Origin of the sequence: Corynebacterium glyciniphilum AJ 3170, assembly GCF_000626675.1 — a bacterium.
In the GTDB taxonomy this organism is placed as follows: domain Bacteria; phylum Actinomycetota; class Actinomycetes; order Mycobacteriales; family Mycobacteriaceae; genus Corynebacterium; species Corynebacterium glyciniphilum.
Map to the genome: position 1 here is coordinate 2,628,601 of NZ_CP006842.1, position 56,274 is coordinate 2,684,874.

A 56,274-nucleotide genomic window follows, 5' to 3' on the forward strand; every position below is an offset into this window, starting at 1 on the left:
GCCGGAAAGACGACCCTCGCGGCACTCATCGCCGGCATCCACCGGCCGTCCACCGGCACTGTGGACGCTCCCGTCGACACGATGCTGGTCAGCCAGGAGACCCACATCTTCTCCGGGACTCTGCGGGACAATCTCACACTGGCAGCACCCGACGTCGACGATAAGGACCTGGTCACGGCGCTGACTCGTGTCGGCGCCGCGGACCTCCTCGAGGAGCTCACTCTCGGGCTGGATTCCCCGATCGGAGTACAGGGACACCCGCTCACCGCAGCACAGGAACAGCACCTCGCCCTCACCCGACTGCTCATCGCTGACCCTGATCTCGCGATCCTGGACGAAGCCACTGCCGAGGCTGGCTCAGCGCACGCCGCGGTCCTCGATCGCGCCGCCGAGGTCGTACTGCAGGGTCGCACCGGTGTAGTCATCGCCCACCGCCTGTCCCAGGCCGCCGCGTGCGACCGGATCGTACTCATGGAGCAGGGACGCGTCCTCGAGGACGGCAGTCACGACGCACTCGTCGCCGCCGGAGGCCCTTACTCCCGCTTATGGGCAGCCTGGAATGCCAACAGGACGCCGCACACCTGAGCCGGAACGGGCATACCATGGGGTTTTACACCTCATCGTGCACACATACTCCTGAAAGGGGAAGTGCCATGCCCTCACCCACTTCACCGTCGGCGTCACAGTCGCCCTCATCATCCTCTTTCCTCTCGACGCTGCGTCAGCGGGGCGCACAGTTCCTGCTCTGGCGGGGCATCGTCGGCGTCATCATGGGCCTCCTCCTGATCTTCTTCCCTTTCAGCTCAGCTATCGTGATGAGCCTGTTTGTGGGTGCCTGGATGATCGTCGACGGCCTCGTCGCCTCCGGCCAGGCCTTCGACCTCAAGAAGGCTGGAGCACCGTGGGGTTGGACCATGACCGAGGGCATCGTCGCCGTCGTCGCCGGCATCGCGATCCTGCTGATCCCCGGCGTCTTCGCGATCATCAGCTCGTTCTTCATCATCGGCTTCCTGGCCATCGGCCTGGTGATCAGCGGCATCACCCAGCTGAGCGTCCCACAGTCGCTGCGGAACGGCTGGACGGTGGCAGCCGGTGCCATCAACGTGATCTTCGGCATCCTCCTCGGTGTCCTGGCAATCCTCAACCCCGTCGACAACGTATGGACCCTGGCATGGGTCGCCGGGGTGTACGCCCTCATCCTGGGCATCTCCGCGATCGTCATTTCATTCCGTATGCGCAGGTCAGGGAATACGGCGACGTAACGCTCCGCCAGCGCCGTCACAGTAATCCCCATAGGAGTTGTGCGGTCTCCTTACGCAGGTCTACGATCGATCGCCATGATCACCCGTCCTGGGGACACCACTGAGTGTTCTTATGCAGTACCCGGCCCTCACCTCGGTCGGCATCTCCGTGACACCGGCGGAAAGATGCTCCTGTGGCGAGGCGGGTTGAGTGTCGTCGTCGGCCTGGCGCTGCTCCTCTTCCCCATCGAGACCGCGACGGTCGTGGGGTTGGTCATCGGCCTGTGGCTACTCGTCGACGGTTTCAGCACAGTCGGCCTCGCTGTCCAGCAGCGTTCCCATGCCGCCTCCTGCGGATTCACGATGTTCTCCGGTATCGTCACCGCGCTGGCAGGCGTCGCCGTGCTTCTTTTCCCCGTCGCATTCGCCATCGTCGGTGCCATGGCCGTCCTGTGGATCATGGCCCTGGGCCTGGTCCTCACCGGCATCGCGCGCACCGCGTCACGCGCTGGTGGCTGGAGCCTGGCAACCGGCCTGCTCAACATCGTCTTCGGTGTGCTTCTCGGAGGGCTCGCCCTCGCCGAACCAGCCGGCGGTCTCGTCGCCCTGGCATGGATCCTCGGTGTGTATGCGCTGCTGTTCGGTGCACTCTCCATCATCATCGGAATCCGGTTGCGCCGCGCCCACTAGTCCCGGCGTACCGTCGGGGGCATGAGCACCAACGAACGGCACGTACCCCTCTCCCTCATCGACTTCGCCACCGTCTACGACGGTGAAACCTCCCGGGATGCTTTCCTGCGTTCCGTTGGACAGGCCCAGCACGCCGAACGGCTCGGTTACTCCCGAATCTGGTATGCCGAGCACCACAACATGCCGCGGATCGCCTCCAGCGCGCCGGCCGTACTGATCTCCCATATCGCCGCGAAAACCGAGACGATCCGACTGGGTTCCGGTGGCGTGATGCTGCCGAACCACTCTCCGCTGGTCATCGCTGAACAGTACGGCACTCTTGCCGAGCTGTACCCGGACCGCATCGACCTCGGCGTCGGTCGCGCGCCGGGCACGGACCAGCGCACCGTCCTCGCATTGCGCCGCGACCCTCGGTCTGCAGAGTCCTTCCCCCAGGACGTCCAGGAACTCCAGGGCTACCTTGCCGGACGCTCGCGCGTTCCCGGCGTCACTGCCACTCCGGGCACCGACACACACGTCCCGGTCTACATCCTGGGATCATCGCTGTTCGGCGCTCAGCTCGCAGCCAAGCTGGGGCTGCCCTACTCTTTCGCCTCCCACTTCGCGCCGGACGCACTGAAGGAGGCGGTGTCGGTGTACCGGGAGACATACCAGCCGTCGAAGGAACATCCTGACCCGTATGTGATCGCAGCGGTGAATGTGACCGCCGCCGACACCGAGGCTGACGCTGCCACCCAGAATGAGAAGGTGCGCCGCGGACGTGTGGAGTCGATGGCCCTGCGTGGACGGAAGGTCTCCCAGGAAGACCTCGACCTACTGATGTCGTCTCCAGCGGCCGAGCAGATTCTTTCGATGCTGCGGTATTCCGCGGTAGGCACCGGCGAACAGGTCCGCGAATACCTCGAAGGGTTCACAGCCACAGCACAGGCTGACGAGCTCATGGTCGCGATCCAGTCGCCGTCGACGGAGCAGTCGCTGCGAGGGATGGAGATCCTCGCCGACGCCTGGGGGCTGTAGCCGGACGACAGAGCTGTAGTGAATGTAGTGCAGAGAAGTCAAATGAATACCTGCACTACAGAGGCTACTTTCTCTCGGCAACCACCCCCTGGTTTTACCCCCGATACCGATGGGCACCCGACACCAGTCTCCGCGGGGCGAGACTATACCGTGACCTCGGCATAACCACTTCCTGAGAGCCATGGAAGGCGCAGACACCCGCCCGGGTAACCCACCCGAACCTATCTTCTGCTTAGGGTGCACTTTGCTGCATGCGGTTCACCTCGGTTACGCTGCCGCTGAACGAGTTTTGCTCAGCCAGTCCGAGACCGTGCCGTCGGAGCCTTTCTGACGTTGATTCCGGCAGCGCGGCCGCCAAGAAAAAGGAATCCGCCGAAATGCGCATCACCCTCCGTCGCACGTCCAGCCGCGCGCTGGCCGTGTCCATGACCGCCGTACTCTCCATGGGAGCACTCGCCGCCTGCTCGTCCGATGACGACTCGGACAGCGGCAACGGTGACACCCGTACCGTGACCGATGCCCGTGGTGAGGTCGAGATCCCTGCCGAGCCCGAGCGCGTCGCCGCCTTCGATAACCGTATCTTCCAAGTCCTTGAGGACTGGGATATCGATCTGGTGTCCGCGCCAGTCGATCTGATCCCGGATACGATCACGAAGTACCACGACGACACCGAGATCAGGAACACCGGTAACCACAACGAGCCGAACCTCGAGGAACTCGTCGCCTCTGAGCCGGATCTGATCATCACCGGCTACCGCTACGCCAGCTACTACGACGAAATGAAAGACCTCCTCCCGGATGTCCCGGTCATCGATCTGAGTTTCGGTGAAAACTTCGAGAACGAGGACGCTGAGAACGAACTGCCGCTGGAGGAGCGCCTTAAAGACATCACCAGCCTGATCGGTGAGGTCTTCGGGAAGGAGGACGATGCGAATGCCCTCGAATCCGACTTCGACGAGGCCAAGGAGCGCGCTGCCGCCGCCTACAATGCCGATGAGACTGTGATGGGAGTCGTCGTTTCCGGCGGCAACATCAACTACGCTGCCCCGGTGACCGGCCGCTCCGTCGGCCCGGTCTTCGAGATGCTGGGCCTTACCCCAGCACTGGACCAGGACGGTTCCGGCAACCACCAGGGGGACGACATCAGCATCGAGCAGATCGCCGCGTCCAACCCTGACTGGATCCTGGTCCTGGACCGCGACGCCGGCGTGAACTCTGAAGAGGATGCGCAGCCCGCTGCCGAGATCATCGCAGATTCACCTGCGCTGACCAGCGTTCCTGCCGTCGAGAACGACAACATCGTCTACTTCCCCTCGGACTTCTACACCACCGAGGACATCGAAGCCTACACCGAGGTCCTCAACAACATCGCTGACGCCTTCGAGGACCACGACGCAGAGTAGCCCCCACCGCCGGTGCCATGCCGGCACACTCACGCTCGGGCCGTCCGAGCTGAGCAAGCGCCCGGGAACGGAACGGCATGACGAGACGCCGTCTCCTCCCGGGCGTCCCCGTGTCACCGCCCCACAAAAGCGACACTCCGCAGCGAAGGACCCATATGACCGTCGCACCACACTCCGCCGACCATGCGCCGCCATCCCATAACTCGCCACGGGCTACTTCCCGGTGGCACACGACCTGGCCGATCCTCATCGGGCTTGTCTTCACGATTGCCCTGGTGATTGCCTCGCTTTTCATCGGTGTCTACGACATCACCGGTGCCGAGGACGGATGGAACATGTTCGGCATCACCCGTATCCCGCGCACCATCGCTCTCGCGCTCGCTGGTGCGGCAATGGCGATGTGTGGTCTGGTGATGCAGCTGCTGACCCAGAACAAGTTCGTGGAACCCACGACCACCGGTACTACCGAGTGGGCCGGCCTCGGCCTTATCCTGACCATGGTGATGATCCCCGGCGCCAGCATGATGACCCGTATGGTCGGAGCGATCATCTTCGCTTTGGTCGGAACGATCGTGTTCTTCATGTTCCTGCAGCGGGTGACCCTGAAGTCGTCGCTGATCGTCCCCCTGGTGGGGATCATGCTCGGAGCGGTCGTCGGGTCCCTGTCTACATTCGTGGCACTCCGTACGGACATGTTGCAGCAGCTCGGCATCTGGTTCGCCGGCAGCTTCACCGGAGTCGTCCGCGGCCGGTACGAACTCCTGTTTATCGTCTTGGCGGTCACCATCCTGGTATTCATCGTCGCCGACCGCTTCACCGTCGCCGGTCTGGGTAAGGACATCGCCACCAATGTCGGGCTGAACTACCGCACTGTCCTGATGGTCGGCATCATGATGGTAGCTGTGGTCTCTGGTGTAGTCACCGTGGTCATCGGCTCCCTTCCCTCTCTCGGGCTGATCGTGCCGAACATCGTATCGCTGTTCCGAGGTGACAACCTGCGGTCGAATCTGCCGTGGGTATGCATGCTCGGCATATGCATCCTGATCATCTGTGACATCATCGCCCGCACCATCATCATGCCGTTCGAAGTACCTGTCTCCGTGGTTCTCGGTGTGATCGGCGCTGTCGTATTCGTCTTCCTGCTGGTGAGGAGCCGCCGCTATGCCCGATAGTTCCACCGACCGATACGCCGAGCTCAAGAACACCGACCACGACCTCTCTCACGACGATGTCGCCGTGGATGCCGGCACCTCCGATGTCCGTCATGCAAAAAGGCACTCCGGCCCGTTCGCCACCAGGAAAGAACGGACCCGCTACATCATTTTGGTGACCATACTCGGCATCGCTGCGGCAGGATTCACCATGGGCCACCTGAGCTACGGCAATCCGATGGATTTCGGAACCAGCGGTTACTGGAAGATCGCGGGAATGCGCGTCGAATCCCTGGTCGCCATGCTCATCGTCGCGTTCTGCCAGGCATTCGCCACCGTCTCGTTCCACACAGCGACGAATAATCGCATCATCACTCCCTCCATCATGGGTTTCGAGTCACTGTATGTGGTGACGCAGACTGCAGTGATCTTCTTCCTGGGTGTCGGTGGTCTGAACGCCTTCACCGGGACGACCCAGTTCATCTTCCAATCCGCATTGATGATCATCTTCGCCGTCCTCTTGTACAGCTGGCTGCTGTCTGGACGGTTCGGCAATATCCAGATCATGCTGCTAGTCGGTGTGGTGATCGGCGGTGGCCTGGGCTCCCTGTCGACCTTCATGCAACGTCTACTCGATCCCAACGAATTCGATGTCCTGACGGCCCGAAACTTCGGGAACCTCGGCAACGCTGACACCGACAACTTTCCCTTGGTCATCCCCATCGTGGTCGTGGCCTGTACGTTCCTCTACCTCCGCTCACGACGGATGAACGTGGTCGCACTGGGAAAGGACGCCGCCGATAACCTCGGTATCAACCACAAGCGCGAGTTGATGATCCTGTTGTTCCTGGTAGCCGTCCTGATGGCCATGACAACGTCCCTGGTCGGCCCCATGACTTTTCTCGGCTTCCTCGTCGCCACACTCGCCTACCAGTTCACCGACACCTACGATCACCGGCTGATCCTGCCGGTAGCTGTGCTGGTGGGTTATATCGTCATGTCCGGGTCTTACTTCATTATGCGCAACATTTTCTACGCCGAAGGAATGGTCACCATCGTGATCGAGCTTGTCGGCGGCGCGCTGTTCCTCTTCTTCATCATGCGAAAGGGCCGCTTGTGATCTCCATCGACAACGTCTCCAAAACCTACAGCGCCGAAACCACGATCGGACCCGTCTCCCTCGACATCCCGGCCGGTGGCGTCACCGCACTGGTCGGTCCCAACGGCGCCGGCAAGTCGACCTTACTGACCATGATCGGACGGCTACAGAAGCCCGACACCGGAACCATCACCGTCGGCAACATGGACGTCGCCTCTACGCCGTCCGGCGAGGTCGCCAAGCATCTGTCAATTCTGCGACAGGAGAACCACTTCGTCACCCGACTGACCGTCCGCCAGCTCGTCGGGTTCGGGCGCTACCCGTACTCTCACGGACGACTCAACGTCGAGGACGAGAAGTACATTTCCGAGGCCATCGACTTCCTCAACCTCACCGAGTTCGAGAACCGCTACCTCGACCAGCTCTCCGGCGGCCAACGCCAGCGCGCCTATGTCGCCATGGTCCTGGCCCAGAACACCGAGTACGTCCTACTGGACGAACCGCTGAACAACCTGGACATGAAGCACTCCGTCCAGATGATGAAGCAGCTACGCCGTGCCTGCGACGAGCTCGGGCGCACCGTGATCATCGTGCTGCATGACATCAATTTCGCTGCACGCTACGCCGACCATATCTGCGCCATGACCAACGGTGGGGTAAACGTCTTCGGCACCCCGCAGGAGGTTATTCAGGATGATGTACTGACCAGCATCTTCGGCACCGACGTGCAGGTCCTGGAGACCGAGTACGGCCCCTTGGCCAACTACTTCTGAGCCCGACGACCACCATGACCCTCACCACTGAGATCTGGCACAGTCTGATCGGCGTCGCCGTTCTCATGATCATCGCCGTGACAGTGCTCTCTGTCGCGGGTGTCGGCAACCGGTGGAGCATTACGGCAGCGATCGCCCGCGGCACTGTCCAGCTCGCCCTGATCAGTGTGGTGCTATCCGGTGTCATCACCGATTCCCGCTGGGTTGCGCTTGCCCTCGCGGCGATGTTCACTGTTGCTGCGGTCACCAGTACCTACCGCGTCGACTGGTCACTACACCGCTTTCTCGTCGTTACCGGGGCCATGGCTGCCGGGATCACAACAGTGCTCGGTGTGGTCTTCCTGACCGGCGCGATCGAACTCTCGTCCCGATACGCGCTGGCGATTGGCGGCATCATCATCGGTGGAGCCATGTCTACCGCCACGCTGGCCGGGCGCAGACTCGCCCAGGCGACAGAAGAGCGGTGGAACGAAATTGAAGGCTGGCTGGCGCTAGGAGCAACTCCGCGACAGGCCACGCTCGAGATCGCACGATTCTCCATCCGGGAAGCGCTGATCCCCTCCACCGACCAGACGAAGACCACCGGACTGGTCACCTTGCCCGGAGCTTTCGTCGGCGCAATCTTCGGCGGTGTCAGCCCCTTGGATGCCGGACGCTTCCAGATTGTTGTATTGGCGGCGATCATGGCGGCCGGAGCGCTGACCGCCACCATCATCGCTATGAGCCTCGCCCCCGCCCTCCACCGGGCCGTCGGATGAGCGGTAGGTTGGTTGCCATGTCCTCACCTGAGCCTGACACCGTTGCCGCACGATTTCGGACGGCATTCCGCCGCCATCCCACCGGGGTTGCGTTGATCACCGCCCACGTCTCCGACCAGGATGTCGGACTCACGGTGTCCAGCCTCGCGTCGCTGTCGGTCGACCCACTGGCAGTCTCGTTCTCACTGTCGAAGCCCGACGGTAGTGCCGGCGCAATCCTGACGGCGGGGTCGTACCTGATCCACTTCCTCAGTGAAGAACAGGCGGGGATCGCCTATGAGTTCTCACGGTACGAAGGTCGCCGGTTCACTCCCGACCAACAGTGGGCCAGGGCTTCTGGTGGTGAACCGTTGCTGTCGGACGCCCTGGCGGTGATGCGGGCCCGCACCATCGACACACTGCGGGTGGGAGACTCCACCCTCATTGCCGCACAGGTCACGGACGTCACCCGCGGCGCGGACGGCCAGGGTGAGGCCCCGGCCTGCGCCGACGTCGCAGCACCGTCCCCCCTGATGTTCCGGAGCCACCAGTTCTACCGGTTCCCCACCGGCCAACCCCCTTTGTGAGGCCTGCAGGATCGACTACTCGTCGGCGTTACCCGCTGACCACGTCGACCAGGGAATATTCCAGTCGCCGAGTCCGTCGTAGCCCTCGAGCTGACCTCCCCCGGTTCCCTGGACCTCAGCGATATCACCGCGCTTGAGGTTCTCGTAGACCCACTGGGCGTCCTCCACCGAAAGGTTCAGACAACCGTGCGACGTGTTGGTGTTGCCCTGCGCCCACAGCGACCACGGAGCCGCGTGAAAGTAGATCCCCGAGTAGGACATCTGCGTCGCGTACTGCACATCCGTCACATAACCGCCGGCATCCAGTGCAAGACCGTACGTCTGCGAGTCCATGGTCAACGCCTCGAGCTGGTCGCCGATCTGGTAGACGCCCTCGGGTGTCTCATGACCTGGCATACCCATCGATGTGGGCATGGTCTTGACGACCTCACCGTTGCGGGTCACCGTCACCGTCTTCGTCGCATCGTCCGCGACAGCGCGGACATCGTCACCGATGGTGAACGAGGCGGAACGGTCAACCTCGCCGTACATGCCGCCGAGGTCCTTGCCCACCAGGTCAGCGTCGACAGTGACCTCCGTACCGGGCTTCCAGTACTCTTCCGGACGCCACCGCACCTCATTCGAGGTGATCCAGTAGAACGCACCCTCGACCTTGGGCTCCGTGGTCACCTTGATGGCGTCTTCGACGGCCTTGCGGTCAGCGGGTGCCTCATCGAAGCGCAATGCGACGGACTGGCCGACGCCGACCGTGGACCCGTCGAGCGGGGCAAGCGAGGCATTGGTCAGCAGGCCAGGGCTGAACGTGGTGAATGAGGTCGACAACGTCTCGTCGCCGGCCTTCGCTTCCAGGGTGTACGTGCTGGAGTACTCCAGCTTGCCGTCAGTGGCCCATTCAGTCTTACTGTCGTTGAATGACCCCTCAACTTCGGTGCCGTAACCGTCGGTCAGTGTGACGGAGTCAATCCCCTCGTCATCCTGGACCGTAATCGGTTCATCCACCTTGACGTCAGTATCGTCGTCATCGACATTGGCGGTCAGCTCAACGGAATCCTCCCCGTCGTCCGAGGACTCGACGCCCTGTGCCGCCTGTTCGGTGTCCGTGTCACCGTCGTCGTCGATAGTGCAGGCAGCAGTCGTCAGCAGTGCGGTGGCAGCAGTCGCGGCCACGATGGAACGCAGAACCCGGCCGTTGCGGCCGAATCGGAAGTGCATGGTGTCTACAGTCTCTTTCCGCCTCGGATGAGGAGCACCCGCGGCGATGAAATGTTGTGGTGAAATCATGTCGACGGTAGTGACGCAGCAGTCCCGCTGCGCCCGGCAAGGTGAGGGTCGGGCCCCGTCTCGGCGACCATCATACGTCTGCGCTGCCCGCCAAAAGTAACGGAAACGGCCACGGCGGGCATATTGTGTCCGAATCGTTACCCACCAGCCTCTCGCACAGAGCCAGGAACCGCGACCTGCGGATTTGCCACGGATACGGCGCGGGGCTATAGTTTCTCTCGTTGCCGAGGACGGGACAGTCTCTGCGGTACACAACACGCGCCATTAGCTCAATTGGCAGAGCAGCTGACTCTTAATCAGCGGGTTCGGGGTTCGAGTCCCTGATGGCGCACAATCACCCCAGGTAGACAGTGGTTACGATCACCGGCTACCTGGGGTTCACTCGTTGCAGTGCACAAAAAATGCACACAATTCGAGAGCACCGGCATGTCACCACGGACGCCCGACAACGAGAAAAGGGCCCCACCATCGGAAAGATGGCGGGGCCGATTCAGGTCACTAGGTCTACAAGTCGTTGCGGACTTCATCAGCGACAGCATCTGATGACTCTGGGTGTCGCTGCAGCAGACGCCGGATGGACGCCAACGCTGCGCGGTACTTCGCTTCCAGAGTGGACACCCTCTTCTCGAGCCGTCCGATCCTCTGGTCCCGCTCATTGAGGAGCCGTTTCGTCCACTTCTCGTTCTCAGCCAGGCGCTTGTCGGTCCAGGACTCCATCTGGTCCACGACCTGCTGCGAGGCGTCCGCGGTCCCCTCTTCTCCTCCCTTCGCCTTCGTGCGGGCGACCAGCCACAGGAAGAAGCCAGTGACAGCGGCAGTGACCGCGTCGCTGGCGGTGAGGTCGCCCAGGTCAAATCCGGTCACGTCGCACCTCCCGAATCCTCAGCTCGGCCCTGGATCCGCGCCAGACCGTGTAGGCGATCACCCCCGCAAACAGCAGGTACCAACTACCACTGAGCCAAATACCCGCTTTCATCAGAGACAATCCCCACAGCATGTGCAGCCCCAGGTCACCGTAGAGGGCCATGTCCGCCAGTCGACAGTCATGCCGCAGCGATATCGCGACGCAGACGATGCCAACGACGAGCCACACCCATCCCCACGTTTCGAGTGGCATCCATGCCTCCGCCGGGTGATCTCGACCTGACAGCGGATCGTATTGGAGGTACGACAGGCCCCGCACACCACACCCCACCCCTAGCAGGACGAGCAACACCGCATCAGTCAGCGCCCACGCTCGCATCCGCTCCGCCGGAGCACGCAGGCGTGGCGGCAGGTGATCGATAGGCATACCGATCACGCCCCCGGGTAGATACCTGGACCAGCCGGATCATTCTCAGGCTCAGGCTCAGGTGTCGCCGCCTCAATGTCATGCTTTCCGTAGGGCTGATCGTAGACCGACAGGACGGCTTCCGAGACCGGGCCACGAATGACCTCTGGCAGGCTGTCGAGCTTGGCGACCAGGGCGTCACCGACCTGTTGGGCATATGCCTGCCCTTCGGCCCACGCGTCCTCGCGGACCTTCTCGACCTCGGCCAGAGCTTCCTCACGAGCCTTGGACCGCTCCGCTTCGACCTCCTGGGCCGGTGCGTCGACGTTGCGGAAGGCGGTGATGCCGAACAGGCTCAACAGCGGGCCGCCGACGTCGATGATGCGCTGCACCGTTGCGTCGATCTGATCGGGCTCAATGAGCCCCACACCCGCCAGGATCACGCCGACGACGACCACCCCAGCGTAGAGGGCTTTCCTGCGGACCTTCGGGGTGTCCCACTGGGACTTCTTCTCAGTCATGACTGCTTCCCTTCTGCGATGATGGCGCGGAACGTCTGCTCGTGGGCGATGGCGAGCATCTGCGGCACAGTCGCGGATCCGTACCGCCTCAGATTCTCGCGGCCCTTGGTGATGAGGTCGTCGATGCGCCAGCCGGTGAAGGTTGGCTCTCCGTCTTTGTGGCCTGAACCGGCGAGCTGCTCGAGCCCGAGATGGGCGTAGTTCACACTCACGGTGCTCTCCTTCGGTTTCGTAGATGGCGGGGCAGACGGTTTGGCCGCCTTGGTGTCGTAGAACAGGTCGCGGACCTGGTCCTTGGTGCCCTTGAAGGCGTTGATGTCGACCTCGAATCCGGCGACCGTCGCGTTACTGCCGAACTGCCACATGCTCGGTTTCTTGTTGCCAAGCGGGTAGGACCACTGCCGGTGGTTGTCACCGGGGTAGATCGACTTCGGAGCGCCAGTGGGGTTGGTGCCGTAGGCAGCGCCCCAGACGTGGCCGAGACCGTGCTGGTCTATATCCGGCTCCCCGCCGATGACCTTGCCCTCCCACCACGGCACGTAGGTGTAGATGCCGGGGACGTGAACGCCGGCATCGTTGAATCGCCTCTTGAACTCCTTGATGTGCTCGACGCTCAACCCCCGAGCGTTTTCGCAGTCCAGCCAGATCGGGCGCTTGGCGTCACCCATCACGGACAGGGATGCGGCGACCTGCTGCGCGATGCTGGTCCCCTCGCTGGGATTGCGGAGGTAGTGGTAGGCAGCGGTGACCAGCCCCGCACCCTCCGCGTCGTCGAGGTGCGACCGGTAGCACCGATCCTTGAACGTCCCATCCGTGGTTCGGATGATGGCGAACTGGATGCCCTCGGACGCCGCCCGCTTGAGGCTCATGCCATCCTGGAAGTAACTGACGTCCACGCCGAAAATTGTTCCCATGCTGCTTCCTCCTGTCGATGGTGGCGGCTTGGCCCCTCCCGGCGCGGTTGCACCGGCGAAGTATAGGGCGGGGTCTTGGTGTTTTCCGCCGAGTTTTCCCGGCGAGCCGTAGACCTCGGCGTGGACGTGCGGGCCGGTGGTCCTGCCTTCGTTGCCGGAGACGCCGATCTGTTGGCCGGCGCGGACGCGGTCGCCGGCTTTGACGAGGATGCCGGGGTGGTGGACGTGGCCGAAGATAAAGTCCTTGCCGACGGACTCCTGGCAGTCGAGCCAGATCCAGGAGCCGAAGCCGTTGACGCTGCCTTGGGCGCGGTCTTTGCCCTGGATCACGACGCCGTCTGCGGGTGCGTAGATGGGGGTGCCGACCGGGCAGGCGAAGTCGAGTCCGGCGTGCATGTCTCCCCATCGCATGCCGTATCCGCTTGCGACCGGCCTCGATGTTGTGGAGGTAGGGGGTGCTGATGCCGACCTCGTTGGCAAACTCTGCGGGTTTGAACCCCCGCGTCTCTCGGAGGAGTCGGAGGGTTGTGCCGACCCTCACCCAGTCGCATTCCTCGAACGGAACCCCCTCTGTAGTGCGATCACCGCCAGTCCTTCGTGACATCGTGCTCTCCCTTCGCTTCCTTGTTGCCAGCAGTATGCCGGAAACAAGAGGATGCCGCCAAGGACGATGCCGGAAATTTGCCGGAACTATGCAGTTTTCCCTGCTAGTAAGGGAACTACAGAGTGGTGATTACAGGCATGATTTTCCGCTCTGACTGCCGGAAACATGCCAGTGCCCCCACTAAACTTTCCTCTTGTTTTCTGGCAGAGTGTCCAACATGGATGTTGGAACGCAGATCGCTAAGCGCCGTTCGGACCTCGGGTTGACCCAGGCCGACCTGGCGCAGGCTGCTGAGATCACCGTTCGCACGATTGGTTCCGTGGAGCGGAACGAGACATGGCCGAGGAAGAAGACACTCGGTGCAATTGAGCATGCGCTCGGATGGGCCCCCGGCTCGCTTGAGCGAATCCGTGAAGGTGGAGCCCCCGACCTGCTGCCCGCAACTATCCCCGAAGGACTGTTTCCACACTCGCTCCAAGACCAGCTGGGGTACATGCAGGAGAAGCAACGTGGATCTTCACCCAAAGACCGCGATGGCGAGTACATCGACACGAACAACGGCGAGGACCTGACCGCCCTCCGGGCGAGCATGCGTGTCCTTGATCAGCTCCCCCAGCCAGTCCAGGACCTCATACTTCAGCAGGCCCGTCGTGACTTCTTCGCTGTCGGCAGTCGACTAACGCAGGAGAACGACCGACGACTTATTCAGTACGCCTTCGAACTCCTAGACAAGCAGGAAACTGATGAAGCTGCAGCGCGGGGAAAGACCCGCCCACGCGTGGTCGATGAAGAGCACGGCAATACCCCCGGTAGTTTGCCTCACGAACAGGAAGAACCTGAAACAACTACCCCCAATGTCCAATCCCTGCCTTATGTTGCTCATGACACCGACACTGAGCCAGAGGAGGGCGATGACGACTACCACGACGGACCCTGACACCAAGGCCTACGCACTCGGCATAGAGATCACCACCCACCACGGGGGCGAGCGCGGCCGACGCTACATCGACGGCACCATCAGCTTGCGCGACGACCTCGGTCCGATCAATCGCCGGTGCACCTTGGCCAACGAACTGGGTCACCACGTCCACAACCACCAACCCATCCCCGCCATGCACGACCGCCAGGAGCGCGAAGCGAACGACTACGCCGCGGAGCTCCTGATCGGCCCGGACGAGTACCAGGAGGCCGAAGCACTCTGCGACGGACACTCCGGTGGCATCGCCCGAGAACTCGGTGTCACCGTCGAACTGGTGCACGTATGGCAGGTACTCCAGGTGCGGAAGCAGCAAGAGAACTAGAGGAATACATGAGCTTGTTCAAGAAGTCCCCAGACGCAAAAACAGCGAAGCAGCAGCGTAAGAAGGCCCTCGAGAGGCGTCAGGAAGAGATCAATGCGCACCTCGGCCGCCTAGAAAAGGCAATTGGAGGAATCACCATCGCGGTCAACAGTGTCGCAGAGGTACTCTACGACGATGAGAAGTTGATCACCGCTGCTACGGGGAAGTGCGAAGGCAAGTACGCCTGCCTGGCGTGTACCGATCAGCGTATCGTCGTCGCGTATGGCGTGCTGACTGGGCGCATCGAGCTTCCCTATGACGATATTGACCGAGTCGACACCGGTCGGAAGTTCAGTGGAAGCTGGATCACCCTGCATAATTCTCTCCAACAGACCACGATCGAGAAATCTCAGGCATCCGACGAACGAATACACGAGATCAAAGACACTATCCGCGCACGGCAGGCCGCTTCACCGGTCTCTCCGGACACAACCAGTGACACCGCTCAGATCGCTAGGCTCTCCGAGCTCCACGAATCCGGGGCGCTCACTGATGAAGAGTTCTCCGCAGCAAAAGCAAAGATCCTCGGCCTCTAGAACACAGGGCCCCACAGTCGGCCAGGGCGATGAGGGCGAAGTGCCCAACGCATAAACCAGTACCGGCCTGCAAGGAGCAGACGAGATGAACAAAGATCGAGATCCCCGAAAACTGCTCAGCGATGCGGAAGAGCAGCCCCACCGATCCACAGAGATCATCCTCTACGAAACCGAGGATGGTCAGGCACGTGTCCGGCTCTACGCCGAAAAGGGGACCGTCTGGCTTACCCAGAAGCAGATGGCGGAGCTCTTCAACGTGACGCCCCAGTCGATCTCGTCCCACCTCCTGGCGATCGTCAAGGATGGAGATCTTGATGATGCTCTTACATTCAAGAAACTCTTGAAACAGCCAGGTCAGAGAGCTACGAATCACTACAGCTTGGATGCCATCATGGCCGTCGGGTTCAGAATCCGAGGGCCACGCGGGGCACAGTTCCGACGGTGGGCTACTGATGTCCTGACGGAGTACCTGATGAAGGGCTTCGCCCTGGATGACAAGCGACTGAAGGACCCCGTCGGTTCTGACCACTTCGACGAGCTGCTTGATCGCATCCGGGATATCCGAGCCTCCGAACGCCGCTTCTACGCAAAGATCACCGACGTGATCTCTGCGACAGCCGGGGACTACCGACCGAGCGAGACTGCCACCAAAGACTTCTTCGCCGCCTTACAGAACAAGCTTCACTGGGCAACCTTCGGCAAAACAGCAGCGGAGATCGTCTGTGAGCGCGTCGACCACATGAAGCCGAACTGCGGCCTGACGACATGGTCGGGCGAACAACCCAGGCTTCAAGACACTCGAGTGGCGAAGAACTACCTGCAAGATGAGGAGCTCCGGACCGTCAACCGGCTTACTACCATGTTCCTCGACTACGCAGAGGACCAGACAGGCAAGAGAAAACAGCTGTTCCTGTCTGATTGGGCCCTCCAGACCGACAAGTTCCTCGAGTTCAATGATCGAGAGATCCTCACACACAGGGGGAAGCGCAGTAACGCCCAGGTGAAGACCATCACGAAACGTGAGTGGGACGCCTACCGGCACAGGCACACCGCAGAAATGGAGGAGAAAGAGATGGCTGCCATCGAGGCGATCGTCCACGACAGCAATGAGACCGAGATATAGCGAAGCGGCCCTCATCGTGCTGGAACACGATGAGGGCCAGTATCCACGTACTCAGCAGCAGACACCAGGAGTCTACCAATGGCGCGAGGTCGACCGGTCACACCGCCAGGAACCTACGGTGAAGTCAACGCCGCCAAGATCAGTACCGGTCGATGGCAGGCCAACCTCCGCGTCCGCCTACTCAACGGCTCTACCAAGCAGATCCGAAAGAACGGCGGGACGAAAGCGGAGGCCGTCCGGCGCGCGAAGCAGGCGGCAATGGAGGCCACCGGCGTCAGTGACACCGACGACCTCACGACGACCAGCACCATCACGGCCCTGATCGAGCACTACCTCGATCACCTCGACCGGGCGGCGGGAACGCTCGACGTCTACCGCTCAACGTTGCGGAACCACATCACCCCAGGAATCGGGCAGCTGCGGATCAACGAGGCTACCGCCGGGCGGCTCGACACATTCCTGAGGTCGCTTGCCCCGGCGACGGCGAAACGGTGCCGGTCGATGCTGTCCGGCGCGTTCGGCGTCGCCGTGCGCTACGGTCTGGTGCTCCACAACCCCGTGCGCGACACCCTACCGCCGAAGATCACCACGCCGGAGGCGCGGGCACTGACGATGGAGGAGCTGCAGACCGTGCGACGTGCGGCCCCGGTGGTTCACCACAGCCCCGGGCAATGGCCCACGGCCACGGGCGGCTGCCTTCCCCAACATCATCGATGTGCTCGCCGGGACGGGTGCGCGGATCTCCGACGTGCTCCGACTGCAGTGGACGGATCTCGACCTCGACGACACTCCGCCAACTGCAGTGATCCACGATGTGAAAGGTGGCGGACGACGCCGCATCATCGAGCTACCGGGCTCGGCAGCCACCGCGCTGCGGTCACAGCAGAAGGCGACGATGCAGGCGTGCCCGTGGGTGTTCCCACCGGGACGAGGAACCCGTTGACGAAATCGAACATCGAGCGGTGGATGCGGCAGGCGAAGGACGGGTGGGACGCACTTCCAGCCGACAAGAAGACAGGTGAGCCCGATGTGTCGTGGGTGACTCCCCACACCTTCCGGCTGTCGGTGGCGACGTGGCTGAATGATCGGGTAAGTCTGCAGGCCGCGTCACAGCAGCTGGGGCACTCGGATTCGACGATGACGGAGCACCACTACCTTGATCGGACAGCGACCGGCCCCGCGGTGGCCCTGGCCCTCAACGCAGTGTTGGAGTGCACAGAAAATGCACAAAAGAAACCACGAATTTTCGATAACGGATGGAACGTGTGCGAATGCCAGCCCGTCTACATGCAGAGTCGCTGGACTGGTCGAAAATAGATGGAACTGCAAACGTCGAGAATCCCTCCCAGTTCGGGGTTCGAGTCCCTGATGACGCACAACACACCCCGGACGGGCACTGGCTTCGGCCACCGGTCGTCCGGGTTTTTGGTCGTTGTAGCCCACACATCGGGAACGGCTGTGGTGCGAGAGGCCCCGCTCCGGTTCTCCGGGCCGGTGGAGATATGATGTCCTGATGCCCCGCAGACGCCACACGCCGCTTCCGATCGAGGTGTGGGCACTGGTCGCAGGTGCTTTCGCCGTCGCCCTCGGTTACGGAGTCGTCGCGCCGGCCATCCCCCAGTACGCACACGCCTTCGGCGTCTCGAACGCCGCAGCCTCGGGAATCGTCAGCGCTTTCGCGTTGATGAGACTGGTCGGGGCTCCCCTGGCCGGCCGGATCCTCGTCAAACTCGGCGAACGGCGTACCTACACCCTGGGGATCCTCATCGTCGCGGCGTCCACCGGCGCGTGCGCTGTGGCAGAGAACTACACCCAACTACTGATCCTCCGTGGTCTGGGCGGAGTCGGTTCGATCATGTTCACCGTGGCTGCCACCGCCTTGTTGATCAAGGTGAGCCCGGTGGACGCCCGGGGCCGCGTTTCAAGTGTCAATGCCGCCGGCTTCCTCCTCGGAAACCTGATGGGCCCGGTATTCGGCGCCCTCGTCGCCGGGTTCGGGCTCCGCGCACCGTTCATCTTCTACTTCATCATGCTCGTCGTCGCCGCTACCGTCGTCTGGTTCGCACTCCGCCGGTCCCCGCTGGCCGGAGCGCAGGCCGACGAGAGCCCGCGAGAGCCACTCACCCTGGCGATGTCGCTGAGGATCCCCCACTACCGTGTCCTGCTGGGGTCGGTCTTCGTGTTCGGGTGGACGTCTTTCGGGGTCCGGGTGTCGATCGTACCGCTGTTCGTCGCCGCAGCATTCAACGGTGACGCGGCCGTGGCCGCCTGGGCGCTCGCCTCCTACGCCGCCGGCAACGCGATCTTCATCCTGCCGTCAGGCCGGTGGAATGACAACGTCGGGCGCAAGCCGATGCTGGTGTTGGGCATGGTGATTACCGCTGTCGGCTACGTGGCGTTCCCACTGTCGCCGAGCATCGTCCTGGCGTGTGTGTCGATGGTTGTCGCCGGTGCCGGCTCTGCCCTGGTGAACCCGGGACAGCAGGCTGTGCTCGCTGACATCGTCGGCACGCGGCGCGGCGGTTCCACTGTCGCGGGCTACTCGATGCTTCAGGATTTCGGTGGGGTTCTGGGTCCGCTGGTGGCCGGAGTCCTTGTCGATGTCGCCGGTTTCGGCTGGGCCTTCGGGGTCAGCGGGATTCTGCTCGTCCTGGCCGCTGTCGGTTGGGCATCGGTCTCCGATTCCCGGACACTCCAGGAATCAACCGGTACAGGGCTCAGCGACACCGACCGCACCTGACCCTGCAAGTGTCAGCGTCGGGCAGAGAGCAGCCCGGTAATCGGCCCGAGAATCCAGCTGACCAACGCCATGATGATCGCACCCCAGAATGCCGCACCGAATGTCGCGATGTCGAGGCCGAGTCCCACCGCCTGCGCCACGATCTCCGCCAGCAGGAAGACCCCGGCGTTGATCACCAGGGCGAACAGGCCCAGCGTGAGAATGGTCAGTGGGAGTCCCAGAAGCCGTAGGACCGGACGGACAGTCATGTTGAGCAACAGGATCACCGCAGCACAGCCCAGGAACACCCACAACCGGTCGTTCTCACCGTTACCGACGAGGGGTTCAGCCGGCGCTGTGACCGTGACACCACTGATGAAGTAGGTCACGACCCACAACCCCACGGCGGTGCCGACGGCGCGGACGAGGAAGTTCCAGATAAGTCCCATGTCCCGAAACTACCATCGCCGCAACCGGGGTCAGTTCCTCCGACGCTTCCCCCACCAGCCGATGATCGTGGGCAGGTAAGCACCGATGACCAACATCGCCAGGGTGCGCATCACCTGGACCACGGTGACGATCGGCTCCGACCCCGCTTCATGGGCGAAAGCCAGCACAGCATAGATCCCTCCGGGCACGGTGGCCAGATAGGCGTCCAGCAGCGGGACATCACTGAAGTGGGCGATCAGTAGTGCGGCGACGATCGCGCCGACAATCATCGACGCCACCGCTGTGAGGATCAGGGGCAGGCTGTGGCTGAACTGTCTCAACGCCGACTTCGTGAGCGTCCCACCTGCTTGGACGCCGATCACCGCATAGGCGAACACCAGTAAGAGCCCCTCCGGGCGCAGCCACTGGTCCGGCACTCCGACCGTTCCGGCGACCCAGGTCAGGAGCATCGACAACAGAAGATACGGTACCGGTAGTTTCGCCACCCGGCGCGTCAGCCGCACGAGCAACCACACCACTCCCCAGACCACGAGGGCACCAAGGACGGAACGGGGTTCAGGAAACCACCACGCCACGGAGTCAGCGTCGCCGGCGGTGTCCTCCCCGGAACCGGTATCCCCACCTCCGGCGAAGAGGTGCACGAAGGCGGGCAGTGTCAGTACCACCAACGACAGTCGCAGATACTGAGTGAGGACGACGAAGCGCACGTCCTCCTTCAGTTCGGCGGCGAGCACCGTCATGCCGCTCGCTCCCCCGGCCAACGTCGCCAACAGGGAGCTGACCGCACTGGCCGCGCCCGAACGGTGAAGGAAGAACGCGGCCGCCGCGCACACCGCCAACGTAACCACGAGTGCCAGCACCGTCGGCGTCACGTACCCCGCGACCGTGGCCCCGTCGAGTTCGACCAGCGGCGCGACGCACACCATCGCAATGACCACCTGGGCCGGTTGCATCAGTCGCGTCGGTGGGGTGGTCTGCCGGTCAGAGAGGATCGCGTAGGCACCGAATGAGACCAGGAAAGCGAATATCCAGGACGCAGGGACACCGAGCTCAGTACACACCGCCCCGAGCGCCACCGCGCATGCGCAAACCCCGACGATCTCGACGGCACGTCGTGTGCCGGAGATCCGCCGGGGCTCTCTCGGTTCGCGCGGGGCGGGGATGTTGATCAGGACCTGGCGTCTGCCAGCAGGCGCTGGATTTCCTTGATCTGCTTCTTCTCGTTGCGCTTGCCCGCCACCGTCAGTGCGACGACGAGGCCCACACCTGCGACGACGCCGCCGATAATCAACTGGACCTTCGGCTGGGCGAGGACGTTGGAGACCTGGGTCTTCGCCTCGTCCGCCAGATTCTTCGGTGCCGCGCGGACGCTGAGCTCGTCCAGAGTCTTCGCGAGCTGTTCACGGGTGCGTTCGATGTCGCTCTGGATAGAGTCGATGGTGCGGGCCACTGAAGTCTCCTGCATTGCTGGTCGTGACTGACGGTTTCGGGATTGTTCCTGAATTGTACGTTCTCCGGTACCTGCAGTGCAGAAGAACCCTCCGAACGGTGCTCGACAGAACCGGGGATCACCGTACACTCGGTGCACATGAGCACTTCCGACAACAACGACACGCCAGCGACCACCCGCACCATCCTCGAGATCGGGGAGGTGGCGCCGAACTTCACCCTCACCGACGACCGGGGCCGGCAGGTCAGCCTGTCTGATTACAACGGCCGCCGCGTCATCGTGTACTTCTACCCCAAGGCTGATACGCCGGGCTGCACCACCGAGGCCTGTGACTTCCGCGATTCACTCACCGAACTCAATGACGCCGGCGTGGACGTTCTCGGCATCTCACCGGATTCCGTGGAGAAGCTGGAGAAGTTCCGTGAGAACCATGACCTGACGTTCCCCCTGCTGTCCGACCCGGAGAAGAAGGCGCTTACCGCCTACGGCGCCTTCGGTGAGAAGAAGAACTACGGCAAGGTGGTGCAGGGAGTCATCCGTTCGACGTTCCTGATCAACGAGAACGGGACCATCGGTCTGGCGAAGTACAACGTGAAAGCCACCGGGCACGTGGCGAGGATCGCCAAGGACGTCCTGTAGCCCTGCACCTCCCGGCGGTCAGACAACCCGGACCGACGCCGTCCCCGTGAAGGGACGTACAGTGCCGTGGATGTCCTTCCCCGCCCCACGCAGGACGATCCGGTAGTCACCGGGCTCTGCCCCGGTGGTGTCCCATTCCACGGTGACAGTCGTCTCGGTGAAGGCGCGGTCAAAGGTCAACAGTGTCGACCAGGACGAGTCATGGGCGACAACGGCACCGTCGGCCGACTCCACCAGCAGATAGCTGTCCTCCAGTCGCAGGTCATTGTTCGGGTTCGCTCCGACGAACCGCACGGCGACTGCTTGCCCGGCGGTCACCTCGCCGTCACCGGAGAGCACGTCGCCGAACCGTCGCCCCACGGGAGGGGTGTCCAGGACCGAGATCGCAGCCGGGCTCGCGGGAATCCTCCCGGTGAGATCACCGGCCGGTGCCCCGTGGTCGATCGCCACCCCGCCAGCCAATGCAGTGGCCAGCGCATGCACGGTCTGCTGGACAGCCGGTAGTTCAAGACGTCCGAACGCCGTCGCACCGCCTTCGTAGTCCTGCTGCCCGTACTCCTCTGGCGTGGTGATGTAGTGACCGTACCCGCAGGAGTACCCCTGCACCACGACATTGTCGGACGGGACGTCCATGGCCTCTGCCACCGTCCGACGGATTCGGAGCCCCGAGGTCACCGTGGGCTCGAACCCGAGGTACACAAGGACCAGCCCGCCGATACGCCACACTCCGAAGAGATGTCGTTGCTGGATCATGCCGTCGATGTACCCCATCGGCAGGAGCATGTCCTTCGGCGCGTGAATGCGGCGGACGTCCTCAGGAATCGGCGCTAGTGCGTTGAGCTGTCCTACCCACGGCGAGCCGCCGCGTTCGCCTTCATTGATCCCCAGGTCGACGTCGAGTCCGCCACCGTCCTCTTGGCTGGACGCAGCAAAGGCAGCGCCGAGAACGGCCGGCCCGGTCCGCCCGCGCATCCCGTCCGGCGTCCAGCGTCCATCCACCTCGACCGCGTCCATGTCCGTCCAGCAGGTGCGTCCGTCCAGGCCGGGCCGTGCTGCCAGCGTGTTGATTTCCGTGCCGGATCCCCGGGCTCCGTCCACTTGACGTTGGCCGAGGATCTCCACGGATCTCTTCTGTCCTTCTGCGCCGGGTCCGCCGGGGCCCGACTCCGGCACCAGGCCGTGGTTGGGCGTCACGTCACCCGGCGTCCCCTGAGCGAAAGCGGCGACGAAGGATGCCGCGGCGAGATTACGGTGATCAACGCCCGCAGCGGATTCGTAGGAATAGGCGGCGAAGCCCTTGTTGTCGCCTGAGATGTGACGAATCTTGTGGCTGAAGCTGATGGCATGCACCGAGTACCAGTTGATCAAACCGACGGGACTGCCGTCCCGGGCGACGTGCAAGGTGACCGACGTGCGGTCCACCCCCTCCGGGTTCTCGGCCTTGTCGGCCGCCGGATTCCGGTCGAATGCCTGCCGCGAACGGTTCTGTCCGACTCCGTCGATCTCGCCGCTGACGAGGGTGAGTTCGGCCGGGGCGACGTCGTCATGGGCGCGTTGGATCGATCGGACGACCCCTGACACCTGGGCCTCGAAGGTCACCGGACGGAAGCCCAGGGACACCAGGTCGACCATCGCGTGACCGGACCGGCCACCCGGGCCGACATGGGTGTGGGTGGCGCTGACCACCACATTGTCGCTGCGGTACGTATCCCCGTAGGTCTCCCGCAGACGACGCAGAACCTCCAGGAACACGGACTGGAACATCAGCGGCGTATCGACGGTGACGTGGCAGAAACGCTGGGCACCATCGTCGAAGATGAAAGCGCGGGAGTACAGCCGTTGCCGGATACCGACCGTGGTCTGTTCCTGCACCGCATAGCCGTCCATCCCCGCCCCGAGCGGCTCACCGGTGGCGTCGGCGATACCTCGGCCCACCGACATTCCAGGCCCCTCGGAGCTGTCCGGGGAATCACGGTGCGCCGTCCCGGCCACCGCGCGAGGCACGCTCGTCGGCTGGACGGACGACCACAACACCGTGCCGCCGAGTGCCGCGATCCCGGCGAAGAACGTCCTGCGTGAGAAATCGGTCATCATGCTCCCCTTCGAGTCTGCACTGACACTACGTCGGGCGAAACAGTCTTGTCTCGAAAACAGAAAGGAACCGACACCAGAACCATCGAGGTGAACGCCATTATCCACAAAGATGCAGGTCCAGGTGTTTCGTATGCAGCAGGCGTACTGACTCCTATAGATTCGTCACCAGGACAGTCCCGCTCGACGACCAGGAGAGAGAACCATGAACGTACGACGCAGCATCGTCGCGCTTGCACTCACCGCCCCTCTCGCCCTTGCCGGCTGCAGCAGCAACGACAGTGACAACGACGACAGCAACACCACCGACGCCGCCGGCGATACCTCCTCGGGCGCCAGCGAAGAGAGTTCCACTGCGGGCGGTTCAGTTGCCGACTCCGACCTTCCGGCGGTCGGCGAAACGATCAGCATCGACAAGGCGGACATCACTGTCGACAACCTCCGCGCCTTCGAGCGGGAGTCCACCACGCAGGTCTGTGCGGACGTGAACTTCACCGTGACCAGTGAGACGGAGCCATTGCAGGTCCGCGGCCTGGCGGCATGGAAACTCTACGATCCGGAACAGCTGCCCCGAACCCAGACCGTCTCGGAGGAAACCGACCACGTGCTTGACGAAGTCGGCCCCGGACAGAGCGAAGACGGGACCATCTGCTTCGACGGGCCCGCTGACCCTGGTGAGTACCGGTTGAGCTTCCAGGAGAACTTCGACGCACAGACCGACCGGGCAGAATGGATCGGTACGCTCTGATGCTGCATCGGTAACTACTCAGGGAGCAGTATGATCCACGCCCTGCGGCAGCTGGAACAGTGCATCATATTCGACAACAACGGTCGGGTGATTCGGTTCAACCGGTTCATGTGCCGGTCCGGTGAGAGTGTGGATCAGCTGGCGGAAATTGCGGGGCATGGTCACTCCTTTCGAAAGGGTGTCGGTGACAAGGTCTTTGGGGTAAGTCGGGGACGTCCACAAGCACGAGGGCACACGTGTCCGGGCAGAGGCTATGGAAGTCACTGACCTGCCCTGCCCCCGAGGCGTCGTGCACGACATTCCCCTGTGGATATCCCGGCCTGTCGTCCCCCTGTGTCTGCGCTGCAACGTTCCGCAGCTCGACACCGACGATCAAGCCGGACGCTGTAGTCTAGCATCTTCTGCGCCCTAGCGCTCCCCCATCCGCCGGCACGTAAGCACGGACCCCACGATCCCCATTCTGTGGTGCGTCCGAGGGGACTCGAACCCCTACATCCGTCAAGGACACCAGGACCTAAACCTGGCGCGTCTGCCAATTCCGCCACGGACGCCGAGACGGCCACACCGTGGCCGTCGAGACAGCCGGATCACCGGCTGCTCCGGGTTATGGTAGCAGCACCACCAGGGGTACCCTGGAACCTGTGCCTGATCCCGTGCCCGATGACTCCCCCGGAACCGCGAACACGCCGACATCCACCGGATCCCGGCAGCCGCAGTCGCTGCGAGTCCGGGTAGTTCAGCTGCTCTTTCTCGCACTCGCCGTCGTGGCCACCCTCTGTCTCGCATGGTGGCAGTGGGGGCGGTGGTCCAGCGGGGACGGCTCCTACCAGAACCTGGGGTACGCGTTGCAGTGGCCGATCTTCGGCCTGTTCTTCATCTTTGCCTACCGCAAGTACATGGAGTACGAGCGCGACAGGGCAGCTGGGGACACCGCCCCTGCCGCCCCCGACGTCTCCTCCGACTCCGCGCCCCGCGCGATCCCCGACGACATTCTCCCGACGCGTGACACCAGTGCCGCGGCACGAGAGTACTTTGAGGACGACCGACGGCACCAGGCACGGCAGGCACGCGGGGGACGCGCCTCCGCAGACAACAACACAGCAAGGACGGACTGAGAACACCGATGACCACCCCGACCACTATCCCGGTGACCCCTGAGCGTCAGCGCCGGGTCAGGGGAGCCCTGACCCGCTACTCGGTGCTGGCCTACATCACCGGTCTTTTCCTGCTCTTCCTGTGTGTGGAGATGATTCTCAAATACCTGGTCTTCCCTCCGATGGATATCGAGGCGCCGGGCTGGTTTTCCGTGGTGGCCATCGTCCACGGATGGATCTTCCTGGTCTACTGCGGCACCTGTCTGGACCTGGGGGTCAAGGCACGCTGGGCGCCGGTGAAGTGGGTGACCACCATCCTCGCCGGTGTCATTCCGGTGCTGTCCTTCGTGTTGGAGCGCCGCCGCCGCAACGAGGTCGTCGAGGCGTTCGGCCTCGAACAATAACCGACACCAACCTCCTCGGATCAGTCTGCCTGCGAGGTCTCGACTTTCGCCCGTCGCACCGCGGCGGCATCGATGTCAGTGGCCTCCGCCCCGGTATCCGGTGACCACCCGGCCGGCGCCTCCGGCCACTGATGTGTCAGGCATCCCAGTATTGCCAGCGCGGCAGCCTGTGTGGTCACCGGCAGCGTCGACAGATCCGGGAGGAACCCGGGGTTGTGGTTCGTCGGGATGTCGATGTCGAGACGGTCAGCGGCCTCAGCACGCCGCCACTGCTTCAACGGCGTAATCCCCACCGTCCAGAACAGGTACGGTGCGTTGAACGCCCGAGGGATCACGGAGAAGTCCTCCGACGCAGTCCAGGGTTCCATCTCCTGGGATTGCTCGCCGAAAAACCGGTCGAAATGGGGGCGAACCACCGCATAGGCGGTGCTGTCGTTGTCGGTGGCCGCCAGCAGGCCGAGAAACCGGAACTCCGGCTCGCGCTCACAACCGGCTGCGGCAGCCTCAGACCGCACGATACGTTTAATGGCATCCACCGCCCTGGTCCGCACCGACTCCTCGTAGAAGCGGCAGCTCAAGGCCAGACGCGCCGAGTCCGGGATGACGTTGTTCGCCTTCCCCGCCTCCACGGAGGCGACCGTGATCACGGCGAACTTCCCTGGCGGCAGCTCACGCGACACCACGGTCTGCAACTTCATCACCACCGACGCGGCAAGCACCACCGGGTCCACCGCCCGGTGCGGCATGGAGGCATGCGCACCCCGGCCGAACAGGGTGATCTCGATGGTCGTAGAGCTAGTCAGAACCGGCCCCGGGGCGGTGTACACCTGACCCGACGGACCGGGAACCACATGCTGACCAAGACAGACGTCGGGACGCGGGACGATGGAGCGCAGCCCGTCAGTAACCATGCCATGGGCGCCGATAGAGGCCTCTTCGGCAGGCTGGAACAGGAAGATCACGGTTCCCTGCCACTTCTCACGGGAAGCGTCGATGATCGACAGGGCACCGAGGGCGCTGGAGGTGTGCGCATCGTGCCCACAGGCGTGCATGGTGGGCACGCGCTGGCCTTGGGCATCCAGTTGGGCATGGGTCGAGGCGTAGTCGACGCCGGTGTTCTCCGCGACCGGTAGTCCGTCGAAATCGGAGCGGAAGAGCACGGTGGGCCCCTCGCCGTTACGCAGGACGGCGGTGATGCCGTGACCACCGATGCCGGTGGTCACCTCCCAGTCGCTGAACCTGTCCAGTTCGTCGGCGATCCGCCCGGCGGTCCACTCTTCGGCCCCGGAAAGCTCAGGGCGTCGGTGGAACTCCTTGTACAGGCTGGTGAGCCACTCCCGGTCAAGCGCTGTCTCTGCGACGATCTCAGCGGGTTCGACGGTCACGGGCACGGTCTCACGGTTCCTTCCGGGAAGTGGCGGGTCTCGGGATGCTCTCGGCATGCTGTTGTGCCCACCACCCTACCGCGAAGTCTGCGGTACCAGTCTGTATCAGCCGGTGTCAGGCTGTATCAGCCACGCAGCGCCGTCAGGTACGGCACGAGTTCAGCCAGGGCGCGGCCACGGTGGGACAGCTCGTCCTTGCGTTCCGGGCTCAACTCGGCGGAGGACTTCTGCGGCTCCTCGTCCGGGGAGAACAACGGGTCGTATCCGAATCCGTTCTCGCCCCGCGGCTCGCGCAACAACATCCCCCGCCACACACCGCGTACCGTGACTTCCTCCTCACCGTCGAGTCGTCCCGCCATCTCAGCAGGGACCACCAGGGCGCAGGCGGAGACGAATCCGGCACCCCGGCGTTCGTCGGGAACGTCGGCGGTCTGGCCGAGCAGCAGACGGTTGTTGGCCTCGTCCGCTGCACCGTCGCCGGTGTCGTGGCCACCGGACCACCGCGCTGAGAGTACGCCCGGCATGCCGTTGAGGGCGTCAACGCACAGTCCGGAATCGTCGGCGACGGTGGGCAGACCTGCGAACCGGACACCGTCTCTAGCCTTGATCAGTGCGTTCTCCTCAAACGTGGCACCGGTCTCCGGGGTCTCGGGATAATCTTCGACGTCGCGCAGGCTCAACAGCTCGATACCGTCGACACCCGCGGCGTCGAGCACGCGATGCAGTTCAGCGAGTTTCTTGGCGTTGCGTGACGCTACCAGCACTTTGATGCTCACAGTGTCACCGCCTGCCCCAGATCAGCCTCGAGCGCCTTGCGCTGCAGGGCGGTCAGATCCCGCAGTCCGCCTTCTGCCAGGTCCAGCATCACGGACAATTCGTCCCGACTGAACTCGGCGTTCTCACCGGTGCCCTGGATCTCCACGAAGTGGCCTTCTTCGGTCATCACGACATTCATGTCCACATCGGCACGACTGTCCTCCTCGTAGGGCAGGTCCAGACACCCCACACCGTCGATGATGCCGACGGATACGGCGGCGACGGGGTCAAGCAGTGGCTCACCGGGAACGACGCCGCGCTGCTGCAGCACGGCCAGGGCATCGGCCAGTGCCACATAGGCGCCGGTGATCGAGGCGGTACGGGTACCACCGTCGGCCTGCAGCACATCACAGTCGATGTTCACGGTGTTCTCACCGAGAGCGCGCAGATCCACCGCCGCGCGCAGCGAGCGACCTACCAGTCGGGAAATCTCCTGGGTGCGGCCCTTGACCTTGCCTTTGACCGATTCGCGCTGCATACGGTCGGCGGTGGCCGACGGCAGCATGGCGTATTCAGCGGTCAACCAGCCTTCACCGGAGTCCCGCTTGAACCGCGGCACTCCCTCGGAGACACTGGCGGTACACATCACGCGGGTGTCGCCGAACTCGACAAGCACGCTGCCTGCAGGATTGGTGGTGAAGCCCCGGGTGATACGGACGTTCCTCAGCTGGTCGACGGCGCGGCCATCGGCACGGGTGAAATTCACGGATGGTACGGATGGTTCAGAAGCACTCATGCTTCGCCAGTCTAGCTGCCGATGCTGACCGTCATCCCGCGGCGTGCCAGCTCGACCGGCCCGTCGTAGTACCGACGCGCTCCACGCAGTGCCCCCTCCGGGTCACCCCACGGTGGGATGTGGGTGATGATCAGTCGACCCACGCCCGCCTCTGCCGCAGCCTGGCCTGCCTCTTCGCCGGACAGGTGCATCTGCGGCGGATTATTGCCGTCGTCACGTTCGCCCCAGGTCGCCTCACACAGCAGGACGTCGGCCCCGGCGGCCAGTGCTGCAAGGTGGCCGGTGGCGGCGGTGTCGCCGCTGTAGACCAGGGAGGAGCCGTCCTGCTCCTCCACCCGGATCATGTAGGACTCGGTCGGGTGCACCGCCGGCGCCGCGTACAGGACCGTCGCACCAATGTGGTGGGCCGGGTACACCGTTCCCTGTGAGATGTCGTCGAACGCCACCGGCGCATCCTGCAGAACAGGAGCATGCCAGGAGTGCACGTCCAGGATGTCGGAGAAGTCGTCGACCTGGGACGGGTGGTCGGCGGAGGCCCGCCCGAGATGCAGGGCGGAGATCGACGGACCGAGCAGGGTGTGGCGGGTCGCTGCTGCCTGTGTGGGGTGGAAACGCTGCCAGACCACGAGGGACGGGAAATCCGAGCAATGGTCGGGGTGCAGGTGGGAGAAGATGACGTCGACGCTACCCGGGGACCCCAGGGACTCGAGCTGCGCGAGCACTCCCGGACCCACATCCATGAGGATCTCCCGCCCGTCGGCCATCCGCAGAAGATAGCCGGAGGCGGGGTTGTCAGGAGCAGAGAGGCTCCCGGAGCATCCCAGAATGGTCATGTCCATGACAGATATTGTTACATGACCCATGCCGGAAACTGGGAGTCAGGCAGTGATTCTCAGTGATTCTCCCAGTTTTGCCGGCGCAGTTCCCCTAACGCAGCATCTCCGGAATCTTGCTGACACCGGCCACCGACGGCCCCAGAAACCGGGAGGCCAGACTGGCGAAGCGGGCGGGGTCCCCGGTGGACTCGAAGGTCAGCTCGGGAGCCGTCCCCGGTACGGGTTCGGCGAGGAGATCATTCTCCGACAGGCTGCGGTACACCATCTTGGCGGTCTCCTCCGCCGAGGACACCAGCGTGACGTCCTCCCCCATCACCAGCTGAATCACGCCGGTGAGCAGTGGATAATGGGTGCATCCGAGAACCACGGTGTCCACCCCGGCGTCCTTCAACGGTTCCAGATAGGTTTCCGCCAGCCCCAGCAGCTGGCGTCCGGAGGTGATGCCTCGTTCAATGAAGGGCACGAACTGCGGGCACGCCTGCGCAACGACCTCCACGTTCGGGCTCGCGGCGAACAGGTCCTGGTAGGCCCCGGAGGTGACCGTAGCCTGCGTCCCGATGACACCGATGCGGTTGTTCCGGGTCACCGACACCGCCCGGCGCACCGCCGGCAGGATCACTTCGACGACAGGGATGGGGTAGCGCTCACGGGCGTCCCGCAGGAATGCTGCGGAGGCGGAGTTGCAGGCGACCACGATCATCTTGCATCCGCGTTCCACGAGCTGGTCGGCGATCGCGGTGGCGAGTTGCCGCACGGTGGCCAGGGGTTTGTCACCGTAGGGTGAGTTGGCTGTGTCCCCGATGTAGATCACCGATTCGCCGGGCAGCTGGTCGATGATGGAGCGTGCCACGGTCAACCCGCCGACCCCGGAGTCGAAGATCCCGACGGGCGCTGTGGCGGCTGGTGCGGCGGTCACCGGAGAGAGGTCGTTCATGACGTCCGAGTCTAGTGCGGCCGCCCCTGCCCGGTGGGACTGGATACGACAACCTACCCCGCAGATCACACCTTCGCGTCCACGGCCTTAGCCTGCCGACGGTGCTTCACCGCCGGACGTCCTGCACCCCAGGCGGTCATCGCCCCACCGACTCCGCCGAAGAGGTGCCCCTGCCAGCTCACTCCGGGCTGATTAGGCAGGATTCCCCAGAACAGGCCCGCGTAGACCACGAGGACCACGATGCCGAGCAGGATCTCGGGGATGCTGCGGGTGAAGAAGCCGCGTACGGCGAGGAACACCGCCCACCCGTAGATCAGGATGGATGCCCCCACATGCACGGTGTTCTCACCGCCGAAGAAGAACACACCGACGCCGGCAACGATGGTCGTCACGATCGTAGACGCCCACACCGCCTTCTGCCCCGACAGGGCGACGAGGAACAGCAGGACTGCCACGGCCGGCGTATTGGCGATCAGGTGGGAGAAGTTGACGTGGATGAACGGTGCCGGGACGATCCCCCAGAAACGGGAGAAGTCCAGCGGGTGAATGCCGAACGAGACGAGGCGGTTGCCGGAGGCCCAGTTGATGATCTGGACAGCCCACAGCACGGCGAGGAACACCAGCGTGGTGACCAGCGCCTGCCCGAACCGGCCACGGTCGCGGAAACGGGTTTTGCCAGATGTCGCAGAGGTTGCAGGTGATGTCCCGGTCATGGTTCTCCTCAGGTGGTTCCGGTCATGATGTCACGCCACGAGGGGACGTCGAAGGCGGTCTCGGCGGCGAGGACGGCGCGCACGAGGGCCCGTTCGGTGCAGGATGCCGCTGCGGCACAGAGCATCGCCAGGTCGGTGGTACCGACGCCGGTGCGGGCCCCGCGCGGTGCCAGGGCAAAGAACGTGTCACCATCCATCGGCAGGTGTGACGGGCGGACGGCCCGGGCCAGGCCGTCGTGGGCGGCCATGGCAAGTCGCTCGGCCTGGGGTTTGTTCACGGCAGCGTCAGTGGCGACGACACCGATGGTCGTGTTCAACGGTGACGGTCCTGACGCGGTCATCTTGGTTCCGCCGATGCCGCGGGCAAGGATCGCGCGCAGGCCCTCGGCCGTCGGCTCAGGAACGTCGCCAGAACCGTTACGACCGCTTTCTGCGGTTGTCCCCCAGAGTCGTCCTGTCACCGGATCAACGACAGAGCCGGCAGCGTTGGCGACCACCCCGGCCGCGACGGTAGCGCTGTCCCCACCGGGAAGCCGGACGGTTTCGCTGGCCTGCCCGAACCCTCCTTTCACGGCTCCGGCTGTCGCGGCGAGCCCGGCGCCGACGTTTCCGGCCCGCATCCCGGCGGAACCCGTCCCGTCCACGGCACTGTCACCGAAAGCGTCTGCGACCGCCCGACGGCCCGTCTCCGCGGTCGGCCGGGAGGCGGGGTCGCCGACGGGCAGGTCGAAGATCACTGCCGCCGGGACGATCGGCACGATCAGGGACGGGGCAGCCTCCCCCAGAACCTGCAGTCCGATACCGCGATCCTCCAGCTCCGCCATCACTCCGCCCGCGGCGTCCAGGCCGAACGCTGAACCGCCGCACAGAGCGACAGCGTGCACGGACTCGACTGTGTTCGACGGTGCAAGCAGGTCGGTCTCTCTGGTTCCCGGTCCTCCCCCACGGACATCCACCGCTGCCACAGCGCCGTCCGGGCACACGACGACGCTGACGCCGGAACTGTCGACCTCGGCGTGCCCCAGAAACAGTCCCGGCACATCAAGGAGCGTGTCCGTCGTCGGCTCATTCATCGGGAACATCCGTCGGCCCGACCATGGCGGTGAGCAGGCTGTCCTGGTGGTACCCGAGCCATTCGAGGTAATTCTCCGTCGCCGCGATCTCCCCGGCGCGGCCGGAACCGTTCGTGCTGTCTGGTCCGTCCGCCTGATCACTGCGTTCCTGTTCGAGCCGACCGTGGTGGTAGGCGCGGATGTCGGTGAGGGCACCGAGCCAGGAGTTGGTCTGCTCAGCCGTGAGACTGACATGCACTGACCCGTCCGGTCCGAGCATCTCGCTGACCAGACGCAGATTCATCAGCTTCCCTTTGATGATGTCGGTCTCATTGAACTGGCGGGAGACACCAGCTTCCCCGTCGACCTCTTCGTCCCCGTCCCGGAAGAACGACGGCAGCATCGCGGCCAGTACCGGATCAGCCGGGGCGTCGGTGTGTCCGGACGGCAGGCCGGTCATCTCGGCGAGATCGTCCTTCGGCGCGGATCGAGCGCGCCCGATGAGGAGTTCCCCGACGGTGGCGGCGCTGTTGCCGAGCATCTCGCGTTCCATCGGTTCCAGCTCGGTGATGTACCTGACGCCGCGCATCAGGCCCTTCTTCTTCACCCACGGTTTCATGGTTTATCCGTCATCCTTCCGCCCGCTGCATGGTGGCCCACAGGCCCGCCGTCTGCAGCTTCTTGACGTCCCCCTCGACTTTGTCGCGCTCGCCGGAACTGACAATGGCCTTGCCCTCGTTGTGGACCTTCATCATCAGTTCGGTCGCGCGTTTCCTGGAGTAGCCCAGGACGGTCTGGAAAACATAGGTCACGTAACTCATCAGGTTCACCGGGTCATCCCAGCAGATGCACTGCCAGGGAAGGTTGGCCTCCGTGAGGGAGTCGGGAAGCTGCTCTTCCACAGGAGTGACCGCCGGTGCGGCGGGAGCGGCAGGCGAAGTCATGGTGTCCAGACTACCGACTAGAATGGACGACCGTGACCCAGCACACCAACGAGCACGCCGCGACCCCTAACCCGTCGACCGCCCTGCTGACAGACATGTATGAACTGACGATGCTGCAGGCCTCGCTGCGGGACGGCTCCGCCGACCGGCAGTGCAGTTTCGAGGTCTTCACACGCCGACTGCCCAATGAGCGCCGCTACGGTGTCGTCGCCGGCACGGCTCGTGTGCTGGAGGCTGTGCGCGACTTCCGCTTCACCGACGACCAGCTCGCAGGTCTGGATTTCCTGGACGACAGGACGCGGGAGTATCTGCGGAACTTCCGCTTCTCCGGGCATATCGACGGCTACCGGGAGGGCGAGCTCTACTTCCCGAACTCCCCGATCCTGACCGTACGCGGTACTTTCGCTGAGACGGTGATCCTGGAGACGGTGATCCTGTCGATCCTCAACCATGATTCTGCGGTCGCGTCAGCCGCGGCTCGGATGGTGACCGCCGCAGAAGGGCGCCCCATCATCGAGATGGGGTCGCGGCGCACCCACGAGCAGTCGGCGGTGTCCGCGGCCCGCGCCGCCTACCTCGCCGGATTCCATTCCACGTCGAATCTCGAGGCAGCCTCGCGCTACGGGCTGCCCGCCGGAGGAACCAGCGCCCACGCCTGGACGTTGCTGCACGTCGATACAGACGGCAGGCCGGATGAGAAGGCCGCTTTCCGGTCCCAGATCGACGCCCAGGGTCCCGGCACCACGCTGCTGGTCGACACCTACGACATCACCCAAGGGGTGCGTCACGCGGTGGAGGTCGCCGGGACCGCACTGGGTGCGGTACGCATCGACTCCGGTGACCTGGGCGTCCTTGCCCGCCAGGTCCGTAACCAACTCGATGACCTCGGCGCCTATGACACGCGCATCGTGGTCTCCTCGGACCTCAACGAGTTCGCGATTGCCGCCCTGCGTAGCGAACCGGTGGACATCTACGGTGCCGGCACGTCCGTGGTGACCGGCTCGGGTGCGCCCACCGCGGGCCTGGTGTACAAGCTCACCTCGGTGGACGGCCACCCGGTGGCCAAGCGCAGCAGCCACAAGGCCAGCCACGGTGGTGCCAAACGCGCGCTACGGGCCTGCCGGGACACCGGCACCGCCGTCGAGGAAGTCGTCTACCCCTTCGACTCCGGCATGCCCGAGTTGGGCATCCTGCACCCCGTGGAGCTCACGATGCCGTTGGTCAGGAACGGTGAGGTAGTCGACGACCTGCCGAGCCTCGACGAGTCCCGCGACCATCTCGCGCGTCAGTTGGTGTCTCTGCCGTGGGAGGGCCTGGCCCTCTCCCGCGACGAGCCCGCCCTCAGCGTTCGTTTCGCCGGCCTGTGAACGATCAGCAGGAGCACACCCGGCAGCTGCTCGACAACGCCGTGGCGGCACTCGGCGGCTCCCGCCGGGACGGGCAACGGCGCATGGCAGCCGCAGTGTCGACGGCGATCTCCACCAAGCGGCATCTGGCGGTGCAGGCGGGCACCGGAACGGGTAAGTCCCTGGCTTACCTCGTCCCCTCCCTCCAGCACGCAGTGGGTGCCGGTGAACGGGTGGTGGTGTCCACCGCCACCATCGCACTGCAACGCCAGCTCGTCGACCGGGATCTTCCGCGAGTCACGGAAGCTTTGAAAGAAGACCTCGGACGTCGTCCGACCTTTGCGATCCTCAAGGGCCGCAACAACTACCTGTGCCTGAACCGTATCGGTGGTACGGGGGGCCTGGGCAACGCCGGAACCGAGGACGGTGCCGAGTCTCTCCTGGATGAGGCAGACGTCACCGCCACCGGTGCACAGGTCGCCCGGCTGCACGAGTGGGCGCAGGAGACCGAGGACGGCGACCGAGACACCTTGCCCCGCGGGGTCTCCGACCGCGCCTGGCGCCAGGTCAGCGTAACCAGTCGGGAATGTGTGGGCGCCACCCGCTGCCCCTTCGGCGACCAGTGCTTCGCCGAAGCAGCCAAAGAGAAGGCCGCCCAGTCCGACGTGGTGGTGACCAACCACGCTCTACTGGCTATCGACGCCCTGTCGGAACAGTCCGTGCTGCCCAACCACGACACGGTGATCATCGACGAAGCCCATGAGCTGGAAGGGCGCATCACCTCGGTCGCCACCGAGGAGCTCTCCGGTGCCGCAGTCGCCATTCTCGCGCGTCGGTGTGAGAAGGTCGGTCCCGACGACTGCGCCTCCGAACTGCTCAGCGCGGGTGACACCTGGACCGCCGAGATAGAGGCGGCGGTCACCGCACACACCGCCCCCGACGGCCGGTGGACCAGCGTTCCTGCGACGCTCGTGGAGCCGCTGCACTCGCTGCGCGACGCCCTGTGGAAGACGCGGAGCAGGCTGCACGGCAGCGGTGGTACCGGCAGTGCGCCGGCCGGCTCCGGAAGTGGTGCCGACAATGACCCGGAGAAGACCGCCGAGATCTTCTCCTGTCTCTCCGCCTGCGAGGAAATGCACGACACCGTGGTGCGTATTCTCGAGGCCTCGCCCGCAGAGGCCGCCGGGGAATCTGGACTATCCGGGGCATCCGGGGCATCTGAATCTACAGAGCCGTCAGACTCACTCCTCGGCGAGGACGTCGTCTGGCTTTCCGGCGACCGGAACCGTCGCAGCGTCTACGTCGCTCCGCTGAGTGTGTCCGACCTACTTCGTGGCCGCCTGTTCGCCGACCAGACCGTGGTACTGACCTCGGCGACCCTGGCCCTCGGGGGACGGTTCACCTCGATGCTGGCTACGTGGGGGCTCGCTGCGTCGGCGTGCACCACCCTCGATGTAGGCACACCGTTTGAGCCCACCACCCACGGCATCCTTTACACGGCCCGCCACCTCCCACCGCCCGGCCGGGAGGGGACGTCACCGGAATCCATTGACGAACTCGCCCAGCTCGTCTCCGCAGCCGGTGGCAGAACCCTGGGTCTGTTCTCGTCCCGCCGGGCTGCGGAGAACGCGGCCACGGAACTACGCACCCTGGTCCCCTACGAGATTCTCTGTCAGGGTGACGACTCCCTCGGCGCACTGATCGACCGCTTCCGGAAAGAGCCGGAAACCTGCCTGTTCGGCACGTTGAGTCTGTGGCAGGGGGTGGACGTCCCGGGACCTTCACTGTCTCTGGTCGTCATTGACCGGATCCCGTTCCCACGGCCCGACGACCCCTTGTCGCAGGCGCGCAAGGAGGCCGTGGACTCCGCCGGACGAAGCGGATTCATGGAGATTGCTGCGACGCACTCGGCCCTGCTGATGGCACAGGGGGCGGGACGACTGCTGCGCGCCGCGGACGACCGCGGGGTCGTCGCCGTCCTCGACCAACGCCTGGTGACAAAGCGGTACGGTGCCTTCCTCCGTGCCTCGATGCCGGAGTTCTGGCAGACGGTCGACGGCGAAACTGTCCGGGGCGCGTTGCGTCGTCTGCGCGCCGACTGACCTTATCCCTCCTTCACCCCTCCTCGTTCTCCCCTCGCTCTCCCCTGACTCCCCCTTCCCTTCTCCTGGTCGCGCCACAGGGCGGGTGTGGCCGCCCGGGGGATTGTGGGCAGGGTCACGGACCGTGGCGGGTAGGATTGGCTGCGAACACATCTACCGGGACACGACGACCCCGAACTTTTTTGCGCAGGAGGACACACATGCCCGTCACGAGTGACCGTCCCGATGTCATCATCCCCGATGTCGGACTCCACGAGTACCTCTACGGCGACCTGTCCCCCGAGGACGAGGACCGCATCGCCATCGTCGACCTCGCCGGGGGCACGGAGACGTCGTACGCCACGCTGCGCAGCCACGTCGACTCCGTCGCCGGCTGGCTCTCCCGCCACGGTGTCGCAAAGAACGATGTCGTGGCCCTGCACTGCCCGAACTCCGTGGAGTTCATCGTCGCCGCGCACGCGGTGTGGCGTCTCGGCGCTGTGCTGACCCCGGTACCGCTTTTGGCGTCGCCCTCCACAGTCGCCGAGCAACTGCGCGACTCGCACGCCGTGATGCTGCTGACGCTGGCCGGTCTGGGGGACGGCGGCGAGGAGGCAGCGGAACTCGCGGGATTGCCCACTGACCGGCTGATCCGCCTCGACACCTCCCGAGGACTGAACCAGATGCTCGCGGAGCGCAATACTCCCCCGACCGTCTCCTTCGACCCGTCGACGCAGCTCGCAGCACTGCCCTATTCCTCCGGCACCACCGGTCTGCCCAAGGGAGTTCGTCTGACCCACCGCAACCTGGTGGCCAATATGGCCCAGGTCGAGAGCTCCGGCCCGGTGACCCGCGACGACGTGGTCTTCGGTGTGCTGCCTTTCTTCCATATCTACGGACTCTCCACCCTGGCCAATCTGGTGGTGCGGCTGCGGGCGCGGCTGCTCACCGTCCCCCGCTTCGAGCTGAACACCTTCCTGCGCAATCATCAGAAGCACGGGGTGACCTTCACGTTCATCGCGCCTCCGGTCGCGCTGGCTCTGGCCAAACACCCGGAGGTCGACAACTACGATCTCTCCGCACTCCGAGGGGTCTTGTCTGGTGCCGCCAGCCTGGACGAGGAACTCGCCACCGCCGTCGAGAAGCGTCTCGGCATCAACGTCTACCAGGGCTACGGTCTCACGGAGACCAGCCCCGTGACCCATGTGAACCTCGACAGGAATCTCTCCCTCGGGTCCGTCGGTCGACCGGTGGCCAACACCGAGCACAAACTGATCGACCCCGACTCAGGCAGCGAGATCCCCGTCCCGAGCGATGCTGGAGCACTGAGTGACGCCGGTGAACTGTGGGTCCGTGGCCCCCAGGTCATGGACGGGTACCTCAATAACCCGGAGGCCACCGCCGAGGCTCTGCCCGGTGACGGCTGGCTGCGTACCGGCGACCTCGCCCGTCAGGGGTCCGTCGGCGAAGTGTTTATCGTCGACCGTCTCAAGGAGCTGATCAAGTACAAGGGTTACCAGGTCCCGCCCGCCGAGCTTGAGGCCCTGCTGCTCACACACGACGCCGTCGCCGATGCGGCGGTGGTCGGGGTCGCCAATGACGACGGAGAGGAGATCCCGAAGGCTTTCGTCGTCGCCCGCGACAAGGACGCCGCTGGAGACGCCCTCAGCGACACACTGATCGCCTTCGTCGCCGAGCACGTGGAGCCCTACAAGAAGGTCCGGGCTCTCGAGTTCATCGAGGAGATCCCGAAGTCCGCGACCGGCAAGGTACTGCGTCGCTCGCTCCTCTGAGCCGGGTGCACCGCGGGCCGTCGCTCAGCCCCGGTCGAGTGACACCACGGTGACGGCGCCCGGGGCGACCTCGGTATAGCCCGCGTCATGCACGACGGCCGCACTGTCCCTGTGACCCCTGTGAGCAACGCGGCCGCCTGCACCGTCGCGCTCTCGCTGCTCAGCAGCAGCGCGACGGTCCGCGAAACGCTGCGCATCCACCTCACAGACATGCAGTGGGAATCCAGCCGCGCGCCATTCTCGGGCACGGTCCCGGTCCATGGCTGCGGCCAGCAGCATCGAACCGTGGGCGACCTGTGCCGCGGCCTTGCCCACGCTCATCCCCAGAGACGCGTCCACGTAGATCACCGGATGCTCATCACCTGCTGTCACGCTCTCGGCGTCGGCAGGAAGCGGCAGATCCACCCCCTCAATCTGGAGGCGGTTGATTGCTGCCGGGGTCTCCGTCACCGGGCACGGAGCGAAAGCACGTACCGACGCCGTGCCGACCGTGGCCGTCACCCCGGGCAGTGACTGCACATCCGACCACTTCTTGTTCCTGGCACGGCGTGCGACCTTCCGGATCCTGGCGCCGTACCACCGCATCAACGCGGAGGCGACCGCAGCCTCCTCCGGTTCGCTCTCTGGCCCCGGTCCCGTGCCAGACTCCGCACGCAGTTCAACTCCGGCGCGGTCGTCCAGGCACAGCGATACACAGGCGACAGCCGCCGCCTCCAACACATCTCGTCGGAGAGGACGGGGGTCGTGCGGAAGGTGCAGAACCAACGGCATCGCCTGGACGCTCATCGGATCATCCGGGTTCTCACCGTCCCGCTCCTCAAGGACGGTCCGCAGACGGTCATGGGCACGTTCGTAGGACACTCAACGCTCCAGCGGGACACGGCGGTAGCTACCGTCCTCGAGGTCTGCGGCGTCGATCTCCTCCCGGTCGATACCGAGCATGAAGAGAACTTCGTCGAGGAACGGATGATTGACCGTGGCATCGGCAACCTCGCGCAGAGCTGGTTTCGCGTTGAAGGCGATGCCCAGGCCAGCCACAGACAGCATCGCGATGTCATTGGCACCGTCCCCCACTGCAACGGTCTGGTGCAGCGCGATGCCGTTGGACCAGGCGAACTCCTTGAGGCTCTCAGCCTTGACGTCCCGGTCGATGACCTGCCCGATGACACGGCCGGTCAGCTTCCCGTCCTCGATCTCCAGGGTGTTTGCACGGTAGAAGTCGAGGCCAAGTTCCCGCGCGAGCGGTTCAAGGACCTGCACGAATCCGCCGGAGACCGCTCCGGTTCGGAACCCGAGACGTTTGAGTGTGCGAATCGTGGTCCGCGCCCCCGGCGTGAGTTGGATCATGCGGGAGACGTCGTCGATGACAGATGCGTCCAGCCCCTGCAACGCCTTGACCCGTTCATGAAGGGATTCGGAGAAATCGAGCTCGCCGCGCATGGCGCGCTCCGTGACTTCTGCGACTTCCGCCTCGCGACCGGCGTGGGCCGCGAGCATCTCGATGACTTCCTGCTGAATCAGCGTGGAATCGACGTCAAAACAAATCAGGCGAGGCGCACGACGGGTCAGCCCGGCTCGCTGGATGGCGATGTCTACGCCGGTGGCGTGGGACACGGTGGCGAGCGCCTGTCGCAGGGCGGCACTCCCCCCCGGGGTGGGATCTGCTGCGGTGACCTTGAGCTCGAGACCGGTGACCGGGTAGTCGGCGATACCGCGGATGCGGTCGATGTTCGCGCCATGGTCCACGAGTGTCTGGCCGATCGCGGAAATGTGCTCGGCGGTGACCGGGTTTCCGAGGACGATGACAGCGTGCGTGGAGCGTGCGCGACTTCCTTCGAGTTCGTCGTCAACGTCGAGGGTGACGGTCATCTCGCGGCCGGAGAGTTCATCGGTCAGCGCCTGACGCATCGCCTCGGTACTGCCGGCGACGACGCCGATGTACGCGGCGAGGTTGAGCGTGCCTCGGAAGTTTGCCTGTTCAACATCCAGGAGCTGGACTCCGTGGTCGGCGAGGATGCGGAAGAAATCCGCGGAGACTCCGGGGGCGTCCGGACCGGTGACGGTGACAACGCCGGGGGAAAGTCCGGGGGCGAGGCTGACGGTGAGGTGACGGGAGGAATTCGGCTGGTCCACGGAACTCATTGTCTCATGGACGGGCGCAGACGAGAACAGCCGCACCCCGCGTAGTTGGGGTGCGGCTGTGACGACGGGAGAACGTCTAGAAGTGGCGTCCGACGTGGGCTTCCTCGCGGGCGGTCTTCACCATGTGCGGGTGATGCAGCTCGAAGGCGGGACGCTCCGAACGGATCTTCGGCATCGACGTGAAATTGTGCCGCGGCGGCGGACAGGACGTCGCCCACTCCAGCGAATTACCGTAGCCCCACGGATCATCCACGGTGACGACCTCACCGTAACGCCAGGACTTGAACACGTTCCAGACGAACGGCAACACCGAGATACCCAGAATCAGCGCGCCGATGGTGGAGATCTGGTTCAACAGGGTGAACCCGTCGGAATCCAGGTAGTCAGCGTAACGACGCGGCATGCCCATGTTGCCCAGCCAGTGCTGCACCAGGAAGGTGGTGTGGAACCCGATGAAGGTCAGCCAGAAGTGGATCTTGCCCAACTTCTCGTCCAGCATGCGACCGGTGATCTTCGGAAACCAGAAGTACACGCCAGCGAAGGAACCGAAGGCAACCGTTCCGTAGAGCACGTAGTGGAAGTGCGCGACCACGAAGTAGGTGTCCGACAGGTGGAAGTCCAGCGCCGGCGACGCCAACATCACACCGGTGAGACCACCGAACAGGAACGTGGCGAAGAAACCGACCGCGAAGATCATCGGCGTCTCAAAGGTGATCCGGCCCTTCCACATCGTGCCCAGCCAGTTGAAGAACTTCATACCGGTCGGCACGGCAATCAGGAAGGTCATGAAACTGAAGAACGGCAGCAGCACCGCACCGGTGACGAACATGTGGTGCGCCCACACCGCCAACGACAACGCCGCAATCGACAGGGTGGCGAACACCAGGCCGACATAGCCGAACATCGGTTTACGGGAGAACACCGGGAAGATCTCCGAGACGATGCCGAAGAACGGCAGGGCCAGCACGTAGACCTCGGGGTGGCCGAAGAACCAGAACAGGTGCTGCCACAGGATCGCGCCACCGTTGGCCGAGTCGTAGATGTGTCCACCCAGCAGGCGGTCGTAGAGCACACCGAGCGCCGCAGCGGTCAGCAACGGGAAAATCAGCAGCGCCAGCAGGGAGGTCACCAGGACGTTCCAGGTGAAGATCGGCATGCGGAACATCGTCATACCCGGTGCACGCAGGCACAGGATCGTGGTGATCATGTTGACGGCCGCGGCAATACTGCCGACGCCGCCGACGCCGACGCCGATGATCCACAGGTGCGAGCCCACGCCCGGGGAGTGGATGGCGTCGGCCAGGGGCATGTACATCGTCCAGCCGAAGTCCGCGGCACCACCGGGGGTCAGGAAGCCGGTGAGCATGATGATGCCGCCCCAGGTGGTCAGCCAGAAGCCGAAGGCGTTGAGCCGGGGGAAGGCGACGTCTGGCGCGCCGATCTGCAGAGGCATGATGTAGTTCGCAAAACCCCAGACAATCGGGGTACCGAACAGCAGCAGCATGATGGTGCCGTGCATGGTGAACAGCTGGTTGAACTGCTCATTGGACAGGAACTGCAGACCCGGGTGGAAGAGCTCCACGCGGATCAGCAGCGCCATGAGACCACCGATGCCGAAGAAGATGAAGGCAGTGATGATGTACATGATGCCGAGCTGTTTGTGGTCAGTCGTGGTCAGCAGTGTCCACGCATGACCACCCTTCTTCGACTTACCACCTTGAGGAGCAGGCCGAGCTGGGGAGACCGGTTGGTCTTCCCTGGGCGCTACTGCGGTCATTCAATCCTCCTGACTACGCGGTGCCGTTCGTCGGGACGGCACCCAATGAATGAGCTGCACAGCGGGCACCCGGTGGCGTTGAACGTCACCCGTCACGGGGCCACCCGCGCAGACTGGGACCAATACTAATCGGTTGGAGCCGGCTTTAATAGCCGGAGCCCCCCATCGCCCCCTTGTTGACGCGATCGGGGGTGCACTACTCTGCCCACTGCCCCGACACCCGGCACACCGGCGCCCGGTTCCCCTCGCGGGGAGCGGAGGCGGATGCCGTGGACACAGGAGCAACAGCCAGTGAAAACAGTGGCATATCGGACGCCGCCTGAAGACTCTAGAAAGCCCAGTCGTCGTCGTTGGTGTTCTCCGCCTTGCCGATCACGTAGCTCGACCCGGACCCGGAGAAGAAATCGTGGTTTTCGTCACCACCAGGGTTCAGCGACGACAGGATGGAGGGCGAGACATTGGTCTCATCATCCGGGAACAGACCCTCATACCCGAGATTGTTCAACGCCTTGTTGGCGTTGTACCGGAGGAACCGCTTGACGTCCTCGGTCCATCCGAGATCGTCGTAGATGTCTTCGGTGTACTGGCACTCGTTGTCATAGAGCTCGAATACGAGCTCGAACGTGTGCTCCTTGAGCTCCTGCTGCCGCTCGGCGGACACCTTCTCCAGGCCCCGCTGGTACTTGTAGCCGATGTAGTAGCCGTGCACCGCTTCATCGCGGATGATGAGTCGGATCAGGTCAGCGGTATTGGTGAGCTTGGCATGCGACGACCAGTACATCGGAAGGTAGAACCCCGAGTAGAAGAGGAAGGACTCCAGCAGGGTGGAGGCGATCTTCTTCTTCAGCGGGTCCTCACCCCGGTAGAAGTTGAGAATGATGTCGGCCTTGTCCTGGAGGTTCTTGTTCTCCTCGGACCACCGGAAAGCGTCGTTGATTTCTGGAGTCGACGCCAGCGTCATGAAGATCGATGAATACGACTTGGCGTGCACGGACTCCATGAAGGCGATGTTGGTGTAGACCGCCTCCTCGTGCGGGGTGATCGAATCGGGGATCAGGCTTGTCGCACCCACCGTGCCCTGGATGGTGTCCAGCATCGTCAGACCGGTGAAGACACGCATCGTCGCCTGCTTCTCGGTCTCGGTCAGCGTTCCCCAGCTCTGGATGTCATTGGAGAGCGGGACCTTCTCCGGAAGCCAGAAGTTACCGGTCAACCGGTCCCACACCTCGAGATCCTTATCATCGGGGATGGTGTTCCAGTTGATTGCGGTGACTGGCCCGCCCTGAGCGTGATGAATGGGCGAGTGCGGCTGCCGGGACGTTGTCATGTACCTCTCCTGAGGGGCGAGTGATGAAGCCTTCAGTGCCCGCCGGGACCAGACTCACCGGGACAACCGACGGACACAAGTGACCGCCATCCTAGCTCCGAAATGCACCCCACGCGAACGTCCCCGACGGCACCGTCCCCACACTCGACGCGGCATCGACAGCACCGCTCGCACCCCCCCCCAATGGGGGTATTTTATGCAAGGTCATACTAAGCCGGAGCAAAAGGTGCTACAGCTCCGGAACGGGCGGAACATCCTCCGACCCGCCGCCATAACCTTCACTACCTGCGGAAATACGTCCACCGCCAGGATAGTAGAGGCAACGCATATTTAGGGCAGACACGCCTTTTCACCTGCACATATAATCGGTTGGTTAGCCTGAACTGGCTAGAGAAAGGTTAAACCGATTAGTACCGTTTCAGCCATGAGCATCAACGAGAAGTTCCAGGAAGCCGTCAACAAGCAGGTCGTCGCCGAGCACCAGGCCGCCCTCATCTACACCCAACTGTCCTACGAGATGGACCGTCTCTCCTTCCTCGGCATGCGCGACTGGTTCCGCGCCCAGGCAGCCGAAGAGCGTGAGCATGCCGCCAAGTTCGCCGAGCACCTCCTCGACCGCGAGGCTCGCATCGACCTCACCGACATCGAGCTGCCGTCCCTGAAGGTCGCCACTCCGCTGGATGCCTTCGAGGCTGCGCTGGCCCACGAGCAGAAGGTCTCCGAGATGATCCGTAACCTCGCCCGCACCGCGGACGAGACCGGTGACATCGACTCCCGCCAGCTGATCAATTTCTTCCTGGCTGAGCAGATCGAGGAAGAGTCCTCCGTCAACGACATCATCGACTGGATCAAGACCGTCGGCAACGACGGCTCCGGGCTGCTGCGCATCGATGCCAAGCTCGGCGGTCGCGACGGAGAATAGTCTCTCCCGCGTTACCTGCTGGCCCACCTGACACGGACACCCTGGGTCGGCTCTGAACTTCAGAGCCGACCCAGGGTGTCCGTGTCGCACCGGCCGATACGACCCGTCGGGCCGTGGATGCTAGAGCATGCAGCTCACGCAGCCTTCGACCTCGGTGCCTGCCATGGCAGTCTGGCGCAGTCGAATGTAGTACAGGGTCTTGATGCCCTTGCGCCAGGCGTAGATCTGGGCCTTATTAATGTCACGCGTCGTCACCGAGTCCTTGAAGAACAACGTCAACGACAGCCCCTGGTCCACGTACTTCGTGGCCACAGCGTAGGTGTCGATGATCTTCTCGTAGCCGATCTCGTAGGCGTCCTCGAAGTACTCGAGGTTGTCGTTGTCCATGTGGGGCGCCGGGTAGTAGACCCGGCCGATCTTGCCCTCCTTGCGGATCTCGATCTTCGACGCGATCGGGTGGATCGACGACGTGGAGTTGTTGATGTAGGAGATCGATCCCGTCGGCGGCACAGCCTGCAGGTTCCGGTTGTACAGTCCGTCTGCCATCACCGCTGCCTTCAGTTCAGCCCAGTCCTCGCTGGTGGGGACGTGGATCGAGGATCCCTCGATGATGGCCGCGACCTTCTCGGTGCGAGGCTGGAAGGCCGCCGGGTCGTACGCGTCGAAGAACGCGCCGGAGGCGTAGTCGGAGTTCTCGAAGTTTCGGAACTTCGTCCCACGCTCACGGGCGATGGCATTGGACGCCTTGAGGCACTCGTACATCACCGCGGCGAAGTAGACGTTGGTGAAGTCCAGTCCTTCGTCTGACCCGTAGTGGATGTGCTCGCGCCCGAGGAATCCGTGCAGGTTCATCTGTCCCAGCCCGATGGCATGGGAACCGTCATTGCCCTCCCGGATCGACGGCACCGAATCGATGGCGGTCTGGTTGGAGACCGCGGTGAGACCACGGATGGCAGTCGCGATAGTCCGGGAGAAGTCCTCGGAATCCACCGCAGCGGCAATGTTCAACGACCCCAGGTTGCAGGAGATGTCCTCGCCAACGTGGGAGTAGGTCAGATCATCGTTGAACTCGCTGGGGGTGGAGACCTGGAGAATCTCCGAACACAGGTTGGAGTGCGTGATGCGCCCCTCGATCGGGTTCGCCTTGTTCACGGTGTCCTCGAACATGATGTACGGGTAACCGGACTCGAACTGGATCTCGGCGAGGGTCTGGAAGAACTGGCGGGCGTTGATCTTCTTCTTGCGGATCCGCGGATCCTCGACCATCTCCTCGTAGTGCTCAGTCACGGAGATATCAGCGAAGGGGCGCCCGTAGATGCGTTCCACGTCGTACGGGGAGAACAGGTACATGTCGTCATTACGCTTGGCGAGCTCGAAGGTGATGTCCGGGATGACGACACCCAACGACAGCGTCTTGATCCGGATCTTCTCGTCGGCGTTCTCACGCTTGGTGTCAAGGAACTTCATGATGTCCGGGTGGTGGGCGTTCAGGTACACCGCACCTGCCCCTTGACGCGCACCGAGTTGGTTGGCGTACGAGAAGGAGTCTTCGAGCAGCTTCATCACGGGGATCACACCGGACGACTGGTTCTCGATGTGCTTAATCGGTGCCCCGGTCTCACGCAGGTTGCTCAGCAGCAGCGCCACACCGCCGCCACGCTTGGACAACTGCAGCGCGGAATTGATGGAACGACCAATGGACTCCATGTTGTCCTCGATGCGCAACAGGAAGCACGACACCGGCTCGCCTCGTTGCGCCTTGCCGATGTTCAGGAAGGTCGGCGTCGCCGGCTGGAACCGGCCGCCGATGATCTCGTCAACGAGATGACCGGCCAGCTCGATGTCGCCGTCTGCCAGGCCCAGTGCGACCATGCACACCCGGTCCTCGTAGCGCTCAAGGTACCGACGTCCGTCGAAGGTCTTCAGCGTGTAGGACGTGTAGTACTTGAAAGCGCCGAGGAAGGTCTTGAAGCGGAACTTGTGAGAGTATGCGCGCTTGAACAGCGCCTTAATGTCGGCGAACTCGTACTTGCCGAGCACCTCCGGGTCGTAGTACTTGTTGTCGACCAGGTAGCCGATCTTCTCTTCCAGGTCGTGGAAGTAGACGGTGTTCTGGTTGACGTGCTGCAGGAAGTACTGGTTGGCAGCTTCACGGTCCTTGTCGAACTGGATCTGACCGTCGGCATCGTACAGATTGAGCAGTGCGTTGAGCTGGTGATAGTCCAGCTGATCGGCCTGCTGGACCGGCTCTGCGACGGTCTTCCCGAGATCGGTGGTCATGGCTCTCCCCGTTGTGAAAAAGATGGTGTGTCTGTCTGTCTGTGTCTGTCTATGTCTACTGGAGTCGTCGGCCTATGTCATGCCACGGCCTCCCAGCGGCCGTCCTGCCGGAGCGCATCCTCGAAGTCGGACAATCCTTCGCAGACCCGGGCGACATCCGTCGGCGTCCCCATCAGTTCGAACCGGTAGAGATAAGGGACACCACACTTCTCGGCGATGACCTCACCTGCCCTGCAGAAGTCCTCACCGAAGTTCAGGTTGCCCGATGCGATGACTCCCCGGAGATGGGCACGGTTCGACGGATCATTGAGAAAGCGGATGACCTGCTTGGGAACAGGCCGGGAGTTGTCGCCGGTGATAGATGCTCCCCCACCGTATGTCGGGCAGATCAGGACGAAAGGCTCGTCCACGGTCAGGGCGGGTTCTGTACGCCGCAGCGGGATCCTGGCTGCGGGCAAGCCCAGCTTACGGACGAAACGATCGGTGTTCCGGGTGGTGGAGGAAAAATAGACGATGAGCATGGGTGACTGTCCTTTCTATTTCTCTCTACTTCTCGACGAACCGAGCAGGAATGTACTTCAGGAAGGACGGGACCACCGCTACAGCGACGATGGTACCGACGACGACGAGGACGCCGCCGACGAGTGTCGCCGTGCCCGCCGTGAAGACCGAGCCCGCCCAACCGTGCAGCATGTCGGCCAACCGCGGGCCACCGGCGACCACGATCAGGAACACTCCCTGCAGACGCCCCCGCATGCGATCGTCCGCCGCCTCCTGGAGCATCGCCGAGCGTTGCACCGAGGAGAACATGTCGGCGACGCCGCCGATGACAAAGGCCACGACGGCGACCCAGGCCCACAGTCCGGCGCGTCCGTCGGCGAGATTGACAGCGAGGCCCATGACGATGATCGCGACACCCCAGCAGAGCACGGACACCACGATGCCTGCTCCCTGATGACGCAACCGTGTCACGGCTCCGGAGAAGACCCCGCCAAGCACGGCACCCAGGGGTACAGCCGCGAAGAGCAGCGCATAGAAGAGCCCTCCGTCACCGGCCTCACCGAAGTCCACGGTGGAGATCTGGGGAATCAATGCCCGCGGCATGCCGAACACCATGGCGATGAGATCGATGACGAAGCTCATCAACAGGATCGGCATGGCAGCCAAGTAGATGAAGCCCTCGGCGATGCTGCGGAACCCGGGAGTGCGTCGACGAGAAGCCGTCGCGCCTGCCGCATCCGACGAGTCCCCGAGGTCCGGAGGCAGCGCCGGGAGTTTCGCCACAGCCCACAACGTCGCCGCCAGACAGAAAGCGTCGAGCAGGTAGAGCAAGGCGAAACCGGTCACCGGGATCAGCAGACCGCCGAGGATCGGACCGACGATGGCACCGGCCTGCTGGACCGTCATGTTCAGGGACACCGCCGCAGCGATGGACCCCTCCGGGACGATACGTGCGGTGATCGCAGTTCGCGTCGGCTGGTTGACGGCGAAGAACGCCTGCTGGAGAGCGAAGATGCTCAACAGCAGCCAGACATTGTCGACACCGGCGGCCGCCTGCGCCCAGAACGCAACGGCGGTGACAATCAGACCGATCGTCGTGATCATCAGCAGACGACGCCGGTCCATCATGTCCGCCAACGCGCCACCGTAGAGGCCGAAGATGATCAGTGGAACCAGGCCGAAAGCGCCGGCCAGTCCCACATAGCCCGAACTGCCGGTGATCGAATAGATCTGCGCGGGAACGACGATGACATTGAGCTGGGCGCCGATCACCGTAACGATATTGGCAGTCCATAACCGGCGGAAATGCGGTGACTGCAGTGGCGTGGTGTCGGCCAGAATCGACCGGAAGGCCATCCTGCCCGAACGGCGTGCAGAGCGCGAAGCCATGAAAACACCACTCCAGGGGGTTCGTTATCTAGCGGTCAGACATAAAAAAGGAGGAAGGACGCTGCACATCGCAGCCTCCTTCCCCGACGGTGTTCCAGCCCCTCGGGGCCCGGATCAGGCCGCTGCTGCGTCCAGTGCCTTGATGCGGTCAGGACGGAAGCCCGACCAGTGGGCATCCTCAGTGACGACGACCGGGGCCTGCAGGTGGCCGAGTGCCATGACGTAGTCACGGGCTTCGTCGTCGAGGCTGATGTCGACCATCTCGTAGTCAAGCCCGGCCTTGTCGAGAGCCCTCTTGGTAGCGGTGCACTGGACGCAGGCGGGCTTGGTGTAGACGGTGATCATCGAGGCACTCCCTGGAAAATAATGGTGGACTGTTCTGCGGTGAGGGGCCCGGTTCAGCGGGGTCACCGGGAAGCCCGGGGCCACGCCCCTTCCGGGCTGATGACGACGACACTACACCGGAATCAGAGCGGCACACAACCCATTTCCCCACGAGATATTGGGGTAACTACATCGGTGAAATACAACATGTAGTAGTTACAAGTCGGGTATTCGCAGGTGGCTGAGCGGTGCCGACACTACATGTTGGGCCGAAAAATCACCGTTGTAATTCCATCCGTGGGTGTCCCCTTCTCCGCACACGAAGAACCCCTCCCGTCCGCCCCGTGAGGGGCGGACAGGAGGGGTTCACCGACGGAACCGCGGGTCTAGCCCTGGCGAGCCTTGAAACGCGGATCCTTCTTGTTGATCACGAAGACCTTGCCGTGGCGGCGGACAACCTGGGCGCCCGGCTTGTTCTTCAGCGACCGAAGGGACTTACGGACCTTCATCGGGCGCTCCTTTCTCGTCGTGCGCCCCGGGCTGCTCACACAGAACCTCGGCGCGGTATTGATCGTGATTGATCGGAATTGATCAGGCTTCCCGGACCGAAGAGAACTGTCCGGAGAAGCAACGTGCGAGCCCAGAAGACCGGGTCGCGACACAGCACGACAGTCTAGCCGCAGACAGTGCCTCAACCAAACTGATGCAGTGTCAGTGCAGCGTCAGTGCCGCGTCAGAACACGAACTGCTGCAGAATAAGCGCCGTGAAGCCGAGGTACCAGACGAGCACAACCGCCGTCGGCATTCCAACCGCCGTCAGCCCAGACGACGGTGCGTCGCCGCGGTCCAGACTCCGGGAACGCGCGATGCGCACGACCGTCGACACGAACAGCGGAAGCACCACTGCCCACACCACCATGCAGTACGGACACAGCGCCTCGATCTCGTAGACGGCCTCATAGGCGAGCCAGTGCACGAAACCAACGGCGAAGATCAACCCGACAAGGAAGCCGTACCAGAACCACGCACGAAACTTCGCCCCAGCCAACAGCGCCATACCGATGGTCAGCACAACAGCGAAGCCGGCGAGCCCGATGAAGGGATTGGGGATCCCGAATGCGGACGCCTGACTGGAGTTCATGACGTCGGTACAGGAGACGACATCATTCAGGGTGCAGGCCGGGGTGAACCCGGCGTCCTGGAGGAGCTTGATCTTGTCGTAGAGAATCAGGCCGGACATGAACAGTCCGACAACTCCGAACAGGACCAGTCCCGCAGCATAAAGCTTCGACGCACCCCAGAGCCCTGGGGCGCGCGTCTCGGGACGCGTCTCTACTGCTGCACTCACTGGATCTCCCATCAGGTCCGAAGCGGACACGGTGACCGCCATGGCTGTACCTGCAATTCTCGCACACACAGACACCGGAACCGCAACATCTGTAACCCACCTCTCACCGCATTTTACCTGCTGGTTTGCACCGCCAGAGCGGGCTGAGGTACGTTATATCTCGTCCGCAGCGAGGGAGCCGTCTTCTTCACTACAGCGAACGGGGCTATGGCGCAGCTGGTAGCGCACCACACTGGCAGTGTGGGGGTCAGGGGTTCGAGTCCCCTTAGCTCCACCATCGAGGTCCGGTCCTCGCTCTCCCCAGGGAGAGCGAGGGCCGGACCTTTTTCCGTATGTACAAGCGTCGGCGGGCTTCATCCGGGGCGGGCAGTCGTCACCACCAGTTGAGACGACCATCTCTGGTTGGTCTCCGGGCCAGAAACCAACCTCAGATTACTGTCCCACGGCGGTCAGTGCACCGACCGTCGGCCCGGAACGGTTCGACGCCCCCACCATCGCTGTGGAGAGAAAGACAGCGACGCGCGGGGGCGCCCGTCGGGCCCGGCTACCCAGACCTACTCGGAGTCAGATGACTCGGTCTCTGCCGCAGACTCCTGTGGTGCGTCGCCAGCCTCGCCGCCGATCACATCGGGCACCCAGTCCTTCAGCTTCGACGGGTCCTCCGGGTCGCGTTCAACAGTGAGGTACTCCCCGTCGATGTACAACGCCGGCGTTCCTGCCTGGTCCCCCATGAGTTCGCGCAGTCGATCGCCGTTAGCTTGGAGATTCGGCTTGTACTGGTCCATCACCGACTCATCACGGATCGAGTCGACGACATCACTGTCCACGCCAAGCTGCTCAGCCGCATCTGCAAGCTCGTCGAAGCGCCAGTCTCGCGCGACCTCAGCCTGATCACCGAACGCCTTCTCATGGAACGCCCAGAACGCCCCGGCGTCGCCGGTCTCGGCGATGGCCATTGCCACCGCGCCGGTGCGGGACGAGGACTCATTGCCGTTGCTGTCGAGGAAGTTGACGGTGTGCAGGTTAACGTTGATCTCACCCGCGTCCAGAGCACCCTCCATGGACTCACTGTCAGCCTCAACGAGATCTGCACAGTGGGTGCAGCTGTAGTCCTCGTAGACGTCAGCCGTGGGAGCATCATCGGCGACGTCATCGGAACGAAGCTGAACCACACCGTCCTCCACTGCGACCGAGAAGGACACGTCCGCAGCGCTGAGTTCGACATCGGTACTCTTCCGGCCGTTGAAGACCATGAAACCGATGAACACCACGCAGATGACGACGAGAGCCACGATCCCCCAGAGAAAATTCCGGTTCTTGTCGTTCGGCGCCTTGATCTTCTGACTCACAAACCTCAACCTTTCACGGTGTTCTCTCTCTCCTCGTCCCGACGTTTTCGCAGGACGTGACCGCGTCTACCCTAGCGGTCGTCCTCGACGTATATCCACACGGCATCACCCTGCAGGTCCCCATTCCCAGCAAACTGGCATGCACGGCTCCCGCGCTCACAGTGCGCGCACAGCTGCGGCGGTCTCACCCCCGGGCAGAGAAACTTCCCTGTTCATTACCTGACGGAAACACAGGCAGGATATCTTTCTCTCATGCAAACATCTGACATGGTGCTCGCCGCCAGCTTCGAGGACGGACTCGGCGCAGTACGCGACTTCGTCTGGGGCCCCTGGCTTCTCATCCCGCTCCTTCTCGTCACCGGTCTGGTGCTGACGTTCCGTCTCCGAGGAATCCAGTTCCGCAAGCTGGGGAAGGCTCTGAGGCTGGGTTTCATTGACCGTAGCGACGACGGCGGAGAAGGCGACATCTCGCAGTTCCAGTCTCTGACCACCGCACTGGCCGCCACCGTCGGCGTGGGAAATATCGTTGGTGTGGCCACCGCGATTGCCATCGGCGGCCCCGGCGCCTTGTTCTGGATGTGGGTCACCGGTCTCGTCGGCATGGCTTCAAAATACTCCGAGGCGTTCCTTGCCGTCCGTTTCCGGGTGACGGACGGGAAAGGCAATATGTCAGGCGGCCCGCAACGCTACCTCGAGCGGGGAATCAAGGGGCCGCTGGGGAAGTTCCTGGCCTGGTTCTTCGCCATCGCCGCGGTGGTCGCCTCGTTCGGTATCGGAAACATGACCCAGGGTAACGCCGTCGCCGCCGGGCTGGAGGACACCTTCGGTGTCGAGCCGATCGTCTCCGGCATCGTCATGTTCGTTCTGCTGGGCGCAGTCCTGCTGGGCGGCATCACCGCTATCGGTCGTGTCACGTCAGGCTTCGTCCCCATGATGATCATCCTCTTCCTCGGCAGCGGTGTGATCGTCCTGATCGGGCACATCCAGGAAATTCCGGGCGCACTCGGACTTGTCTTCACTGATGCTTTCAGCGGTACTGCCGCCGCCGGCGGCTTCGTGGGCGCCGGCATCCTGCTCGCCCTGCAGACCGGCGTCGCCCGCGGCATCTTCTCCAATGAGTCGGGAATGGGCTCAGCGGCTATCGCCGCCGCCGCGGCGAAGACCACCCACCCGACGCGCCAGGGTCTGGTGTCGATGACCCAGACGTTCATCGACACCATCATCCTCGTCACCCTCAACGGTCTGATTCTGATCAGTACGGGTGTGTGGCAGGACGGCGAAGCGAATGCTGCAAACATGACCGCGAAGGCTTTCGGCACAGTCCTGGGTGACTGGGGCCCCTGGATCGTGACACTGTCTCTGGTCTTCTTCGCATTCTCAACCATCGTCGGCTGGTCCTACTACGGCGAACGCAACGCACAACGCATCTTCGGGGACCACGCCACGGTCCCCTACCGCGTGATCTTCACCTGCGTCGTGGTCGTCGGTGCCACGATGGAACTGAGCGTTGCATGGACGTTCTCGGACCTCGCCAACGGACTGATGGCCATGCCGAACCTCATCGGCATGCTCATCCTCTCCGGACTGGTGGCCCGGGAAACCAAGGCGTACCTGGATTTCGATCCGGCACTCAAGGCCTCGGCGACCGACGTCGAGAAGTTCCTCATCGAGCAGAAATCCCCGTGGCGCTGACCCCGTCCCCGTCAGCACGCGAGGGGCATTTCCCCGTCAGGTGCGTCAGACGCAGCTGACTTCAAGCTCGAGGTCTGCCACGTCACCGGCATCCGGATGATCGTCATCAACCTCCAGCTGGCCGTTCACGCGGTAGGTGTCGCCGTCGATCTCGACGGTGGCGTCGCGCTCCTGGGCGTCGGTGGACTCCCACTCCTTGCCTTCACGGTCGACACCGAGCCCGTCGACGCGCGGTTGGTCCCGGACGTCGAGGTCCACCTCGACATGGTCCGTCCTGTCGTCGTTCCACAGGTCGATCTCGAACTCGTCCGAACCGTCCTCCCTGCACTGCACGTTGGTGAACTGCGATGCGAGGTCGGTTCCGTCGAAGACCAGCGTAGCGACACTGCCACCGTCGCCGCCCGCGGCATTGTTCTCCGAGGTCTGCGTCTCGGTGCCCGTCGCATTATCTGATGTGGTGTCCGATGGGGTCCCCTGATCGGCGGTAACCGTCTCGGTAACAGTCTCCGGAGCAGTCGTGTCCGAGGCATTGTCGCCACCGTTATCGTCACTGCAGGCGGCGAGCGCACCGACAACGGCGATTCCCAGTGCAGCGGCGGCGGTACGTCGGCGGGTAGTACGGATGTTCACGGCGGTTCCTTCCCTCGGCGGATGTTTCCCATCCGATAGTAGAGGAATTCCGGGTTTCACCGTCGTAGCACCAACAGGGGGCGCTATCCTCTGGGAAACCATCTCCTATCCCGAGGACCTCCATGACTGCCGGCCTGAATGTCGCCCTCACCCCGCTCCGCTTCCTGGACCGCAGCGCCACGATTTACCCGAACCGCACCGCCTGCGTGGACGGCCCACGCCGAATCACGTTCGAGGAGATGCGTCAGGACGCACTCCGTCTCGCCGGCGCACTGCAACGCCGCGGCCTGCGCCCGGGAGCGCGCGTCGGCATGCTCGCAGCGAACAGCTACGAGGCGCTCCTCGCCCAGTTCGCCGTCCCGCTCGCCGGTGGTGTACTGGTTCCGATCAACACCCGGCTGGCCCCGGCCGAAGTCCGGTACATCTGCGACCACGCCGACATCGGCATTCTGTTCGGTGAACAGGACCTGATCCTCGCCTGCCGTCGCACCCTGGGCAGCGCCGGGCTGGTGGATACCTTCGTACTCATCCACAATGAGGACGGCTCACAGCCCCAACCCCAGTTCCCCGACTCCGGTGTGGTCACCACCTTCGATGACTTCATCGCCGGCGGTGACGAAGGGAACGGGGGCGATGCCGACGTCCGGCTGACTTTCACTGTCGTCGACGAGGATGCGGCGATCGCCATCAACTACACCTCCGGCACCACCGGACGCCCGAAGGGCGTCGTCTACACCCACCGCGGTGCCTACCTCGCGGCCCTCGGCATGGTGATGACGCACAACTACACCCGCGACACCGTGTATCTGTGGACCTTGCCGATGTTCCATTGCTCCGGCTGGTGCACCGGCTGGGCCGCAATGGCCGCCACGTCGACACAGATCGCACTACGCGCCGTACGCGGCCCGGAGATCTGGCGTCTCATCGACGACGAAGGCGTGAGCAGCCTGTGCGGCGCACCGGCGGTCCTGGCGACGATCGTCGGCTCCGACGACGCACACCCGGTCACCAACCTGTCGATCGCCACGGCCGGAGCTCCGCCGAGCCCGACGGTGATCAGCGCCTGTGAAGACCTCGGCATCGACGTCATCCATGTCTACGGACTCACGGAGACCTACGGCCCCACAGTCGCCTGTGCCCCGCAACCGGAGTGGTCCGCACTGAGTACGGCAGAGCGGGCGACACTGAAATCACGCCAAGGCCTGGCGATGGTCACCAGTGAAGAGGTTCGCGTGGTCGAGCAGGTCGCAAAGAACGCGCCGCAGGACGTGACGTTGGTCGATGTGCCGCCGGACGGAGAGACGATGGGTGAAGTGGTGATGCGCGGCAATATCGTCATGCGCGAGTACTTCCACAACCCGGACGCCACCGCAGAGGCTTTCCTCGGCGGGTGGTTCCATTCCGGGGACCTGGCGATGAAACACCCCGACGGTTACATCCAGGTCCTCGACCGGGCCAAGGACGTGGTGATCTCCGGTGGGGAGAACATCTCCACCATTGAGGTGGAACAGGCGATCATCAGCCACCCGTCGGTCGCCGATGTCTCCGTCATCGGCGTCCCCGACGACACATGGGGCGAAGCGCTACGTGCCTATGTCGTCCTCTCCCCCGGGGTCGAGCCGGACGCGACACTCGAGCAGGCGGTGATCGACCACTGCCGCGGCCTGATCGCCGGCTACAAGGTCCCGCGCGACTACCGTGTCATCGAGGAGCTACCCCGGACGTCGACGGGGAAGGTCCGGAAAAACGTGCTGCGTGACGAGGCAGGTAGCGAGAACCAGGGAGAGAATCCACCCGGGGCACGACGCGGTCCAGAAGAATAACGACCAGCACGACGACGCCCAGGCCCAGCGCCAGGCCCGTGGCGACGTCATGCACGTAATGGACACCTGCCGCGACACGGCTGAAGGCCGCCGCAACGGCCAAAGGAACAGTGAACCACCCCAACGCCGGCAGAGCGAAAGCGCAGGCCACGGCGAAAGCTGCCGCAATAGTGGAGTGATTCGACGGCCATGCCCAACTGCCCGCTTCCGGACACGTGAGGACAGTGGCGACGTCGCCGACCGAGCACGGGC

At 63.7% G+C, this 56,274-nt stretch carries 57 protein-coding genes, 3 tRNA genes and 2 pseudogenes (2 of these 62 cut by a window edge); 28 read left to right on the top strand and 34 right to left on the bottom strand.

Annotated features, from left to right (window positions below):
- The 10 genes from CGLY_RS12265 to CGLY_RS12310 form a co-directional block, all read left to right on the top strand.
- Positions 1-585: the end of an ABC transporter ATP-binding protein gene (locus tag CGLY_RS12265; protein ID WP_038549800.1), read on the top strand. It extends 1,161 nt beyond the left edge of the window; only the last 585 of its 1,746 coding nucleotides appear in the window; the start codon falls outside the window, past its left edge; its stop codon occupies positions 583-585.
- A gap of 68 nt (positions 586-653) precedes the next feature.
- Positions 654-1,262, top strand: a complete 609-nt coding sequence (locus tag CGLY_RS12270) for an HdeD family acid-resistance protein (RefSeq protein WP_052540155.1) — start codon at positions 654-656, stop codon at positions 1,260-1,262.
- Positions 1,263-1,427: 165 nt separating this feature from the next.
- The gene (locus CGLY_RS12275; protein ID WP_158407395.1) at positions 1,428-1,931 is read left to right on the top strand and encodes an HdeD family acid-resistance protein; all 504 of its coding nucleotides are present in this window, start codon (positions 1,428-1,430) and stop codon (positions 1,929-1,931) included.
- A gap of 21 nt (positions 1,932-1,952) precedes the next feature.
- Positions 1,953-2,948: an LLM class flavin-dependent oxidoreductase gene (locus tag CGLY_RS12280; RefSeq protein ID WP_038549802.1), complete on the top strand. Its 996-nt coding sequence runs from the start codon at positions 1,953-1,955 to the stop codon at positions 2,946-2,948.
- Between the two features lie 377 nt (positions 2,949-3,325).
- A complete protein-coding gene (locus tag CGLY_RS12285; protein WP_038549804.1) occupies positions 3,326-4,351 on the top strand; it encodes a siderophore ABC transporter substrate-binding protein in 1,026 nt (341 codons plus the stop codon).
- Positions 4,352-4,506: 155 nt separating this feature from the next.
- The gene (locus CGLY_RS12290; RefSeq protein WP_038549806.1) at positions 4,507-5,523 is read left to right on the top strand and encodes an ABC transporter permease; all 1,017 of its coding nucleotides are present in this window, start codon (positions 4,507-4,509) and stop codon (positions 5,521-5,523) included.
- On the top strand, positions 5,513-6,622 hold the full coding sequence (locus CGLY_RS12295) for an iron chelate uptake ABC transporter family permease subunit (protein ID WP_081803911.1): 1,110 nt from the start codon (positions 5,513-5,515) through the stop codon (positions 6,620-6,622). The genes CGLY_RS12290 and CGLY_RS12295 overlap by 11 nt, the downstream gene beginning before the upstream one ends.
- Positions 6,619-7,374: an iron ABC transporter ATP-binding protein gene (locus CGLY_RS12300; protein ID WP_038549817.1), complete on the top strand. Its 756-nt coding sequence runs from the start codon at positions 6,619-6,621 to the stop codon at positions 7,372-7,374. Before CGLY_RS12295 ends, CGLY_RS12300 begins: the two co-directional genes overlap by 4 nt.
- A 14-nt stretch (positions 7,375-7,388) precedes the next feature.
- Positions 7,389-8,132, top strand: coding sequence for an ABC transporter permease (locus CGLY_RS12305; RefSeq protein WP_038549819.1), 744 nt, complete (start codon positions 7,389-7,391; stop codon positions 8,130-8,132).
- A gap of 17 nt (positions 8,133-8,149) precedes the next feature.
- Positions 8,150-8,698: a flavin reductase family protein gene (locus CGLY_RS12310; RefSeq protein ID WP_038549821.1), complete on the top strand. Its 549-nt coding sequence runs from the start codon at positions 8,150-8,152 to the stop codon at positions 8,696-8,698.
- Between the two features lie 15 nt (positions 8,699-8,713).
- Here CGLY_RS12310 and CGLY_RS12315 read toward each other — a convergent pair whose 3' ends face one another.
- Positions 8,714-9,910 carry a L,D-transpeptidase gene (locus CGLY_RS12315; RefSeq protein ID WP_038549823.1) on the bottom strand — a complete coding sequence of 399 codons (1,197 nt, stop codon included), beginning with the start codon at positions 9,908-9,910 and terminating at the stop codon, positions 8,714-8,716.
- Between the two features lie 327 nt (positions 9,911-10,237).
- Here CGLY_RS12315 and CGLY_RS12320 point away from each other — a divergent pair.
- Positions 10,238-10,310 (top strand) — tRNA-Lys (locus tag CGLY_RS12320).
- Positions 10,311-10,483: 173 nt separating this feature from the next.
- Here CGLY_RS12320 and CGLY_RS12325 read toward each other — a convergent pair.
- The 5 genes and pseudogenes from CGLY_RS12325 to CGLY_RS18115 form a co-directional block, all read right to left on the bottom strand.
- Positions 10,484-10,843: a hypothetical protein gene (locus CGLY_RS12325; RefSeq protein WP_038549825.1), complete on the bottom strand. Its 360-nt coding sequence runs from the start codon at positions 10,841-10,843 to the stop codon at positions 10,484-10,486.
- Complete coding sequence (locus CGLY_RS17595; RefSeq protein ID WP_158407396.1) at positions 10,830-11,096, bottom strand: hypothetical protein; 267 nt, start codon at positions 11,094-11,096, stop codon at positions 10,830-10,832. The genes CGLY_RS12325 and CGLY_RS17595 overlap by 14 nt, the downstream gene beginning before the upstream one ends.
- A gap of 179 nt (positions 11,097-11,275) precedes the next feature.
- A complete protein-coding gene (locus CGLY_RS12335; protein ID WP_038549828.1) occupies positions 11,276-11,770 on the bottom strand; it encodes a hypothetical protein in 495 nt (164 codons plus the stop codon).
- On the bottom strand, positions 11,767-13,095 hold the full coding sequence (locus tag CGLY_RS17205) for a peptidoglycan DD-metalloendopeptidase family protein (RefSeq protein ID WP_081803912.1): 1,329 nt from the start codon (positions 13,093-13,095) through the stop codon (positions 11,767-11,769). Before CGLY_RS17205 ends, CGLY_RS12335 begins: the two co-directional genes overlap by 4 nt.
- A gap of 58 nt (positions 13,096-13,153) precedes the next feature.
- Positions 13,154-13,288, bottom strand: a pseudogene (locus tag CGLY_RS18115) (hypothetical protein); the annotation flags it as partial.
- A gap of 217 nt (positions 13,289-13,505) precedes the next feature.
- On the opposite strand from CGLY_RS18115, the gene CGLY_RS12345 reads away from it, so the two are divergent.
- The 6 genes from CGLY_RS12345 (at position 13,506) to CGLY_RS12370 (ending at position 19,027) form a co-directional block, all read left to right on the top strand.
- Positions 13,506-14,225 (top strand): helix-turn-helix transcriptional regulator, encoded by a 720-nt coding sequence (locus CGLY_RS12345; protein WP_038549830.1) that lies wholly within the window; start codon positions 13,506-13,508, stop codon positions 14,223-14,225.
- The gene (locus tag CGLY_RS12350; protein ID WP_038549832.1) at positions 14,200-14,589 is read left to right on the top strand and encodes an ImmA/IrrE family metallo-endopeptidase; all 390 of its coding nucleotides are present in this window, start codon (positions 14,200-14,202) and stop codon (positions 14,587-14,589) included. Before CGLY_RS12345 ends, CGLY_RS12350 begins: the two co-directional genes overlap by 26 nt.
- A gap of 8 nt (positions 14,590-14,597) precedes the next feature.
- The gene (locus CGLY_RS17825; protein ID WP_038549834.1) at positions 14,598-15,164 is read left to right on the top strand and encodes an SHOCT domain-containing protein; all 567 of its coding nucleotides are present in this window, start codon (positions 14,598-14,600) and stop codon (positions 15,162-15,164) included.
- Between the two features lie 85 nt (positions 15,165-15,249).
- The gene (gene rhuM, locus CGLY_RS12360; protein WP_052540157.1) at positions 15,250-16,287 is read left to right on the top strand and encodes a RhuM family protein; all 1,038 of its coding nucleotides are present in this window, start codon (positions 15,250-15,252) and stop codon (positions 16,285-16,287) included.
- Between the two features lie 78 nt (positions 16,288-16,365).
- Positions 16,366-17,604 (top strand): tyrosine-type recombinase/integrase, encoded by a 1,239-nt coding sequence (locus CGLY_RS17970; protein WP_038549835.1) that lies wholly within the window; start codon positions 16,366-16,368, stop codon positions 17,602-17,604.
- Between the two features lie 196 nt (positions 17,605-17,800).
- A complete protein-coding gene (locus CGLY_RS12370) occupies positions 17,801-19,027 on the top strand; it encodes an MFS transporter (protein WP_052540159.1) in 1,227 nt (408 codons plus the stop codon).
- An 11-nt stretch (positions 19,028-19,038) separates the two neighbouring features.
- Here the strand turns inward: CGLY_RS12370 and CGLY_RS12375 are convergent, their stop codons facing one another.
- The 3 genes from CGLY_RS12375 to CGLY_RS12385 all read right to left on the bottom strand — a co-directional run bounded on the left by CGLY_RS12375 (position 19,039) and on the right by CGLY_RS12385 (position 20,906).
- A complete protein-coding gene (locus tag CGLY_RS12375) occupies positions 19,039-19,455 on the bottom strand; it encodes a phage holin family protein (RefSeq protein ID WP_038549837.1) in 417 nt (138 codons plus the stop codon).
- A gap of 30 nt (positions 19,456-19,485) precedes the next feature.
- Entirely contained in the window at positions 19,486-20,517 is a 1,032-nt protein-coding gene (locus tag CGLY_RS12380) for an AbrB family transcriptional regulator (protein ID WP_265101948.1), read from the bottom strand.
- Between the two features lie 107 nt (positions 20,518-20,624).
- On the bottom strand, positions 20,625-20,906 hold the full coding sequence (locus CGLY_RS12385) for a DUF3618 domain-containing protein (RefSeq protein ID WP_038552933.1): 282 nt from the start codon (positions 20,904-20,906) through the stop codon (positions 20,625-20,627).
- Between the two features lie 138 nt (positions 20,907-21,044).
- On the opposite strand from CGLY_RS12385, the gene bcp reads away from it, so the two are divergent.
- Positions 21,045-21,545, top strand: coding sequence for a thioredoxin-dependent thiol peroxidase (gene bcp / locus CGLY_RS12390; RefSeq protein WP_038552935.1), 501 nt, complete (start codon positions 21,045-21,047; stop codon positions 21,543-21,545).
- A gap of 18 nt (positions 21,546-21,563) precedes the next feature.
- Here bcp and CGLY_RS12395 read toward each other — a convergent pair whose 3' ends face one another.
- Positions 21,564-23,636 carry a neutral/alkaline non-lysosomal ceramidase N-terminal domain-containing protein gene (locus CGLY_RS12395; RefSeq protein ID WP_227590269.1) on the bottom strand — a complete coding sequence of 691 codons (2,073 nt, stop codon included), beginning with the start codon at positions 23,634-23,636 and terminating at the stop codon, positions 21,564-21,566.
- Positions 23,637-23,841: 205 nt separating this feature from the next.
- On the opposite strand from CGLY_RS12395, the gene CGLY_RS12400 reads away from it, so the two are divergent.
- Complete coding sequence (locus tag CGLY_RS12400) at positions 23,842-24,384, top strand: hypothetical protein (protein ID WP_038549841.1); 543 nt, start codon at positions 23,842-23,844, stop codon at positions 24,382-24,384.
- Positions 24,385-24,402: 18 nt separating this feature from the next.
- Here CGLY_RS12400 and CGLY_RS17600 read toward each other — a convergent pair whose 3' ends face one another.
- Both CGLY_RS17600 and CGLY_RS12405 read right to left on the bottom strand, forming a co-directional pair.
- Positions 24,403-24,543, bottom strand: coding sequence for a hypothetical protein (locus tag CGLY_RS17600; RefSeq protein ID WP_158407397.1), 141 nt, complete (start codon positions 24,541-24,543; stop codon positions 24,403-24,405).
- Between the two features lie 304 nt (positions 24,544-24,847).
- Positions 24,848-24,935: transfer RNA gene (locus CGLY_RS12405), tRNA-Leu, on the bottom strand.
- A 168-nt stretch (positions 24,936-25,103) separates the two neighbouring features.
- On the opposite strand from CGLY_RS12405, the gene CGLY_RS12410 reads away from it, so the two are divergent.
- Both CGLY_RS12410 and CGLY_RS12415 read left to right on the top strand, forming a co-directional pair.
- Positions 25,104-25,499, top strand: a complete 396-nt coding sequence (locus CGLY_RS12410; protein WP_038552937.1) for a hypothetical protein — start codon at positions 25,104-25,106, stop codon at positions 25,497-25,499.
- An 8-nt stretch (positions 25,500-25,507) separates the two neighbouring features.
- A complete protein-coding gene (locus CGLY_RS12415) occupies positions 25,508-25,882 on the top strand; it encodes a DUF3817 domain-containing protein (protein WP_038549843.1) in 375 nt (124 codons plus the stop codon).
- Positions 25,883-25,902: 20 nt separating this feature from the next.
- Here the strand turns inward: CGLY_RS12415 and CGLY_RS12420 are convergent, their stop codons facing one another.
- The 9 genes from CGLY_RS12420 to clpS form a co-directional block, all read right to left on the bottom strand.
- Positions 25,903-27,273, bottom strand: coding sequence for an amidohydrolase (locus CGLY_RS12420; RefSeq protein ID WP_038549845.1), 1,371 nt, complete (start codon positions 27,271-27,273; stop codon positions 25,903-25,905).
- 119 nt (positions 27,274-27,392) lie between these two features.
- Positions 27,393-28,037: a non-canonical purine NTP pyrophosphatase gene (locus CGLY_RS12425; RefSeq protein WP_038552940.1), complete on the bottom strand. Its 645-nt coding sequence runs from the start codon at positions 28,035-28,037 to the stop codon at positions 27,393-27,395.
- Positions 28,038-28,039: 2 nt separating this feature from the next.
- Complete coding sequence (gene rph / locus CGLY_RS12430; RefSeq protein ID WP_038549848.1) at positions 28,040-28,819, bottom strand: ribonuclease PH; 780 nt, start codon at positions 28,817-28,819, stop codon at positions 28,040-28,042.
- A gap of 11 nt (positions 28,820-28,830) precedes the next feature.
- A complete protein-coding gene (locus tag CGLY_RS12435; protein ID WP_038549851.1) occupies positions 28,831-29,658 on the bottom strand; it encodes an MBL fold metallo-hydrolase in 828 nt (275 codons plus the stop codon).
- Positions 29,659-29,746: 88 nt separating this feature from the next.
- Positions 29,747-30,589: a glutamate racemase gene (gene murI / locus CGLY_RS12440; RefSeq protein ID WP_038549854.1), complete on the bottom strand. Its 843-nt coding sequence runs from the start codon at positions 30,587-30,589 to the stop codon at positions 29,747-29,749.
- 65 nt (positions 30,590-30,654) lie between these two features.
- A complete protein-coding gene (locus CGLY_RS12445) occupies positions 30,655-31,302 on the bottom strand; it encodes a rhomboid family intramembrane serine protease (RefSeq protein WP_052540161.1) in 648 nt (215 codons plus the stop codon).
- Positions 31,303-31,310: 8 nt separating this feature from the next.
- On the bottom strand, positions 31,311-32,375 hold the full coding sequence (locus CGLY_RS12450) for a P1 family peptidase (RefSeq protein WP_227590270.1): 1,065 nt from the start codon (positions 32,373-32,375) through the stop codon (positions 31,311-31,313).
- Positions 32,368-32,973, bottom strand: a complete 606-nt coding sequence (locus tag CGLY_RS12455) for a DUF2017 domain-containing protein (RefSeq protein ID WP_038549861.1) — start codon at positions 32,971-32,973, stop codon at positions 32,368-32,370. The genes CGLY_RS12450 and CGLY_RS12455 overlap by 8 nt, the downstream gene beginning before the upstream one ends.
- Positions 32,974-32,983: 10 nt before the next feature.
- Complete coding sequence (clpS, locus tag CGLY_RS12460) at positions 32,984-33,298, bottom strand: ATP-dependent Clp protease adapter ClpS (RefSeq protein WP_038549864.1); 315 nt, start codon at positions 33,296-33,298, stop codon at positions 32,984-32,986.
- A 95-nt stretch (positions 33,299-33,393) separates the two neighbouring features.
- Here clpS and CGLY_RS12465 point away from each other — a divergent pair, with 95 nt between their 5' ends.
- The 3 genes from CGLY_RS12465 (at position 33,394) to CGLY_RS12475 (ending at position 38,518) form a co-directional block, all read left to right on the top strand.
- Positions 33,394-34,665: a nicotinate phosphoribosyltransferase gene (locus CGLY_RS12465; RefSeq protein WP_052540933.1), complete on the top strand. Its 1,272-nt coding sequence runs from the start codon at positions 33,394-33,396 to the stop codon at positions 34,663-34,665.
- On the top strand, positions 34,662-36,746 hold the full coding sequence (locus CGLY_RS12470) for an ATP-dependent DNA helicase (RefSeq protein ID WP_038549871.1): 2,085 nt from the start codon (positions 34,662-34,664) through the stop codon (positions 36,744-36,746). Before CGLY_RS12465 ends, CGLY_RS12470 begins: the two co-directional genes overlap by 4 nt.
- A 200-nt stretch (positions 36,747-36,946) precedes the next feature.
- On the top strand, positions 36,947-38,518 hold the full coding sequence (locus CGLY_RS12475) for an AMP-binding protein (protein WP_038549874.1): 1,572 nt from the start codon (positions 36,947-36,949) through the stop codon (positions 38,516-38,518).
- A 24-nt stretch (positions 38,519-38,542) separates the two neighbouring features.
- Here the strand turns inward: CGLY_RS12475 and CGLY_RS12480 are convergent, their stop codons facing one another.
- From CGLY_RS12480 to nrdF, 4 genes are all read right to left on the bottom strand, one after another.
- Complete coding sequence (locus CGLY_RS12480) at positions 38,543-39,379, bottom strand: aminoacyl-tRNA hydrolase (protein WP_052540163.1); 837 nt, start codon at positions 39,377-39,379, stop codon at positions 38,543-38,545.
- The gene (gene serB / locus CGLY_RS12485) at positions 39,380-40,660 is read right to left on the bottom strand and encodes a phosphoserine phosphatase SerB (RefSeq protein WP_038549876.1); all 1,281 of its coding nucleotides are present in this window, start codon (positions 40,658-40,660) and stop codon (positions 39,380-39,382) included.
- A 76-nt stretch (positions 40,661-40,736) separates the two neighbouring features.
- Positions 40,737-42,437, bottom strand: a complete 1,701-nt coding sequence (ctaD, locus tag CGLY_RS12490; protein ID WP_038549880.1) for an aa3-type cytochrome oxidase subunit I — start codon at positions 42,435-42,437, stop codon at positions 40,737-40,739.
- A 328-nt stretch (positions 42,438-42,765) separates the two neighbouring features.
- Positions 42,766-43,764, bottom strand: coding sequence for a class 1b ribonucleoside-diphosphate reductase subunit beta (nrdF, locus tag CGLY_RS12495; protein WP_038549881.1), 999 nt, complete (start codon positions 43,762-43,764; stop codon positions 42,766-42,768).
- 424 nt (positions 43,765-44,188) lie between these two features.
- On the opposite strand from nrdF, the gene CGLY_RS12500 reads away from it, so the two are divergent.
- Positions 44,189-44,686, top strand: coding sequence for a ferritin (locus tag CGLY_RS12500; RefSeq protein WP_038549883.1), 498 nt, complete (start codon positions 44,189-44,191; stop codon positions 44,684-44,686).
- 120 nt (positions 44,687-44,806) lie between these two features.
- Here the strand turns inward: CGLY_RS12500 and nrdE are convergent, their stop codons facing one another.
- The 6 genes from nrdE to CGLY_RS12530 form a co-directional block, all read right to left on the bottom strand.
- Positions 44,807-46,966, bottom strand: a complete 2,160-nt coding sequence (gene nrdE, locus CGLY_RS12505; protein ID WP_038549884.1) for a class 1b ribonucleoside-diphosphate reductase subunit alpha — start codon at positions 46,964-46,966, stop codon at positions 44,807-44,809.
- Between the two features lie 77 nt (positions 46,967-47,043).
- On the bottom strand, positions 47,044-47,487 hold the full coding sequence (gene nrdI / locus CGLY_RS12510; protein WP_038549886.1) for a class Ib ribonucleoside-diphosphate reductase assembly flavoprotein NrdI: 444 nt from the start codon (positions 47,485-47,487) through the stop codon (positions 47,044-47,046).
- A gap of 25 nt (positions 47,488-47,512) precedes the next feature.
- Positions 47,513-48,856 (bottom strand): MFS transporter, encoded by a 1,344-nt coding sequence (locus CGLY_RS12515; protein ID WP_227590271.1) that lies wholly within the window; start codon positions 48,854-48,856, stop codon positions 47,513-47,515.
- Positions 48,857-48,970: 114 nt separating this feature from the next.
- Positions 48,971-49,201, bottom strand: coding sequence for a glutaredoxin-like protein NrdH (gene nrdH / locus CGLY_RS12520; RefSeq protein WP_038549888.1), 231 nt, complete (start codon positions 49,199-49,201; stop codon positions 48,971-48,973).
- A 365-nt stretch (positions 49,202-49,566) separates the two neighbouring features.
- The gene (gene ykgO, locus CGLY_RS12525; protein WP_012732041.1) at positions 49,567-49,689 is read right to left on the bottom strand and encodes a type B 50S ribosomal protein L36; all 123 of its coding nucleotides are present in this window, start codon (positions 49,687-49,689) and stop codon (positions 49,567-49,569) included.
- Positions 49,690-49,913: 224 nt separating this feature from the next.
- Positions 49,914-50,528, bottom strand: a complete 615-nt coding sequence (locus CGLY_RS12530; protein WP_227590272.1) for a vitamin K epoxide reductase family protein — start codon at positions 50,526-50,528, stop codon at positions 49,914-49,916.
- Between the two features lie 201 nt (positions 50,529-50,729).
- Between CGLY_RS12530 and CGLY_RS12535 the strand changes: the two genes are divergently transcribed.
- Positions 50,730-50,805 (top strand) — tRNA-Ala (locus tag CGLY_RS12535).
- Positions 50,806-51,082: 277 nt separating this feature from the next.
- Here CGLY_RS12535 and CGLY_RS12540 read toward each other — a convergent pair.
- The gene (locus CGLY_RS12540) at positions 51,083-51,877 is read right to left on the bottom strand and encodes a DsbA family protein (RefSeq protein ID WP_081803919.1); all 795 of its coding nucleotides are present in this window, start codon (positions 51,875-51,877) and stop codon (positions 51,083-51,085) included.
- 267 nt (positions 51,878-52,144) lie between these two features.
- On the opposite strand from CGLY_RS12540, the gene CGLY_RS12545 reads away from it, so the two are divergent.
- The gene (locus CGLY_RS12545) at positions 52,145-53,569 is read left to right on the top strand and encodes an alanine/glycine:cation symporter family protein (protein WP_038549892.1); all 1,425 of its coding nucleotides are present in this window, start codon (positions 52,145-52,147) and stop codon (positions 53,567-53,569) included.
- A gap of 45 nt (positions 53,570-53,614) precedes the next feature.
- Here CGLY_RS12545 and CGLY_RS12550 read toward each other — a convergent pair whose 3' ends face one another.
- On the bottom strand, positions 53,615-54,199 hold the full coding sequence (locus CGLY_RS12550; RefSeq protein WP_038549894.1) for a lipoprotein LpqH: 585 nt from the start codon (positions 54,197-54,199) through the stop codon (positions 53,615-53,617).
- Positions 54,200-54,321: 122 nt separating this feature from the next.
- On the opposite strand from CGLY_RS12550, the gene CGLY_RS12555 reads away from it, so the two are divergent.
- Entirely contained in the window at positions 54,322-56,022 is a 1,701-nt protein-coding gene (locus tag CGLY_RS12555; RefSeq protein ID WP_038549896.1) for an AMP-binding protein, read from the top strand.
- A gap of 49 nt (positions 56,023-56,071) precedes the next feature.
- Here CGLY_RS12555 and CGLY_RS17835 read toward each other — a convergent pair.
- A pseudogene (locus CGLY_RS17835) lies at positions 56,072-56,274 on the bottom strand (phosphatase PAP2 family protein) (its annotated part continues 529 nt past the right edge of the window); the annotation flags it as partial.

Coding starts and splice junctions, on each gene's coding strand:
- CGLY_RS12270 (WP_052540155.1), top strand. CDS start 654: ATGCCCTCACCCACTTCACCGTCGGCGTCACAGTCGCCCTCATCATCC.
- CGLY_RS12275 (WP_158407395.1), top strand. CDS start 1,428: ATGCTCCTGTGGCGAGGCGGGTTGAGTGTCGTCGTCGGCCTGGCGCTG.
- CGLY_RS12280 (WP_038549802.1), top strand. CDS start 1,953: ATGAGCACCAACGAACGGCACGTACCCCTCTCCCTCATCGACTTCGCC.
- CGLY_RS12285 (WP_038549804.1), top strand. CDS start 3,326: ATGCGCATCACCCTCCGTCGCACGTCCAGCCGCGCGCTGGCCGTGTCC.
- CGLY_RS12290 (WP_038549806.1), top strand. CDS start 4,507: ATGACCGTCGCACCACACTCCGCCGACCATGCGCCGCCATCCCATAAC.
- CGLY_RS12295 (WP_081803911.1), top strand. CDS start 5,513: ATGCCCGATAGTTCCACCGACCGATACGCCGAGCTCAAGAACACCGAC.
- CGLY_RS12305 (WP_038549819.1), top strand. CDS start 7,389: ATGACCCTCACCACTGAGATCTGGCACAGTCTGATCGGCGTCGCCGTT.
- CGLY_RS12310 (WP_038549821.1), top strand. CDS start 8,150: ATGTCCTCACCTGAGCCTGACACCGTTGCCGCACGATTTCGGACGGCA.
- CGLY_RS12315 (WP_038549823.1), bottom strand. CDS start 9,910: ATGCACTTCCGATTCGGCCGCAACGGCCGGGTTCTGCGTTCCATCGTG.
- CGLY_RS17595 (WP_158407396.1), bottom strand. CDS start 11,096: ATGCCACTCGAAACGTGGGGATGGGTGTGGCTCGTCGTTGGCATCGTC.
- CGLY_RS12335 (WP_038549828.1), bottom strand. CDS start 11,770: ATGACTGAGAAGAAGTCCCAGTGGGACACCCCGAAGGTCCGCAGGAAA.
- CGLY_RS17205 (WP_081803912.1), bottom strand. CDS start 13,095: ATGCGATGGGGAGACATGCACGCCGGACTCGACTTCGCCTGCCCGGTC.
- CGLY_RS12345 (WP_038549830.1), top strand. CDS start 13,506: ATGGATGTTGGAACGCAGATCGCTAAGCGCCGTTCGGACCTCGGGTTG.
- CGLY_RS12350 (WP_038549832.1), top strand. CDS start 14,200: ATGACGACTACCACGACGGACCCTGACACCAAGGCCTACGCACTCGGC.
- CGLY_RS17825 (WP_038549834.1), top strand. CDS start 14,598: ATGAGCTTGTTCAAGAAGTCCCCAGACGCAAAAACAGCGAAGCAGCAG.
- rhuM (WP_052540157.1), top strand. CDS start 15,250: ATGAACAAAGATCGAGATCCCCGAAAACTGCTCAGCGATGCGGAAGAG.
- CGLY_RS17970 (WP_038549835.1), top strand. CDS start 16,366: ATGGCGCGAGGTCGACCGGTCACACCGCCAGGAACCTACGGTGAAGTC.
- CGLY_RS12370 (WP_052540159.1), top strand. CDS start 17,801: ATGCCCCGCAGACGCCACACGCCGCTTCCGATCGAGGTGTGGGCACTG.
- CGLY_RS12375 (WP_038549837.1), bottom strand. CDS start 19,455: ATGGGACTTATCTGGAACTTCCTCGTCCGCGCCGTCGGCACCGCCGTG.
- bcp (WP_038552935.1), top strand. CDS start 21,045: ATGAGCACTTCCGACAACAACGACACGCCAGCGACCACCCGCACCATC.
- CGLY_RS12395 (WP_227590269.1), bottom strand. CDS start 23,636: ATGACCGATTTCTCACGCAGGACGTTCTTCGCCGGGATCGCGGCACTC.
- CGLY_RS12400 (WP_038549841.1), top strand. CDS start 23,842: ATGAACGTACGACGCAGCATCGTCGCGCTTGCACTCACCGCCCCTCTC.
- CGLY_RS17600 (WP_158407397.1), bottom strand. CDS start 24,543: ATGCCCCGCAATTTCCGCCAGCTGATCCACACTCTCACCGGACCGGCA.
- CGLY_RS12415 (WP_038549843.1), top strand. CDS start 25,508: ATGACCACCCCGACCACTATCCCGGTGACCCCTGAGCGTCAGCGCCGG.
- rph (WP_038549848.1), bottom strand. CDS start 28,819: ATGAGTGCTTCTGAACCATCCGTACCATCCGTGAATTTCACCCGTGCC.
- CGLY_RS12435 (WP_038549851.1), bottom strand. CDS start 29,658: ATGGACATGACCATTCTGGGATGCTCCGGGAGCCTCTCTGCTCCTGAC.
- murI (WP_038549854.1), bottom strand. CDS start 30,589: ATGAACGACCTCTCTCCGGTGACCGCCGCACCAGCCGCCACAGCGCCC.
- CGLY_RS12445 (WP_052540161.1), bottom strand. CDS start 31,302: ATGACCGGGACATCACCTGCAACCTCTGCGACATCTGGCAAAACCCGT.
- CGLY_RS12450 (WP_227590270.1), bottom strand. CDS start 32,375: ATGAATGAGCCGACGACGGACACGCTCCTTGATGTGCCGGGACTGTTT.
- CGLY_RS12455 (WP_038549861.1), bottom strand. CDS start 32,973: ATGAAACCGTGGGTGAAGAAGAAGGGCCTGATGCGCGGCGTCAGGTAC.
- clpS (WP_038549864.1), bottom strand. CDS start 33,298: ATGACTTCGCCTGCCGCTCCCGCCGCACCGGCGGTCACTCCTGTGGAA.
- CGLY_RS12465 (WP_052540933.1), top strand. CDS start 33,394: ATGTATGAACTGACGATGCTGCAGGCCTCGCTGCGGGACGGCTCCGCC.
- CGLY_RS12475 (WP_038549874.1), top strand. CDS start 36,947: ATGCCCGTCACGAGTGACCGTCCCGATGTCATCATCCCCGATGTCGGA.
- serB (WP_038549876.1), bottom strand. CDS start 40,660: ATGAGTTCCGTGGACCAGCCGAATTCCTCCCGTCACCTCACCGTCAGC.
- ctaD (WP_038549880.1), bottom strand. CDS start 42,437: ATGACCGCAGTAGCGCCCAGGGAAGACCAACCGGTCTCCCCAGCTCGG.
- nrdF (WP_038549881.1), bottom strand. CDS start 43,764: ATGACAACGTCCCGGCAGCCGCACTCGCCCATTCATCACGCTCAGGGC.
- CGLY_RS12500 (WP_038549883.1), top strand. CDS start 44,189: ATGAGCATCAACGAGAAGTTCCAGGAAGCCGTCAACAAGCAGGTCGTC.
- nrdE (WP_038549884.1), bottom strand. CDS start 46,966: ATGACCACCGATCTCGGGAAGACCGTCGCAGAGCCGGTCCAGCAGGCC.
- nrdI (WP_038549886.1), bottom strand. CDS start 47,487: ATGCTCATCGTCTATTTTTCCTCCACCACCCGGAACACCGATCGTTTC.
- CGLY_RS12515 (WP_227590271.1), bottom strand. CDS start 48,856: ATGGCTTCGCGCTCTGCACGCCGTTCGGGCAGGATGGCCTTCCGGTCG.
- nrdH (WP_038549888.1), bottom strand. CDS start 49,201: ATGATCACCGTCTACACCAAGCCCGCCTGCGTCCAGTGCACCGCTACC.
- ykgO (WP_012732041.1), bottom strand. CDS start 49,689: ATGAAGGTCCGTAAGTCCCTTCGGTCGCTGAAGAACAAGCCGGGCGCC.
- CGLY_RS12545 (WP_038549892.1), top strand. CDS start 52,145: ATGGTGCTCGCCGCCAGCTTCGAGGACGGACTCGGCGCAGTACGCGAC.
- CGLY_RS12555 (WP_038549896.1), top strand. CDS start 54,322: ATGACTGCCGGCCTGAATGTCGCCCTCACCCCGCTCCGCTTCCTGGAC.